This is a genomic window from Salinicola sp. CR57 (assembly GCF_003206585.1).
Taxonomy (GTDB): Bacteria; Pseudomonadota; Gammaproteobacteria; order Pseudomonadales; family Halomonadaceae; genus Salinicola; species Salinicola lusitanus.
This window is the reverse complement of record NZ_PZJL01000005.1, coordinates 1-57,671: the sequence shown is the minus strand read 5'-3', so window position 1 is coordinate 57,671 and position 57,671 is coordinate 1. Positions and strand designations below refer to the sequence as shown.

The 57,671-nt window shown below is 64.8% G+C and carries 49 protein-coding genes and 3 tRNA genes (1 of these 52 running past the window's edge); 19 read left to right on the top strand and 33 right to left on the bottom strand.

What is annotated here, in order from left to right:
- The 6 genes in view from DOM56_RS06890 to ccmA are tightly spaced (at most 57 nt apart) and all read right to left on the bottom strand, a layout consistent with a single transcriptional unit that may run on beyond the window.
- Positions 1-402: the start of a heme lyase CcmF/NrfE family subunit gene (locus DOM56_RS06890; protein WP_110708110.1), read on the bottom strand. The gene continues 1,608 nt to the left of window position 1, outside the view; the window shows 402 of its 2,010 coding nt (coding positions 1-402); its start codon is at positions 400-402; its stop codon lies beyond the left edge, outside the window.
- A 33-nt stretch (positions 403-435) separates the two neighbouring features.
- Positions 436-891 (bottom strand): cytochrome c maturation protein CcmE, encoded by a 456-nt coding sequence (ccmE, locus tag DOM56_RS06885; RefSeq protein ID WP_110708109.1) that lies wholly within the window; start codon positions 889-891, stop codon positions 436-438.
- Positions 888-1,067: a heme exporter protein CcmD gene (ccmD, locus tag DOM56_RS06880; protein ID WP_110598876.1), complete on the bottom strand. Its 180-nt coding sequence runs from the start codon at positions 1,065-1,067 to the stop codon at positions 888-890. Before ccmD ends, ccmE begins: the two co-directional genes overlap by 4 nt.
- 57 nt (positions 1,068-1,124) lie before the next feature.
- Positions 1,125-1,856, bottom strand: coding sequence for a heme ABC transporter permease (locus DOM56_RS06875; protein ID WP_110708108.1), 732 nt, complete (start codon positions 1,854-1,856; stop codon positions 1,125-1,127).
- Between the two features lie 52 nt (positions 1,857-1,908).
- Positions 1,909-2,631: a heme exporter protein CcmB gene (ccmB, locus tag DOM56_RS06870; RefSeq protein ID WP_110708107.1), complete on the bottom strand. Its 723-nt coding sequence runs from the start codon at positions 2,629-2,631 to the stop codon at positions 1,909-1,911.
- On the bottom strand, positions 2,628-3,257 hold the full coding sequence (gene ccmA, locus DOM56_RS06865; protein WP_110708624.1) for a cytochrome c biogenesis heme-transporting ATPase CcmA: 630 nt from the start codon (positions 3,255-3,257) through the stop codon (positions 2,628-2,630). The genes ccmB and ccmA overlap by 4 nt, the downstream gene beginning before the upstream one ends.
- 193 nt (positions 3,258-3,450) lie before the next feature.
- On the opposite strand from ccmA, the gene DOM56_RS06860 reads away from it, so the two are divergent.
- Positions 3,451-3,924, top strand: a complete 474-nt coding sequence (locus tag DOM56_RS06860) for a LexA family transcriptional regulator (protein ID WP_110598881.1) — start codon at positions 3,451-3,453, stop codon at positions 3,922-3,924.
- Positions 3,924-4,535, top strand: coding sequence for a YigZ family protein (locus DOM56_RS06855; protein WP_110708106.1), 612 nt, complete (start codon positions 3,924-3,926; stop codon positions 4,533-4,535). The genes DOM56_RS06860 and DOM56_RS06855 overlap by 1 nt, the downstream gene beginning before the upstream one ends.
- Before the next feature lie 39 nt (positions 4,536-4,574).
- Here DOM56_RS06855 and DOM56_RS06850 read toward each other — a convergent pair whose 3' ends face one another.
- Positions 4,575-5,261 (bottom strand): FCD domain-containing protein, encoded by a 687-nt coding sequence (locus DOM56_RS06850; RefSeq protein WP_110708105.1) that lies wholly within the window; start codon positions 5,259-5,261, stop codon positions 4,575-4,577.
- Between the two features lie 199 nt (positions 5,262-5,460).
- On the opposite strand from DOM56_RS06850, the gene DOM56_RS06845 reads away from it, so the two are divergent.
- From DOM56_RS06845 to DOM56_RS06815, 7 genes are all read left to right on the top strand, one after another.
- Complete coding sequence (locus tag DOM56_RS06845) at positions 5,461-7,092, top strand: gamma-glutamyltransferase family protein (protein ID WP_110708104.1); 1,632 nt, start codon at positions 5,461-5,463, stop codon at positions 7,090-7,092.
- 3 nt (positions 7,093-7,095) lie between these two features.
- The gene (locus DOM56_RS06840) at positions 7,096-7,677 is read left to right on the top strand and encodes a chromate transporter (protein WP_110708103.1); all 582 of its coding nucleotides are present in this window, start codon (positions 7,096-7,098) and stop codon (positions 7,675-7,677) included.
- Positions 7,674-8,204 carry a chromate transporter gene (locus tag DOM56_RS06835; protein WP_110598891.1) on the top strand — a complete coding sequence of 177 codons (531 nt, stop codon included), beginning with the start codon at positions 7,674-7,676 and terminating at the stop codon, positions 8,202-8,204. Before DOM56_RS06840 ends, DOM56_RS06835 begins: the two co-directional genes overlap by 4 nt.
- Positions 8,205-8,324: 120 nt before the next feature.
- Positions 8,325-9,338, top strand: coding sequence for a tripartite tricarboxylate transporter substrate binding protein (locus tag DOM56_RS06830; RefSeq protein ID WP_110708102.1), 1,014 nt, complete (start codon positions 8,325-8,327; stop codon positions 9,336-9,338).
- A complete protein-coding gene (locus DOM56_RS06825) occupies positions 9,335-9,868 on the top strand; it encodes a tripartite tricarboxylate transporter TctB family protein (RefSeq protein ID WP_110708101.1) in 534 nt (177 codons plus the stop codon). The genes DOM56_RS06830 and DOM56_RS06825 overlap by 4 nt, the downstream gene beginning before the upstream one ends.
- A gap of 82 nt (positions 9,869-9,950) precedes the next feature.
- Positions 9,951-11,456: a tripartite tricarboxylate transporter permease gene (locus tag DOM56_RS06820; protein ID WP_232822211.1), complete on the top strand. Its 1,506-nt coding sequence runs from the start codon at positions 9,951-9,953 to the stop codon at positions 11,454-11,456.
- A gap of 170 nt (positions 11,457-11,626) precedes the next feature.
- On the top strand, positions 11,627-12,637 hold the full coding sequence (locus tag DOM56_RS06815; protein ID WP_110708622.1) for a tRNA-dihydrouridine synthase family protein: 1,011 nt from the start codon (positions 11,627-11,629) through the stop codon (positions 12,635-12,637).
- A gap of 73 nt (positions 12,638-12,710) precedes the next feature.
- Here DOM56_RS06815 and DOM56_RS06810 read toward each other — a convergent pair.
- From DOM56_RS06810 to DOM56_RS06765, 10 genes are all read right to left on the bottom strand, one after another.
- A tRNA-Arg gene (locus DOM56_RS06810) sits at positions 12,711-12,787 on the bottom strand.
- 45 nt (positions 12,788-12,832) lie between these two features.
- Positions 12,833-12,909, bottom strand: a tRNA-Arg gene (locus DOM56_RS06805).
- Positions 12,910-12,963: 54 nt separating this feature from the next.
- Positions 12,964-13,056, bottom strand: a tRNA-Ser gene (locus DOM56_RS06800).
- 217 nt (positions 13,057-13,273) lie between these two features.
- Positions 13,274-13,471, bottom strand: coding sequence for a carbon storage regulator CsrA (csrA, locus tag DOM56_RS06795; protein WP_075570877.1), 198 nt, complete (start codon positions 13,469-13,471; stop codon positions 13,274-13,276).
- A 229-nt stretch (positions 13,472-13,700) separates the two neighbouring features.
- A complete protein-coding gene (locus tag DOM56_RS06790) occupies positions 13,701-14,945 on the bottom strand; it encodes an aspartate kinase (RefSeq protein WP_110598897.1) in 1,245 nt (414 codons plus the stop codon).
- 59 nt (positions 14,946-15,004) lie between these two features.
- Positions 15,005-17,608 carry an alanine--tRNA ligase gene (alaS, locus tag DOM56_RS06785; protein ID WP_110708100.1) on the bottom strand — a complete coding sequence of 868 codons (2,604 nt, stop codon included), beginning with the start codon at positions 17,606-17,608 and terminating at the stop codon, positions 15,005-15,007.
- A 377-nt stretch (positions 17,609-17,985) separates the two neighbouring features.
- Complete coding sequence (locus DOM56_RS06780; RefSeq protein WP_348627103.1) at positions 17,986-18,360, bottom strand: regulatory protein RecX; 375 nt, start codon at positions 18,358-18,360, stop codon at positions 17,986-17,988.
- A gap of 192 nt (positions 18,361-18,552) precedes the next feature.
- The gene (recA, locus tag DOM56_RS06775) at positions 18,553-19,617 is read right to left on the bottom strand and encodes a recombinase RecA (RefSeq protein WP_110708098.1); all 1,065 of its coding nucleotides are present in this window, start codon (positions 19,615-19,617) and stop codon (positions 18,553-18,555) included.
- Positions 19,618-19,786: 169 nt separating this feature from the next.
- Complete coding sequence (locus tag DOM56_RS06770; protein WP_110708097.1) at positions 19,787-20,326, bottom strand: CinA family protein; 540 nt, start codon at positions 20,324-20,326, stop codon at positions 19,787-19,789.
- A gap of 204 nt (positions 20,327-20,530) precedes the next feature.
- Complete coding sequence (locus DOM56_RS06765; RefSeq protein WP_110598906.1) at positions 20,531-20,716, bottom strand: hypothetical protein; 186 nt, start codon at positions 20,714-20,716, stop codon at positions 20,531-20,533.
- A 218-nt stretch (positions 20,717-20,934) separates the two neighbouring features.
- Here DOM56_RS06765 and mutS point away from each other — a divergent pair, with 218 nt between their 5' ends.
- Together mutS and fdxA are read left to right on the top strand one after the other, a co-directional pair.
- Positions 20,935-23,517, top strand: coding sequence for a DNA mismatch repair protein MutS (mutS, locus tag DOM56_RS06760; protein ID WP_110708096.1), 2,583 nt, complete (start codon positions 20,935-20,937; stop codon positions 23,515-23,517).
- A gap of 196 nt (positions 23,518-23,713) precedes the next feature.
- Entirely contained in the window at positions 23,714-24,037 is a 324-nt protein-coding gene (gene fdxA / locus DOM56_RS06755) for a ferredoxin FdxA (protein ID WP_110708095.1), read from the top strand.
- Between the two features lie 196 nt (positions 24,038-24,233).
- Here fdxA and eno read toward each other — a convergent pair whose 3' ends face one another.
- The 4 genes from eno to DOM56_RS06730 form a co-directional block, all read right to left on the bottom strand.
- Entirely contained in the window at positions 24,234-25,526 is a 1,293-nt protein-coding gene (eno, locus tag DOM56_RS06745; protein WP_110708094.1) for a phosphopyruvate hydratase, read from the bottom strand.
- Between the two features lie 212 nt (positions 25,527-25,738).
- On the bottom strand, positions 25,739-27,397 hold the full coding sequence (locus tag DOM56_RS06740) for a CTP synthase (protein WP_110598914.1): 1,659 nt from the start codon (positions 27,395-27,397) through the stop codon (positions 25,739-25,741).
- A gap of 142 nt (positions 27,398-27,539) precedes the next feature.
- Complete coding sequence (locus tag DOM56_RS06735; protein ID WP_110708093.1) at positions 27,540-28,262, bottom strand: gamma-glutamylcyclotransferase; 723 nt, start codon at positions 28,260-28,262, stop codon at positions 27,540-27,542.
- A 121-nt stretch (positions 28,263-28,383) separates the two neighbouring features.
- Positions 28,384-29,694: a solute carrier family 23 protein gene (locus DOM56_RS06730; protein WP_110708092.1), complete on the bottom strand. Its 1,311-nt coding sequence runs from the start codon at positions 29,692-29,694 to the stop codon at positions 28,384-28,386.
- Between the two features lie 267 nt (positions 29,695-29,961).
- Here DOM56_RS06730 and DOM56_RS06725 point away from each other — a divergent pair, with 267 nt between their 5' ends.
- Positions 29,962-31,155: an FAD-dependent oxidoreductase gene (locus DOM56_RS06725; RefSeq protein WP_110708091.1), complete on the top strand. Its 1,194-nt coding sequence runs from the start codon at positions 29,962-29,964 to the stop codon at positions 31,153-31,155.
- A 34-nt stretch (positions 31,156-31,189) separates the two neighbouring features.
- Here DOM56_RS06725 and DOM56_RS06720 read toward each other — a convergent pair whose 3' ends face one another.
- The 10 genes from DOM56_RS06720 to pilM form a co-directional block, all read right to left on the bottom strand.
- A complete protein-coding gene (locus tag DOM56_RS06720; protein ID WP_110598922.1) occupies positions 31,190-31,429 on the bottom strand; it encodes a hypothetical protein in 240 nt (79 codons plus the stop codon).
- 234 nt (positions 31,430-31,663) lie between these two features.
- Complete coding sequence (locus tag DOM56_RS06715) at positions 31,664-33,094, bottom strand: FAD-dependent oxidoreductase (RefSeq protein WP_110598924.1); 1,431 nt, start codon at positions 33,092-33,094, stop codon at positions 31,664-31,666.
- Between the two features lie 93 nt (positions 33,095-33,187).
- Entirely contained in the window at positions 33,188-37,639 is a 4,452-nt protein-coding gene (gltB, locus tag DOM56_RS06710; RefSeq protein WP_110708090.1) for a glutamate synthase large subunit, read from the bottom strand.
- A 631-nt stretch (positions 37,640-38,270) separates the two neighbouring features.
- A complete protein-coding gene (aroB, locus tag DOM56_RS06705; RefSeq protein ID WP_110708089.1) occupies positions 38,271-39,383 on the bottom strand; it encodes a 3-dehydroquinate synthase in 1,113 nt (370 codons plus the stop codon).
- A gap of 5 nt (positions 39,384-39,388) precedes the next feature.
- Positions 39,389-39,949: a shikimate kinase AroK gene (aroK, locus tag DOM56_RS06700; RefSeq protein WP_110598929.1), complete on the bottom strand. Its 561-nt coding sequence runs from the start codon at positions 39,947-39,949 to the stop codon at positions 39,389-39,391.
- Positions 39,949-42,015: a type IV pilus secretin PilQ gene (gene pilQ / locus DOM56_RS06695; RefSeq protein ID WP_110708088.1), complete on the bottom strand. Its 2,067-nt coding sequence runs from the start codon at positions 42,013-42,015 to the stop codon at positions 39,949-39,951. Before pilQ ends, aroK begins: the two co-directional genes overlap by 1 nt.
- An 8-nt stretch (positions 42,016-42,023) precedes the next feature.
- Positions 42,024-42,578 (bottom strand): pilus assembly protein PilP, encoded by a 555-nt coding sequence (locus DOM56_RS06690; RefSeq protein ID WP_110708087.1) that lies wholly within the window; start codon positions 42,576-42,578, stop codon positions 42,024-42,026.
- Positions 42,575-43,261: a type 4a pilus biogenesis protein PilO gene (locus DOM56_RS06685; protein ID WP_232822210.1), complete on the bottom strand. Its 687-nt coding sequence runs from the start codon at positions 43,259-43,261 to the stop codon at positions 42,575-42,577. The genes DOM56_RS06690 and DOM56_RS06685 overlap by 4 nt, the downstream gene beginning before the upstream one ends.
- A complete protein-coding gene (locus DOM56_RS06680) occupies positions 43,258-43,827 on the bottom strand; it encodes a PilN domain-containing protein (protein ID WP_110708085.1) in 570 nt (189 codons plus the stop codon). The genes DOM56_RS06685 and DOM56_RS06680 overlap by 4 nt, the downstream gene beginning before the upstream one ends.
- A complete protein-coding gene (gene pilM, locus DOM56_RS06675) occupies positions 43,824-44,837 on the bottom strand; it encodes a type IV pilus assembly protein PilM (RefSeq protein WP_232822209.1) in 1,014 nt (337 codons plus the stop codon). Before pilM ends, DOM56_RS06680 begins: the two co-directional genes overlap by 4 nt.
- A 272-nt stretch (positions 44,838-45,109) precedes the next feature.
- Between pilM and DOM56_RS06670 the strand changes: the two genes are divergently transcribed.
- Both DOM56_RS06670 and DOM56_RS06665 read left to right on the top strand, forming a co-directional pair.
- Entirely contained in the window at positions 45,110-47,632 is a 2,523-nt protein-coding gene (locus DOM56_RS06670; protein ID WP_110708083.1) for a penicillin-binding protein 1A, read from the top strand.
- Positions 47,633-47,723: 91 nt separating this feature from the next.
- Positions 47,724-48,470, top strand: a complete 747-nt coding sequence (locus tag DOM56_RS06665) for a DUF481 domain-containing protein (protein WP_110708082.1) — start codon at positions 47,724-47,726, stop codon at positions 48,468-48,470.
- Positions 48,471-48,586: 116 nt separating this feature from the next.
- On the opposite strand, the gene DOM56_RS06660 is transcribed toward DOM56_RS06665, so the two are convergent.
- Complete coding sequence (locus DOM56_RS06660) at positions 48,587-49,855, bottom strand: malic enzyme-like NAD(P)-binding protein (protein WP_110708081.1); 1,269 nt, start codon at positions 49,853-49,855, stop codon at positions 48,587-48,589.
- 333 nt (positions 49,856-50,188) lie between these two features.
- Positions 50,189-50,404 carry a 50S ribosomal protein L31 gene (rpmE, locus tag DOM56_RS06655; protein WP_110603446.1) on the bottom strand — a complete coding sequence of 72 codons (216 nt, stop codon included), beginning with the start codon at positions 50,402-50,404 and terminating at the stop codon, positions 50,189-50,191.
- Between the two features lie 204 nt (positions 50,405-50,608).
- Between rpmE and DOM56_RS06650 the strand changes: the two genes are divergently transcribed.
- From DOM56_RS06650 to hslU, 5 genes are all read left to right on the top strand, one after another.
- Positions 50,609-52,861, top strand: a complete 2,253-nt coding sequence (locus DOM56_RS06650) for a primosomal protein N' (RefSeq protein WP_198655708.1) — start codon at positions 50,609-50,611, stop codon at positions 52,859-52,861.
- 236 nt (positions 52,862-53,097) lie between these two features.
- A complete protein-coding gene (gene argS, locus DOM56_RS06645) occupies positions 53,098-54,783 on the top strand; it encodes an arginine--tRNA ligase (RefSeq protein ID WP_110708079.1) in 1,686 nt (561 codons plus the stop codon).
- A 3-nt stretch (positions 54,784-54,786) separates the two neighbouring features.
- Positions 54,787-55,485: an SPOR domain-containing protein gene (locus DOM56_RS06640; protein WP_110708078.1), complete on the top strand. Its 699-nt coding sequence runs from the start codon at positions 54,787-54,789 to the stop codon at positions 55,483-55,485.
- Positions 55,486-55,794: 309 nt separating this feature from the next.
- The gene (hslV, locus tag DOM56_RS06635) at positions 55,795-56,313 is read left to right on the top strand and encodes an ATP-dependent protease subunit HslV (protein ID WP_110602302.1); all 519 of its coding nucleotides are present in this window, start codon (positions 55,795-55,797) and stop codon (positions 56,311-56,313) included.
- Between the two features lie 14 nt (positions 56,314-56,327).
- Positions 56,328-57,671 (top strand): ATP-dependent protease ATPase subunit HslU (hslU, locus tag DOM56_RS06630; protein WP_232822208.1); only part of this gene is annotated, 1,344 nt, incomplete at its 3' end.

The following is a 57,671-nucleotide window of genomic DNA, read 5'->3' as shown; positions in this document are numbered from 1 at the left end:
GCCCATCACCCCGAGCACGCGAGCCAGCATGTCGCGCGGCAGACGCTGGGAGAAGAGGCTGACAGCGAAGCTCCAGCCGCTCAGGATCAGCACCCATAGCAGTACGGATCCCTCGTGGCTGCCCCACACCGCACTCAGCTTGTAGTACCACGGCAGCAGCGAGTTGGAGTTGTTGGCGACGTAGGCGACGCTGAAATCATCCAGCGCGAAGCTCGCGGTCAGGCTGAGATACGCCAGGACCAGAAAGAGGAACTGGCCCCAGGCCATGGGCTGGGCGAATGCCATCCACAGCGGGCGCCGGGTGGCGGCGCCCCATAGCGGCACGATCGCCTGCAGCACGGCCATGGCGAGCGCCAGAATCAGCGCGAAGTGTCCTAGTTCGGGCAGAATTCGAATCAACATGGTGTCACTCGCAACGTTTGACGAGGCAGCGTCTCAAGAGGACGGTACGCTGCCGTCCGGCAAATTGCCGGTGGCCTTCAGCGCCTCGGCGACCTCGGGCGGCATGTAAGTCTCATCGTGCTTGGCCAGCACCTGCTGGGCGATGAATTCGCCAGCGTCGTCAAGCTGGCCGATCACTACCACGCCCTGCCCCTCCCGGAAGAGGTCGGGCAGGATGTCGTCGTAGCGGACTTCGACGTCCTTGGCGAAATCGGTGACCCGGAACGTGACCTCCAGCGAGTCGCTTTCGCGCTCGACGCTGTCTTTCTCGACCACGCCGCCGAGGCGCATGGTGCGGCCGTGGGGCGCTTCGCCGGCGGCAATCTGTGATGGCGTGAAGAACAGGTTGATGTTGGCGCGCAGCGCGTAGAGGGTAAGCCCTACCGCGATGGCGACCAGCGCCACCAGCCCGACCACGATGATCAACCGGCGTTGACGTTTGGCTCTCATGAGGGGCGTGCCTCGCGGCGCTGGCGTCGCTTCAGCGTCTGCATGAGCTGGCGCCGCTCGAGCCTGGCCCACAGGATGAACCCCACGACGATCAGCGCCGCCAGGCCCCAGGCAGGCCAGACGTATTTGGCATAACCGCCCATGGTCAGGAAGGCGGCGAATGAATCGAAAGCCATGTCACGTTCCGTTGATTGATGCCGGCAGGGTCGGCGTCGCCCTGTCGATCCGAGTTGTCAGTCGGCCAGCACCTGTACCCAGCGAGCCCGCGATTCGCGGCGGATCAGCTCGTTGCGCAGCCGGTACAGTGTCAGGGCGATGAACAAGGCGTAGAACCCCAGTACCATCACCAGTAGCGGCATCCACATGCTGGCCGGCATCGCGGGCCGCTCGGTCAGGCTGAACGTGGCCGGCTGGTGCAGCGTGTTCCACCACACCACCGAGTATTTGATGATCGGGATGTTGACCACCCCCACCAGCGTCAGCACCGCCACCGCCTTGGCACCTTGGTCGCCGCGGCCAAAGGCGCCGCGCAGCGCGATCACGCCGATGTAGAGAAACAGCTGGATCAGCATCGAGGTCAGCCGCGCATCCCAGGTCCACCAGGTGCCCCAGGTCGGCACGCCCCACAGCGAACCGCTGAACAAGCCAAGGACGGTCATCGCCGCGCCGAACGGTGCCATCACGCTGGCGGCCATGTCGGCGACCTTGATCTTCCAGATCAGGAACACCGCGGAAGCCAGGGCCATGGCGACGAACACGCTCTGGGCCAGGATCGCCGAGGGCACGTGCACATAGATAATGCGGTAGCTGTCACCCATCTGGTAATCGGGGGGCGATATCGCCAGCGACCAGACCGTGCCGATCGGCAGCAGGATCAGCGCGGCGACCCAGAAGAAGGGCTGCAGCCTGCCGCAGATCGCATAGCTCCACTTCGGGGAGCCCAGTTTGTGCACGAACGTCCACATGCGCTATATCACCATGTCCTTGCCGAGCCTCGTCCCACTGCAGCCGATCTCGCTAGCCGTTCACACTGATTCGCAGGCTGCCGGCTATCGCGAATGGCGCCGCGGCCAAGGCCAGCGCCAGCAGCGCCCCCAACAATGCCAGCGCCGGCCCTGCCATCCCGCCCTCGATGGCCGCCTTCACCGCGCCGGCACCAAAGATCAGCACCGGGATGTAGAGCGGTAGCACCAGCAAGGAGAGCAGCACGCCACCGCGCGGCAAGCCGACGGTCAAGGCGGCGCCGATCGCGCCGATCAGGCTGAGCGTCGCCGTTCCCAGCGCGAGCGACAGCATCAGCGCCAGATAGCCCGCCCCCGGCAGCGCCAGCAGCACGCCGAGCAGTGGCGCGCAGAGTGCCAGCGGCAGCCCGGTCAACAGCCAGTGAACGACGACCTTGGCCAGACAGAGCACAGGCAGTGGCAGCGGTGAAAGCTGCATCTGCTCGAGACTGCCATCCTCGTAATCGCCACGGAACAGGCCGTCCAGCGACAGCAGCATGGCGAGCAACGCCGCCACCCACAGCAATCCGGGGGCGACGCTGGCCAGCAGGTCCGGCTCGGGCGATATCCCCAGCGGGAACAGCACCACCACCAGCGCCAGAAACATCAGCGGGTTGACCAGATCGCCGCCGCGCCGCCGCGCAATCTTCAGCTCGCGCCGAACCTGGGCAACGCAACCGCCCCACAGGCCGATTTCCTCGCCGCGCCCGGTCGTCGAACCGCCCGAATTCGCGCTCATGCGGGCTCTCCCAACAGCAGCGAGTCTACACGACCGTTAGCGTGAAAAGTATGGTGTGTGGTCATGACGACCGCGCCTCCCGCATCACCGTGCGCGACCAGCCGCTGCTCCAGCCAGGCGACGCCCTCGCGATCGATGGCAGTGAAGGGTTCGTCGAGGATCCACAGCGGACGGGGAATCAGTTCGAGCCGCGCCAGGGCGATGCGCCGCTGCTGACCGGCTGAGAGCTGTCGTGCCGGGATATCCTCGAAGCCCGCCAGCCCCACGGCCTCGAGAGCCCGTTCGAGATCGGAATCGGGCGCCCTGACGCCAGCCATGGCAGCAGCCCAGGCGAGGTTCTCCTGGGCGGTGAGCGCGGCCGATACGCCCGGGGCGTGGCCGACATAGAGAAGCTGCGACAGAAAGGCGTCGCGGGATCTGGCCAGCAGCTCGCCATGCCACTCGATGCGCCCTTCGGTCGGCGGCAACTGCCCGGTCAGCAGCTTGAGCAGCGTCGTCTTGCCGCTGCCATTGGCCCCCTCGATACGCAGGATATCGCCGTCCTCGACCCGCAGGTCGAGCGCTCGAAACAGCCAGCGGTCATCCCGCTCGCAGGCGAGCCGACTGGCCCGCAGTGACACCTTCACCGCCATGCGACCTCGCGATCCGGACAGGTTTCGCCGACGGCGCCGGCCACGGCAGGCGCCACTCTACACCGAAGGCCCAAGAGCTCGCCACACTCGGCCAGGAACGTCGCTACCTGGTGACGTCCCGGGTCGTTATCGGCTTGCCGCCGCCGCTTGCCTTGCTATGATGGCGGTACCACCTCGGGAGAAGACGATGACAAACGCCGCACCGAGCTATCTCCAGCGCCAGCCGAACCTGCCGCTGATCGACGGCAACTGGGAACCCATCGACGCGACCGATCTGGTCGAGATACCGCTGCTGGGCCAGGTCGCGGCCGGGCTGCCGATGGAAGCCTGCCTCGACAACGCCACCGTTCACGTTCCGGCCAAACTGGTCCGTCGCAACACCTATGCGCTGCGCGTACGTGGCGACTCGATGATCGACAGCAACATCTTCGATGGCGATGTCATCATCATCGAGCGTTACGAGTCGGCGGAAAACGGCGAGACCGCCGTGGTGCTGATCAACAATCAGGAAGTGACCCTGAAGAAGCTGTTCATCGAGAAGTCCGGGGTCCGTCTGCAGCCGGCCAACGACAACATGCCGCCGATCTACCTCAAGAACGAGGACGTGCAGGTGCTGGGGCTGGTCATGGGCGTGATGCGCAATCCCCCTCAGGCGGCCTGATGCGCTACCCCATTCCCGACCTTTCCCCCGGGGAGTGGCACGTCGAAGCCCTCGAGATCGAAAAGAGCCGGTTCATCTGCCGGCTCTGCCACACCCCGGACAACGCCACCTTCGAGGCCCTGCTGGCCGAGACCCGCCTCGCCTATCCGGATGCCAGCCACCACTGTTCCGCCTTCATCGCCGGCGCGCCCGGCGAACAGGTCGCGATCGGCTTCTCCGACGACGGCGAGCCGGGCGGTACAGCCGGACGCCCCATGTTCCAGGCGCTGGAGGGCAGCGGGCTGGGCCAGGTCGGCGCAGTGGTGACGCGCTACTTCGGCGGCACCAAGCTGGGCACAGGCGGCCTGGTTCGCGCCTATACCCAGGCCGTGCTCAAGGCACTCGACACGCTGCCCAGGCACGCTTTCACCGAACGCCGCGCGGTCGCGATCCAGGTCGATTTCAGCAACGAGGCGGAAGCCCGCCGCTGGCTGGCCGAGCACGACATCCCCGTCACCGATGCCGACTACGATAGCCAGGGAGCGCGCCTCAGCCTGGCGTGGCCGGCCGACGACACTCTCTCGCTGACGCGACTGGAGCAGCGCCTCAAGGGCGCGCTCGTGCGCCTCTGATCCCGGCGCGCAAGGCCCTGGCCCGATGATCCCCGACCGCTAGTCACCCTCTCCCGGGCTGTTTCGATCCTCCCGGCAAGCCCCTCGTGCCACCTCGTGGGAAAGCCGGATATGTTCCTCGAGCAGTGCCCGAGCCGCGGGAACATCGCGAGCCATGGCCAGCTCCACCAGTTGGCCGTGCTGGAGGTTGAGCGTCTCCCGGATCGTATCGTTGGCCGGCGCCATCCGACGATAGCGGTCGAACTGGTCGTGCAACTGCTCGATGAAGCGCAGCAGCCACGCCGAACCGCAGGGTTCGAGCAGGTGGCGATGGAACTGGAGATGCATCTGCTCCCAGTGTTCCAGCTGCCCCGGCGTCTCGTCGGCTCGCTTGAGACGGTGGAACGCCGCCAGCAGGCCGGCTTCCCATTCGTCGCCGCCCGCCTGGAGCGCCTGAGCCAGCGCAAGCCCCTCCAGACGTCGCCGCAGATCGGCGATGTCGTCGAGTTCGGCACGCTTGAGCGCGGGAACCCGAAAGCCACGCTGATTCTCCTGCTCCAGCAGTCCATAGGCGGCCAGACGATTCAACGTCTCACGTAGCGGGCTCAGACCAACGCCGTAGCGCTGCCTGAGCACGGTGATCGCCAGCTTCTGCCCCGCGGTAAAACGACCGTCGATCAGATCGCGCTTCAGCGCTGCATACAGTTGGCTCGCCGTCATGTTGGTGGTGGCGGCTTCAGCTCCCATAAAGACGACCCTTCCGATTCAGTGGCAAAGATTCACTATCGCACCGACCCCGGGCGTCTCGCCAATCAGGGGCTTGACCTGCACGATAATACGACGCCATAGTAAAAAATCGATTTTTCACATCATAACCGATTAGCATCCGTTAACCGAAAGGCCTTCGGCAACCAACGGACCGCCTTACAATAATTCGGGTATCGCCATGTCTCTTGCCTTCGACCATAACAATCCCTTCCCCTCTCGCCGCAGCGCCACCTATGCCAAGGGCGGCATGGTGGCCGCCTCTCAGCCGCAGGCGAGTCAGGCTGGGCGGGACATCCTCGCCCAGGGCGGCAATGCGATAGACGCCGCCATCGCGACGGCAGCCATGTTGACCGTGGTCGAGCCCAGCGGCAACGGCATCGGCGGCGACGCCTTTGCCCTGGTGTGGCTGGCCGAGGGCCGCGACGGTGGCGGCAAGCTCCATGGCCTCAATGCCAGTGGGCACGCGCCGAAGCGATTGACGCCCGACGCGGTCAAGGCAGCGGGCCATGACGAGATGCCCCTGCACGGCTGGACCCCGGTCACCGTCCCCGGCACCCCCGCCGCCTGGGCCGAACTCTCGCGCCAATACGGCAAACTGGATTTCGCCACCCTGCTGGCGCCGGCCATCCGCAGCGCCCGGGAGGGCTTTCCCGTCTCCCCGGTCATCAGCCAACTCTGGCAGCGTGCCGAGATCGAGTTTCGCGCCAAGGCGGACGATCCCGCCATCGCCTCCTGGCTGGAGGCATTCACACCCAATGGGCACGCCCCCCGTCCGGGCGAACTCCATCGTAACGAGGCCCAGGCGAAAACCCTGGAAGCGCTGGCGGAGAGTCGCTGCGAGAGCTTCTACCGCGGCGAGCTGGCGCAGCAGATCGATGCCTTCTCCCGGGCTACCGGTGGCTATCTACGCGCCGACGATCTGGCCGACTATGCGCCGGAGTGGGTCGACCCGATCTCGGTCAACTACCGTGGCATCGACGTCTGGGAGATTCCCCCCAACGGCCAGGGCATGGTCGCGCTGATGGCGCTGCGGATGATGGAAGGGTTCGACGTCACGGTGCGCGACGACCCACGGCTGCTGCACCGCCAACTGGAAGCGATGAAGCTGGCCTATACCGACGGCCATCACCACATCACCCAGGCCGAGCACATGCGCACCAGCGTCGACGCGCTGTTGAGCGACGAGTATGCCGCCACCCGCCGCGCCCTGATTGGCGAGCGCGCGATCGATCCCCAGCCCGGGCAGCCACAAGCTGGCGGCACCGTTTACCTGGCTACCGCCGACAGCGACGGCAACATGGTCTCCTATATCCAGAGCAACTATCACGGTTTCGGTTCCGGCGTGGTGGTGCCGGATACTGGCATCTCGCTCCAGAATCGCGGCCACGGCTTCAGCCTGGACGCCGATCACGTCAACGTGCTGGCTCCCGGCAAACGCACCTTCCACACCATCATTCCCGGCTTCTTGACTCAAGGGGAGACCGCACTCGGCCCGTTTGGCGTCATGGGCGGCTTCATGCAGCCCCAGGGCCACATGCAGGTCGTGATGAACCTGGTCGACTTCGGTCTCAACCCGCAGGCGGCGCTGGATGCACCGCGCTGGCAGTGGATGGGCGGGCGCAGGATCGGTATCGAGCCCGGCTACCCGATGCATCTGGTCCGCGAGATGTCCCTGCGCGGCCACCAGATGACGGTGGCCGTGGACAGCACCGCCTACGGTCGTGGCCAGATCATCCTGCGCGACCCGAACAGCGGCGTGTACTGCGGCGGCACCGAGCCCCGCACCGACTCCAGCATCGCGGTGCTCTGATCGATGGCCAAGCGTTCCTTCACCACCCAGCGCCACCTGTTCATGGCCTTCTTGCGTATCGGGCTGCTCGGCTTCGGCGGCGGCCCGTCGATGATTCCCCTCGTCCGCGCCGAAGCGGTGACCCGCTATCGATGGATGAACGACGAGGAGTTCGGTGACGTGCTGGCCATCGGCAATACCCTGCCCGGCCCGATCGCGACCAAGATGGCCGGCACCATCGGCTATCGGGTCGGCGGTGTGCTGGGCTGCATCAACGCTGTCGTCGCCGTCATCGTGCCGTGCATCGTGGCGATGGTGGTGCTCCTGGGGCTGTTCACCCGCTATCGCGATCAGCGCTGGATCCAGGGCATGAGCGAGGGCGTCGTCCCGGTGGTGATGGTGATGATGGCCCAACTGACCTGGGACTTCTTCCAGAAATCCCGCGTCGTGCTCGGCTGGATCGCGACCCTGATCATGGGCGTGGTCGCCGGCGGCCTGATCTATGGACTCGGCATCCACCCGGGACTGGTGATCGGCGCGATCCTCATCGCCGCCCTGCTACGACCGGAGCGGCGGCACAAACGCAGCGGGGAGGCCAAGCCATGATCTACTGGGACCTGTTCGTGGCATTTTTCATCCCCAATATCGTCGGCTACGGCGGCGGCCCGGCGATCATCCCCCTGGTGGAGAACGAAGTGGTCGGCCGCTACGGCTGGATGAGTTCCCAGCAGTTCGCCGAGACGCTGGCGCTGGGCAACACCCTGCCCAGCCCGATCGCGACCAAGATGGCCGGCTACATCGGCTATGACGTGGCCGGGATCGGCGGCGGCCTGGTGGCGACCTTCGCCACCGTCGCCCCTTCGCTGATCCTGATGCTGGTCGCGCTGGGGACGCTGTATCGCTACCGGGATTCGATCAAGGTCAAGTCGATGAGCCAGTGGGTGAGACCGGTGATCATGGTACTGATGGGCTATCTCACCTGGTCGTTCCTCGACGAAGGTGTCCATGATGCCGGCTGGATCCACACGGGCATCATCGCCGCGATCGCCGTCGTCATGCTGTGGCGACTCAAGCTCCATCCGGTATGGGCCGTGGTCGTCGGACTGGTTTACGGCGGCCTGTTGCTCGGATAGACGAGCGCTGAACCGAAGCGCATCCACAAGGCAAGATCCTGAAGAGAGGCAGCGAAAGAGACAACGACTCAGCAAGAATCGATACGACGTCAAACCAACAGACCAAAACAAGGACAACCCATGTTCCACGACGTACTCCTCCCGGCCCCCCGCAAGCGTCTGGGGCGGCTGCTCGCCTCCGGGGCAGCCATCGCCTCCCTGGCCGTCGGGCTCGGCGCCGGCGGCCTGACCGTCAGCCAATCGGCCCAGGCTGACGACTACCCCGACCATGCCATCGAATTCATCGTCCCCTGGTCGCCGGGCGGCGGCAGCGATGCCCTGATGCGCATCATCTCCAACGCGGCGCCGGAATTTGTCGGCCAGCCGATGCCGGTGATCAACATGCCCGGCGTCAGTGGCACGATCGGACTCAAGGAGCTCGCCCAGAAAGACCCCGACGGTTACACCGTGGGCCAGATTCACGAGGGCTTGATGGCCGCCAACGCCACCGGCCTGACGACGCTCAACTGGGACGATTTCCAGCCGATCGCCTCGCTGGCCTCGTCGCCGCAATATCTCGTGGTCAATGCCGACAGCGACTGGAAGACCTTCGACGAGTTCGCCGAGTACGCCAAGGCGCACCCCGGCGAAATCCGCATCGGCGCCACCCTCGGTGGCATCCCCCACGTTCACGCGGCAATGATCGAGGACGCCATCGGCGCCCAATTCCGCTATGTCGGCTTCGAGGGGACCGGTGCCCGCATCCGGTCGCTGGTGGGTGGCCATATCGACGCATCGATCGGCGACATCTCGTCGAGCCTGGAGTTCGTCAAGAACGGCGACCTGCGATTCCTCGCCGTCGGTAGTAAAACGCGACTCGAACAGACTCCCGACGTTCCCACCTTCCGCGAGCTCGGCTACGACAATCTCGACATGAGCATCAATCGCGGCATCGTCGCACCCAAGGGAATCGACCCTGCCAGGGTCGAGACGCTGGCCAAAGACTTCGAGGCGATGTCCGAGGATCCCGCTTTCGTCGACCGGGTCAACAAGGCCGGTGCCGAGGTCGAGTTCATGGGACCGCAGGCGTACGCCGACTACCTCGCCGACGTCGACGGCACGATCAAGCGCCTTTCAGGCAAGTTGGCACGATGAGCGAGACCACCGACATGGCCTCCCGCCCCGGGCGGGAGGCCAGCAGCGAACGTGGCAAGGCGCTCGCCAACCTCATCTTCAATGCCGCACTGGCGGCACTTTTCGTCGGCCTGTTCGTGCAGGCCGGCGACCTGCCATCGTCGATGTGGGAACCGCTGGGTGCCGGGTCCTTTCCCCGGCTGATCCTCGGCGCCCTGGTGATCTTCAATCTGGCGATCGTGGTCCAGTCGGCGCTGGCACTGCGCCAGGCAGACCCGGCGACCCGCGTGGGAGTCGGCCGCTGGTTCGTCCAACGGCGACTGGCCTTCGCCACCCTGGCGGCCTTCTGTGTCTACGCGCTACTCATGCCATGGATCGGCTTCGCACTGGCGTCGCTGCTGTTCCTGTTGGCGGTCCAGGTCATCCTGGGCGCGCGTCGCGGGCGCCGACTACTGATCGCCTGTCTCGTCGCGGCGGTCTTCGGTCTCGGCCTCTATGCGTTGTTCAGCCATGTATTTCTGATCTCCTTGCCCTCGGGCCGCCTGTGGTAGCGGAAGGCGGTAACCCGAAGCTTCATCCCCGACAGACCGACAGCCCCATACCGACAACAACCAGGGGCCAAGAGGGTTCTTCATGCCGATGACCGATGCGCTGCTCAGCAGCGTCGAACAACTGTTTTCGCTGGCGACGCTTGCCAGCATGATGATTGGCGTCATGGCAGGTGTCGTGGCGGCCGCCATTCCTGGCTTCACGATCACCATGGCGATCGTGCTGACACTACCGGTCACCTTCACCATGCCGCCGCTGCAGGGCGTCGCCACGATGCTCGCCGTCTATGTCGGCGGCGGCTCGGGCGGGCTGATCAGCGCGGCGCTGCTGGGTATCCCCGGCACGCCCTCCGCCGTGGCGACGACGTTCGACGCCTACCCGATGGCGCGCAAGGGCGAGCCCGGCCGGGCGCTGGCGCTGGGGATCTGGGCGTCGTTCTTCGGCGCACTGGTCAGCGCCGTGGTGCTGATCGTCGCCGCGCCCCCGCTGGCGATGATCGCCGTCAAGCTCGGGCCATGGGAGTACTTCTCGCTGATCCTGTTCGCCGTGACGGTGGTGGCGAGCCTGGTCGGCAAGTCGATCCTCAAGGGGTTGATGATGAGCCTGCTGGGGCTGTTCATCGCCACGGTGGGACAGGACCCGATGATGGGCGTACCGCGTTTCACCTTCGGCGTCGACGTCTTGGCGGCCGGCATCCCGTTTCTGGTGGTGCTGATCGGGATTTTCGCCGTCAGCCAGCTCGCCAGTGAGGTCGAGAACCCGGCGGCGCTTCAGCGCGGGGAGTCGCTGGTCCGCGGCGACATGCACTTTCGACCGTTCACGGTGATGCGCGAGGTTCTGAGTCGACCGGGCAACCTGTTGCGGTCGTCGCTGTTGGGCGTGGTCATCGGCGCCGTGCCCGGAGCGGGCGGCAGCATCGCCAACCTGATCGCCTACGACCAGGCCAAACGCGCCTCGAGGACGCCGGAGCGTTTCGGTACCGGCATCGCCGACGGCGTGGTCGCCTCGGAGTCCGGCAATTCCGCCACCGCCGGCGGCGGGCTGATACCGATGATCGCGCTGGGCATCCCCGGCAGCGCCGTCGACGCCGTGCTGATGGCGGCGTTGATGGTGCAGGGCGTCAGCGTCGGCCCACGCCTGATCATGGACAGTGCGGACTTGGTCTATGGCATGTTCCTGGCGATGTTCCTGGCCGCCGGCATGGTACTGGCCTTCTGCCTGATCAGCATGCGCTGGTTCTTGCGGATCACCGAGATTCCCAAGTCGATCATCGTGCCGGTGGTCCTGGTCTGCTGTGCCGTTGGCGCCCTGGCGCTCAACAATCGCATCACCGACCTCTACCTGCTGGTCGGCGTTGGCCTGGTCGGTTATCTGCTGGCGAAGCTCGACTATCCGCTGGCACCGCTGGTGCTGGGGGTCATCCTGGGGCCGATTGCCGAGACCAATCTACGACGTGCGCTGATGGCCGACGAGAACTGGACACTGTTCTTCACCCGGCCGATCTCGGCGGCCCTGCTGCTGCTCGCCGTGCTGTCGGTGGCGTTCACCGTTCGACGTCTGCTCCAGCAACGGGCGATCGCCCGGACCTGAGCCCGCGCGCGGTCGGGTCGTCCCGCCCGCCGGGGGCCTCACCGGGGCATGGCATACCGTCACGATTGTGCTAGTTTAGCGCCCGCCAGATCCTTGGAGGCCGCATGGCACGACACCACTTTTCCGTACCCACCGACGCCTCCCCGCGCGGGCGCCTCGGCCTGGCGCCCATGGAGGGCGTCATCGACGGCGATACGCGAGCACTGCTGAGCGAGGATGGCGCCCTGGACTGGTGCGTCACCGAATTCGTGCGTGTCGTCGATGCCAGATTGCCGCCCCGCGTCTTCCTGCGCCACTGCCCCGAGCTGGCGACGGCGGGCAGCGCCGGGCCGGTCACCCCCTCCGCCACCCCCGTTACGCTGCAGTTGTTGGGCTCCGACCCCCGGGGCCTGGCGGCCAACGCCGAACAGGCGATCTCTCAGGGCGTCACGCGTCTCGACCTCAACTTCGGCTGCCCGGCCAAGACCGTCAACCGTCATGACGGCGGTGCCTCGCTGTTGAGGACGCCGGAGCGGGTCTACGCCGTGGTCGGTGCGGTGGCCGAGGTCAGCCAGCGGCATGGTGTCTCGGTCAACGCCAAGCTGCGGCTCGGCTTCGACGACAAGCAGTTGGCCCTGGCCTGTGCGCAAGCGGCCGAGGCCGGCGGCGCCGAGGAGCTGGTGGTTCACGCCCGTACCCGGCGTGAGGGCTATCGACCACCCGCCCACTGGGAGTGGATCGCCCGGATCCGCGCCGGGGTCAGGGTGCCGGTGGTGGCCAATGGCGATATCTGGTCGCTCGAGGATTACTGGAAGGCGCGCACGCTGTCAGGCTGCCGCGACGTCATGCTGGGGCGTGGCATGCTCGCCGACCCATGGCTGGCGCGGCGCATTCGCCATTGGCTGGAAACCGGCGGTGAACGGCTGTCACCGACGCCGTGGTCGGCCCGCAGCGACATGCTGATTCGCTATGCCGACGCCAAACGCGACGCGGGAATGGCCGAGAAGGTCATCGTTTCGCTGCTGAAACAGTGGCTCAACATCATGCGGGGGCGAGATTCCGAGGCCGCGGCGCGTTTCACCGCTCTGCGCCGGGAGACCGCACTGGCGCCCTTTGTGGCCGGATTGAGCGACCTTGGGTCGAGCTCGGACTCGACCAGCTCAGGAACGGCGGCGCATGCTTCTTCGACGCTGGCGGGCTAGCGCCACGAGCCCCTCAACGACAACCCTACAAACGAAAACACCCGCATGCCGAAGCATGCGGGTGTCATCTGTATGGCGCGCCCGGGAGGATTCGAACCTCCGACCCCCTGATTCGTAGTCAGGTACTCTATCCAGCTGAGCTACGGGCGCTTGAATCTTGTGAAGTGACACCGCAGGTACGCAGTGCTTGATGAATGGCGCGCCCGGGAGGATTCGAACCTCCGACCCCCTGATTCGTAGTCAGGTACTCTATCCAGCTGAGCTACGGGCGCTTGATTCATGCTTCTTTCACACTGTGCCGGTCGTGGTTTTCGCAATTGCGAAAATGGCGGAGAGGGAGGGATTCGAACCCTCGATAGGGCTATAAACCCTATACTCCCTTAGCAGGGGAGCGCCTTCAGCCACTCGGCCACCTCTCCCCGATCAGCACGGCGCGTAGATTACCGATTCCATTTGGCCTTGTCCAGCCGATAGGCCAAAAAAATTCCTAAAAACCTTAGAGGATGAAGAAGTTACCGGAAAGCTGGCGCCACCAGGGCGAGTACGGAAGAACGAAGGAGGGTTTCAGAGATAGCCCGAGCCGATAAAGGGGACGACTTCACCAGCCCAGACGGTACCAAAGCGCCTATCCAGCACTCACGCGCCAGGATCGCCGTCTTCGTCCTCGGATTTCTCACGCTGGATGCGCTGATAGATCTCTTCACGGTGGACGGCCACATCCTTGGGCGCATTCACGCCAATACGCACCTGATTCCCTTTCACTCCCAGAACCGTGACGGTAATGTCGTCGCCGATCATGAGAGTCTCTCCCACGCGACGGGTCAGGATGAGCATTATCTGATCTCCTTCTCAGGGCCTTCTTCCATTCTCGGGTCAAGCTCTCGGGCTCCTGCACGACAGGTGTACCACCCGAGGAGCGATTATGCGCCATACGGCCCCTCAGGCCAATGACGCCATTCCATGAAAACCCGTGGCATCGTTGAAAGAGCGCATGTTCCATTCGCTTCCTTCCAACTCCCCCTTAGCGTAGAACGCTTGGGCCATTCGTGAAGGTGTTATTCGATCATTCGCTTTGAATACTGTCTTTATCGAGGCCAAACGCGGTGTGCAGCGCTCTCACCGCGAGCTCCATCGCCTTCTCGTCGATCACGACGGAAATCTTGATCTCCGACGTCGAAACCATCCGAATGTTGATGTTTTCTTCGGAGAGCACGCGGAACATCTTGGACGCGACGCCAGCATGGGAACGCATGCCGACACCGACCAGCGACACCTTGGCGATGTTCTCGTCGCCTCGCAGGTCACCTCCGCCCAAGGCCGGAATGACGTCGTTCTGCAGAATCCGCATGGTCTGCTTGTAATCGCCCTTGGCAACGGTGAAGGTGAAGTCGGTGTAGTCACCAGCCGGCGCCACGTTCTGGACGATCATGTCCACTTCGATGTTGGCATCGGCAATCGGCCCCAGAATTCGCGAAGCCACGCCGGGCACGTCGGGCGTATTGAGCAGTGTCAGCTTGGCCTCGTTCGCGGTGAAGGCGATACCGGAGATCAGCGGTTCTTCCATCGATTCGAATTCCTCGTCTGCCACGATGAGCGTGCCCGGGCCTTCCTCGAAACTCGAGAGCACGCGTAACGGTACGTTGTATTTGCCGGCGAACTCCACGGCCCGGATCTGGAGCACTTTGGAACCCAGGCTCGCGAGTTCCAGCATCTCTTCCACCGTGATCCGCTCCAGGCGCTGCGCCTTGGAGCAGACCCTGGGATCCGTGGTGTAGACGCCGTCCACATCGGTATAGATCTGGCACTCGTCGGCGTTCAGTGCCGCAGCCAGCGCCACGCCGGTGGTGTCCGAGCCGCCGCGCCCCAGGGTAGTGATGTTGCCTTCCTCGTCGACACCCTGGAAACCCGCCACGACCACCACCTGACCGTCATCCAGATCCTCCTGGAGTTCATCGGTCTCGATGCGCTGGATACGCGCCTTGGTGTGCGCGCTGTCGGTACGGATGCCCACCTGGGCACCGGTATAGGAGGTGGCCGGCACGCCCAACTGATGCAAGGCCATGGCCAGCAGCGAAATCGTGACCTGCTCCCCGGTCGAGACGAGCATGTCCATCTCGCGCGGGGTCGGATCCTCGTTGATCTGACTGGCCAGGCCGATGAGGCGATTGGTCTCGCCGCTCATCGCCGACACCACCACGACGACACGGTGGCCGGCGTCGCGATCACGCTTGACCTTCTCGGCCACGGCCTTGATCCGCTCCACCGAGCCGACCGACGTGCCTCCGAATTTCTGTACGTATAGCGCCATGAGTCTGCTCAATGCTCCCTAGCGTTGTCGACCGGCGCTGGCGCCGGTCGTGAATGCATTTAGGCCAGCCGCTCGGCAACCCAGGCCGACACGCTCTCCAGCGCCGCCGGCAGCCGTGCCGGGTCGCTGCCACCTGCTTGAGCCATATCGGGACGTCCGCCACCCTTGCCCCCGACCTGTGCGGCGACGTGATTGACGAGCTCGCCGGCCTTGACCTTGGCAACCAGATCGTCTGTCACGCCGGCGATCAGGCTGACCTTGCCCTCCTGGGCCGTTGCCAGCACCAGGATACCGGACCCCAGTTTCTGCTTGAGCTGATCGTGCAGCCCCCGCAGTTCCTTGCCCGACACCCCCTCGAGCTGGGTCGCCAGCACCCGGACGCCTTCGACCTGTTGCGCCTGCCCGAGCAGGTCGTTACCCGCCGCGCTGGCCAGCTTGGCCTTGAGGCGCTCGAGTTCCTTTTCCAATCCCCGCTGTCTTTCGAGTACGGCGTCCAGCCGTTCGACGACCTGCTCCGGCTTGACCTTCAGACGTTCGCTGACGGTATTGAGCTCCCGCTCTTGGGCCTCGAACCACGCCATTGCCGCCTCGCCGGTCACCGCCTCGATACGCCTCACCCCCGCTGCGGTGCCGGACTCGGAAACGACATGGAACGGCCCGATGTCACCACTGCGGGCCACGTGCGTGCCACCGCAAAGCTCGATCGAAAAGTCGTCGGCACCGATCGTCAGTACCCGCACGCTATCGAGATACTTGGCCTCGAACAGGGCACGAGCCCCCTTCGCCTTGGCCTCGTCGAGCGTCATCAGCTCGGTTCGGGTCGGCGCGTTGGCCATGATCTGAGCATTGACGATATGCGCGACCTGCGCCAGTTGCGCCGGCGTGAGCGGCTCGAAATGGCTGAAATCGAAGCGCAGGCGCTCGGCGCTGACCAGCGACCCCTTCTGCTGCACATGGTCGCCGAGCGTCAATCGCAAGGCTTCATGAAGCAGGTGCGTTGCCGAGTGGTTGCGCATGGTCGCCAGCCGCAGCGCGGGATCCACCTGCGGTGAGAGCCTCTCGCCGACGGTCACCCGCCCTTCGAGCATCACGCCCTCATGCAGGTGATGCCCCGCCTGCTTGCGGGTATTGGTGACCTGGAAGCGGCCACCGTCGGTTCGGAGATAGCCGGTATCGCCCACCTGGCCGCCGGACTCGGCATAGAAAGGGGTGCGATCCAGCACCACGATACCCTTCTGGCCCGCCTCGAGAGCCTCAAGCGCGTTGCCCGCTTCATCGACGATGGCCGTCACCTTCGACGAATCCTCCAGCTGATCGTAGCCGGTGAACTCGGTGCTGCCCTCGAGCTCGAGGGCGGCACCATAATCGCCGCCGAACTGGCTGGCGGCACGGGCCCGCTGGCGCTGCGCTTCCAGCTCGCGCTCGAACCCCGCCTCGTCCAGCGTCACGCCGCGCTCGCGGCAGACGTCGGCGGTCAGATCGAACGGGAAGCCGTAGGTGTCGTAGAGCTTGAAGATCGTTTCGCCGGGAAGTACGTCATCCTCGAGTGCCGAGAGCGCCTCCTCGAGCAAGCCCATGCCATGATCCAGCGTCCGCGCGAACTGCTGCTCCTCCTTCAGCAGTACCCGCTCGATCTGATTGCGGGCCTGACGCAGCTCGGGGTAGGCTTCGCCCATCTCGGCGTCGAGCGCTGCCACCAGCTTGTGGAAGAACGGCTCGCTGGCGCCCAGCTTGTGCCCATGGCGTACCGCCCGGCGGATGATGCGACGCAGCACGTAGCCACGACCTTCGTTGGACGGCAGGACACCGTCGACGATCAGGAAGGCACAGGAGCGGATATGGTCGGCAATGACCCGCAGCGAGGGCGTCTTGATATCGTCATGGCCGGTCACTTCGGCCGCCGCCAGCAGCAGGTTCCGGAACAGGTCGATCTCGTAGTTGGAGTGGACGCCCTGCATCACCGCCGCCATGCGTTCCAGCCCCATGCCGGTATCGATAGACGGCTTGGGCAGCGGGTTCATCTTGCCGGAAGCGTCGCGGTCGAACTGCATGAAGACGAGATTCCACACCTCGATGTAGCGATCCCCGTCCTCTTCCGGGCTTCCCGGCGGGCCGCCCCAGACCTCGGGGCCGTGGTCGTAGAAGATCTCCGAACACGGGCCGCAGGGGCCGGTATCGCCCATCTGCCAGAAGTTGTCTTCATCCAGGCGCGACAGCCGCGCCGGATCGACCCCGATATCCTCGATCCAGATTCTGGCCGCTTCGTCGTCGCTGATATGGACCGTGACCCAGAGCTTGTCCTTGGGCAGCGCCAGGACCTCGGTAATGAAGGTCCAGGCGTAACGGATGGCGTCGGCCTTGAAATAGTCGCCGAAGCTGAAGTTGCCCATCATCTCGAAGAAGGTGTGGTGGCGAGCGGTATAGCCGACGTTGTCGAGGTCGTTGTGCTTGCCACCGGCACGCACGCAGCGCTGGGCCGAGGTGGCACGCACATAGGGGCGCGGATCCCGTCCCAGGAACACATCCTTGAACGGCACCATGCCGGCATTGGTGAAGAGGAGCGTGGGATCGTTTTCCGGCACCAGAGAGGCGGAAGGGACGATCGTGTGCCCGCGCTCCTCGAAGAAGCTCAGGAAAGCCTGTCTGATATCTGCACTTTTCATAAACAATCCGTGGCGATAGGCGTGCCCACGGCGGCTAGCAGACCACGTGGCGACGCAGAATCCGGCAATGGAGAAACGCCGTGAACGCCTCTCCTGCCATCGCAAAGCGCATTAGTATAACGTGGTCGGCCGATAGTCTGTCGAGTGCGACACCATTGTCGCCTGCCCGACACCCTCGCCATGCCGGGCGGGCAATCGGCGAGTGAGCGAAGAATACGGTGAATACCGCATGCGCCCGGAGGCTGCCTCAGAGCGACCCGTCAGCGAGGCTTCAAAACGTCGAACGGTCGTCGTGTCACGGCGAGGGAAAAGAAGGTAGGGAGGCAAAGAGGGAACCCGCCTGGGGTTCGGGTTGATATGGAATTGACGCTGGGGTGTCAGCGAGTGCCTTCTGGCCAGGCGTGTCTGATGGCATGGCGAACCTGTTCGAACTCGAAGCCCCGCCCCGCCAGGAAACGCTCTCTCTTGGCGCGATCCCTGGGCGTCGAGCCCGGTGAGTCGAAGCGCTTGGCGAGGGCCTGACTCGCCAGCTCCTTCCAGTCTGGGGCCTCGCTCTCGAAAGCCAACGCCATCAGCGACTCATCGATCCCCCGCTGTGCCATATCGACTCGAATCTTGACGGGCCCCTGGCCACGCGCGATGCGGGAGCGGACGAAAACCTCGGCGAATCTGGCATCGGATTGAAGCCCCTCCCTCGCCAGGTCGTCCAGCGCCTGTCGAATATCCGCGCTGTCCAGGCCCTTCGCGCTCATTCGCGTCTCCAGCTCGGCACGAGCATATTCGCGCCGAGCCAGGAACCGAATGGCAACGTCTCTGGGAGAGACCTCCCGGAGGGCTTCGTCACGAGAGACCTCATCACGAGAGACCTCATCACGAGAGGTCTCCTCATGACAGAGGGCGCCGTTGCGCTCAGCCATCAATCCCCCGCCTCCATCGATAGCGGCTTACAGCAGCGTATCACCGGCATCATCGCCCTCGGCGACAGCCGCTTCGGGCTCCTTCTCCTTGGTCGCCGGCACCGCGAGCAGCTGGGCCCGGATCTGCGTCTCGATCTCGGTCATCACCTCAGGATGCTCCTCGAGATACTGGGCGGCGTTGGCCTTACCCTGGCCGATCTTGCTGCCCTTGTAGCTGTACCAGGCCCCCGCCTTGTCGACCAGGTTGCACTGCACGCCAAGATCGATCACCTCACCGGCATGGTAGATACCCTTGCCATACAGGATCTGGAACTCGGACTGGCGGAACGGCGGCGCCACCTTGTTCTTCACCACCTTGACCCGGGTTTCGTTGCCGGTGACCTCGTCGCCCTGCTTGACCGAACCGATGCGGCGAATGTCGAGGCGCACGCTGGAGTAGAACTTCAGCGCGTTGCCCCCGGTCGTGGTCTCGGGGCTGCCGAACATCACGCCGATCTTCATGCGAATCTGGTTGATGAACACCACCATGCAGTTGGCGTTCTTGATGTTGCCGGTGATCTTGCGCAGTGCCTGGGACATCAGGCGCGCCTGGAGGCCGACGTGGGAATCGCCCATCTCCCCTTCGATCTCCGCCCGCGGCGTCAGCGCCGCCACGGAATCGATGATGATGACGTCGACGCCACCGGAGCGTACCAGCATGTCGCAGATCTCGAGAGCCTGCTCGCCGGTATCGGGCTGGGAGACCAGCAGCTCGTCGAGATCGACTCCCAGTTTTTCGGCGTAGCTCGGGTCGAGGGCGTGCTCGGCATCGACGAAGGCGCAGGTCTTGCCGTCCTTCTGGGCCTGGGCGATCACCGACAGCGTCAGGGTCGTCTTGCCCGAGGACTCCGGACCGAAGATCTCGACCACACGACCATAGGGCAACCCGCCCACACCCAGCGCGATATCCAGGCCCAGAGACCCTGTCGACACCACCGGGATCGCGGTACGCGGGGTGTCGCCCAAGCGCATCACGGTGCCTTTGCCGAATTGACGATCGATCTGCGACAGTGCCGCATTGAGTGCCTTGCTGCGGTTTTCGTCCTGTGCCATGAACGTCTCCTATGGATGCACGAAGTGAGGCGGGGCAGCGCCGATCACGGCGCTCGGCTCACGTACTGTATGGTTAGACAGTAGTATGGCGAAAAAAAGCGCTCTCGCCTATCCCCCGCCGAAGATTTTCAATCCTGCCGTCGCGAAGCGTCGGACGTCGACGACCCTGTCATCGCCGAGGCCCGCCGGGCCGACCTTCCGTCACCGACTCGACCAGCCCCGACAGCGCCACGGCAACCGCCGCCTCCCGGACCTGCCGACGATCGCCCGGCAGGTGATGACGCTCCACCCGCTGATGGTGCTGGTTGCCCCAGGCGAACCACACCGTACCCACGGGCTTGTCCGGGCTGCCCCCTGCCGGGCCGGCGACGCCGCTGACCGAGACACCGAGATCGGCCCCGCTGTCGCGGCAGGCGCCGATGACCATCTCCCTGACGGTCTGCTCGCTGACCGCGCCATGGGTCTCCAAGGTGGCCTGGGACACTCCCAGCAGGCGCCGCTTGGCCGCGTTGGCATAGGTCACGTAACCGGTCTCGAAATAGGCGGAGCTGCCGGCGATCGCCGTGATGGCGCTGGCCACGCCGCCGCCGGTACAGGATTCCGCCGTGGTCAGCCGGATGTCCTGGGCCAGACAGGCCTCCCCCAGGCGTCGGGAGAGCGCCTCGGCATCCAGTTCGGCATCTTGGCGCGGTATCGACGCGTTCGTCATGGCAACTTCCTCTTTCAGGGCTCGTTCCACTCGCTGGCTTTCACTCCCCGGAAAGCGGCGACCGAGCACCAACGGTAAACCGACCGCCATTCAGTATGCGGAGAATCGTGGGTCGTGCAATGGTTGCAGGAGTGCTGTGAGGATGTCTGGTATCGCGAAGGGTCGATCACGCCCTGATGGAGCAAGGCAGCGGCGGGAGGCGGTTCAGTCCGGCTCGCGGGGATCCCGATCCGGGGGGATCATCGCCGGATGACGCGCCGCCAGTTCGGCGACGGCGATCTCCAGCAGCACGACGGCCAGTTCGCTGAGATTCACGTTACGCTTGTTGGCTTCGATAGCCAACAGACGATACGTGGAATCGCTGAGGTGGTTGAGCACCAACCGGGCCATATGTGAGTCCTCAAGTGCCGATTTCACACACTGTAACGAGTTATCGACGGGCACTCAGGCTGAAATCACTACACCTGATGCATGATCCCCTCTAAGGCGACCGCCGCCTCGCGCGGTGCCGGACCCAGCCACCGCGTGGTAACCTTGCCCCTTTCGGTACGACCCGGCATTCCGATGCCCCTCTGTGTCCCAAGAATCGACGGAGTTTCCGAGACACCATGCAGGACGCGGCCTCCAGCAAGAGCACCCAGCATACGCCGATGATGGCGCAGTACCTCAAGATCAAGCGCGAGCACCCGGATGTACTGCTCTTCTACCGGATGGGCGATTTCTACGAGCTTTTCTACGACGACGCCAAGCGGGCCTCGCAACTGCTCGACATCACGCTGACGGCCCGTGGCCAGTCGGCCGGCAAGCCGATCCCCATGGCGGGTATTCCCTACCATAGCGTCGAGTCCTACCTGGCGCGCCTGGTCAAGTCCGGTCAGTCGGTGGCCATCTGCGAGCAGGTCGGTGATCCGAGCACGGCCAAGGGTCCGGTGGAACGCCGCGTCGTGCGCATCGTCACACCGGGAACGCTGCTCGACGAAGCGCTGCTCGATGCCAGCCGTGACAACCTGCTGGTCGCCCTCCATCGCACCGGCGAACGCTGGGGCATTGCCTGGCTGGAACTTTCCAGCGGCCGCTTCAGCGTGCTCGAGATCGATGGCGAGGCCGACATGCTGGCCGAGATTCATCGCCTGCAGCCCGCAGAACTGCTGATCGCCGAAAGCCTCGACCTCCCGCCGTCGCTGACGGAGCGGCGCGGCCTGAAACGTCAGAACGACTGGCATTTCGACCTGGAAACGGCCAATCGCCTGCTGTGCGACCAGTTCGAGGTCGCGGATCTCAGGGGCTTCGGCTGCACCCACCTCGAAACCGCGCTGGTCGCCGCCGGAGTGCTGGTCGACTACGCCAGGGACACTCAGCGTTCCCGGTTGCCTCACGTCACCGCGCTGAGCGTCGAGAGCCGTGACGAATCGGTGGTGATCGATGCCGCCAGCCGCCGTAATCTCGAGATCGACATCAACCTCGGCGGCAGCGGCGACAACACCCTGGCCAGCGTGCTCGACACGACCGTCACGCCGATGGGGTCGCGTCTGCTCAAGCGCTGGCTCAATCGGCCACTGCGTGACCGGCATCAGATCGGTGCCCGACAGGCAGCGGTACAACTGCTGCTCGACGCCGACCAGTACCTGCTGATCCGCGAGCCACTCAAAGAGGTTGGCGATGTCGAGCGGATACTGGCCCGGGTGGCACTGCGCAGCGCCCGGCCCCGAGATCTGGCCCGCCTGCGCGACGCGCTCAACGTGCTGCCGACACTGCAGGCCGACCTCGAGCGTATCGAGGGCGAAAGCGCACTGGACGACCTCGCCCGCCATATCCACCCCTATCCCGAACTGGCCGCCACCCTGACCCAGGCACTGATCGACAACCCGCCGGTGGTGATCCGGGATGGCGGGGTCATCCGCGAAGGTTTCGATGCCGAACTCGACGAGTATCGCGGCCTGGCCGAGCATGCCGGCGACTACCTGGTCCAGCTCGAGCTTCGTGAGCGCGAACGCACCGGCCTGTCCGGCCTCAAGGTCGGCTACAACCGGGTTCACGGCTACTACATCGAGATCCCGCGCGCCCAGGCCCGCGAGGTGCCGGCGGACTACATCCGTCGCCAGACGCTGAAGAACGCCGAGCGCTTCATCATCCCCGAGCTCAAGGAGTTCGAGGACAAGGCGCTGTCGGCCAAGTCGCGTGCGCTGGCGCGGGAGAAGCTGCTCTACGAAAGCCTGATCGATACCCTCAATGCCGAACTCGACGCGCTGCAGGCCACCGGTCGCTCGCTGGGTGCGCTCGACGTGCTCTGCGCCTTCGCCGAGCGCGCCCAGAACCTGGAGTTCGTGCGGCCTCGGCTCTCGGAGACACCGGGGTTCCATATCATCGGCGGCCGCCACCCCGTGGTCGAACACGTCAGCCAGCATCCGTTCGTGCCCAACGACCTGATTCTCGATGACGATCGCCGCATGCTGGTCATCACCGGCCCCAACATGGGCGGCAAGTCGACCTACATGCGTCAGGCGGCGCTGATCGCCCTGCTCGCCCATACCGGCAGTTTCGTTCCGGCGGAGAGTGCCGAGATCGGCCCGGTGGACCGGATCTTCACCCGGATCGGTTCAAGCGACGACCTGGCCGGCGGCCGCTCCACCTTCATGGTGGAGATGACCGAGACCGCCAGCATCCTCCACAACGCCACCGCCGAGAGCCTGGTGCTGATGGACGAGATCGGCCGCGGCACCAGTACCTTCGACGGCCTCTCTCTGGCCTGGGCCAGCGCCGAGCATCTCGCCAGCCAGCGCGCCTTCACCCTGTTCGCCACTCATTACTTCGAGATGACCGCACTGGCCGAACAGCAGGAGACCGTCGCCAACGTTCACCTGACCGCCGCGGAGCATCGCGACGGGATCGTCTTCATGCACCGCGTCGAAGAGGGGCCGGCCAGTCAGAGCTACGGCCTGCAGGTCGCCCAGCTCGCCGGCGTGCCCCAGAGCGTGATTGCCCGCGCCCGCGACAAGCTGGCCAGTCTCGAGCAGCCTGCCGCGATGCCGGCGATGTCGGACAAGCACGCCCAGCCCACGGGGCCGCAGCAGGCGGACCTGTTCGCCGCGACGCCCCATCCGGTAATCGAGGCACTGGAGTCGCTCGACGTCGACTCGCTGACACCGCGGGCGGCGCTGGATCTGCTCTATGCCTGGCGCGATCAACGCTGAGCGACAAGGAAGCTATAACGCCATTCCTCGATGTTCCCAAGCCCGGCTTGCCGGGATTGGCGCCCGCCGCCTAGAATATGGCGCCATTCGAGTAGCATCGGCGGCACCGTCATGCGCGGTGATTTCTATCAAGCGTTTCCAATATCCGCCAAGACCGTGACAAGAAGGGCCAGCCCCACAACAGGAGAGATCACCCATGACGTTCGTCGTCACCGAGAACTGCATCAAGTGCAAATACACCGACTGCGTCGAAGTCTGCCCGGTGGACTGCTTCTACGAAGGGCCCAATTTCCTAGTCATTCACCCCGACGAGTGTATCGACTGTGCCCTCTGTGAACCGGAGTGCCCCGCCGAGGCGATCTTCTCGGAGGACGAGCTACCCGACGGCCAGCAGCAGTTCATCGAACTCAACGCCGAACTCGCCGAAGTATGGCCCAACATCGCCGAGCAGAAGGAGCCGCCGGAAGACGCCAAGGAGTGGGACGGCAAGCCCAACAAGATCGAGCTGCTCGAACGCTGATTTGCTATTACGCTTGGCCATACTGCGTTGAAATCACTCTCAAAGTGCTCATTTACACCTCGTAAACTCCGCTTTTTCGATTGATCTCGCCTTGTCTGGCCTGCGCTCATTACGCAAATCGGACACTCGCTGCCGAAGAACGCAAGAAGGCCGCTCGATGAGCGGCCTTCTTGCGTTTCAATCAATCGGGCAGACATTACTGCCCTTTTATTGCCTTCAGACCCGGATAGGCGGCCTTGTCACCCAGTTCCTGCTCGATCACCAGCAGGCGGTTGTACTTGGCGACACGATCGGAGCGGCACAGCGAACCGGTCTTGATCTGGCCGGCGGCAGTGCCCACGGCGAGATCGGCGATGGTGGTGTCTTCGGTCTCGCCGCTGCGATGCGAGATCACCGCGGTAAAGCCGGCATCCTGGGCCATCCGGATGGCGTCCAGCGTTTCGGAGAGCGAGCCGATCTGGTTGAACTTGATCAGGATCGAGTTGCCGATCTTCTCGTCGATACCCCGCTTCAATATCCGGGTGTTGGTGACGAAAAGGTCGTCACCGACCAACTGGATCTTGTCGCCCAGCTTGTCGGTCAACGCTTTCCAGCCATCCCAATCCGACTCGTCCATGCCATCCTCGATGGAGACGATCGGATACTGATTGCAGAGATCGGCCAGGTAGTCGGTGAACCCCGCGGCGTCGTACTGCTTGCCTTCGCCGGCGAGGTCGTAGCTGCCATCCTTGAAGAATTCGCTGGAGGCGCAGTCGAGTGCCAGGGTGACATCCTTGCCCAGATGGTAACCGGCATCGTCGATCGCCTGCTTGATCACCGCCAGGGCCTCGGCGTTGGAGGAGAGGTTCGGCGCGAAACCACCCTCGTCGCCCACCGACGTGGAAAGCCCCTTGGCGGACAGTACCTTTTTCAGTGCATGGAAGATCTCCGCACCCATGCGCAACGCCTCGCGGAAGTTGGGCGCGCCCACCGGCTGGACCATGAACTCCTGGATGTCGACGTTGTTGTCGGCATGCTCGCCACCGTTGATGATATTCATCATCGGTACCGGCATGGTGTAGTGACCCGGCTGGCCGTAGAGTTCGGCGATGTGGGCGTAGAGTGGCACGCCCTTCTCCGTCGCCGCCGCCTTGGCCGCGGCCAGCGACACCGCGAGAATCGCGTTGGCCCCTAGGCTGGCCTTGTTGTCGGTACCGTCCAGCGCCAGCATGGCGTCGTCGAGGGCCCGCTGGTCGCTGGCATCCATGCCCATCAAGCGCTCGCGGATCTTGCCATTGACCGCGTCGACGGCCTTCAGCACGCCCTTGCCCAGATAGCGCGACTTGTCGCCGTCGCGCAGCTCCAGCGCTTCACGAGAACCGGTGGATGCGCCGCTGGGCGCGCAGGCGCTGCCAGTGATGCCGCCACTCAGCGTGACTTGCGCCTGCACGGTGGGGTTGCCGCGGGAATCGAGCACTTCGAGGGCGCGGATATCAACGATCTCAGCCATGTTACGTCGTCCTGTCGGTTGAAAGCTCTTTCGGTTGATCACTCGGTACGTCGAGCGTGAAGCGTCCGGTTTCCGGCGAGAGGGCCCGGGCGCGGTGATTCCATCACCATCATGTTAGCAGTTCCGGAGCTTAGCCAGCGCAGGCATCCCAGGTCCAGTCTCTCCAACGACAGCGGGGGATGAATCGCTTCATCCCCCGCCGGGTCATACGGTCATTCCTGATGGGCCATGCCGTGCTGGCGCTGGCGCTGGGCCTTATGCTCCAGCGCCGCATTGACGAAACCGGTGAACAGCGGATGGCCGTCGCGCGGGGTCGAGGTGAACTCGGGGTGGAACTGGCAAGCCACGAACCAGGGATGGTCAGGCAGCTCGATCATCTCGACCAGCGCCTGATCACCGCTCTTGCCGGAGACAACCAGCCCCGCCGCCTCGAGCTGCTCGACGAACTGCTCGTTGACCTCGAACCGGTGGCGGTGGCGTTCGGTGATCGTGTCCAGGCCGTAAACCTCGTGCGCCCTGGAACCCGGCTTGAGTCGGCACTCCTGGCCGCCGAGGCGCATGGTGCCGCCGAGATCGGAGGCCTCGTCGCGCAGCTCGATCTGCCCTTCGGGGTTGATCCACTCGGTGATCAGGCCGACCACCGGGTGCTGGGTCTCGCGAGTGAATTCGGTGGAGTTGGCATCGGCCCAACCCGCCACGTGGCGGGCGAACTCGATCACCGCCACCTGCATGCCGAGGCAGATACCGAGATAGGGGATATCGTTCTCGCGCGCGAAACGGGCGGTCTGGATCTTGCCCTCGACGCCCCGTTCACCGAAGCCGCCCGGCACCAGGATCGCATCTTTCCCCGCCAGGCGTTCGGTGCCGTGGCGCTCGATCAGTTCAGAATCGATATATTCGACGTTGACCTTCACCCGGGTCTGGATGCCGGCGTGAATCAGCGCTTCGTTGAGCGACTTGTAGGCGTCGAGCAACTCCATGTACTTGCCGACCATGGCGATGTTGATCGTCTTGAGCGGGTTGAGCTTGGCATCGAGGACGTGGATCCATTCGGCCAGGTCCGCCTGCGGGGCGTCGAGACGGAACTTGTCGCAGACGATATCGTCGAGACCCTGCTCGTGCAGCATCAGCGGGATGCGATAGATGGTGTCGGCATCCTGCAGCGGGATGACGGCGCGCTCCTCGACATTGGTGAACAGCGCGATCTTGCGCCGCTCGCTCTCCTCGAGTTCGACCTCGCTGCGGCAGATCAGGATATCGGGCTGGATACCGATAGAGCGCAGCTCCTTGACGCTGTGCTGGGTCGGCTTGGTCTTGGTCTCGCCGGCGGTCTTGATGTAGGGCACCAGGGTCAGGTGCATGAACAGGGCACGATTGGCGCCGACTTCGCTACGCAGCTGGCGAATCGACTCCAGGAACGGCAGCGACTCGATATCGCCCACGGTGCCGCCGATCTCCACCAGCGCCACATCGTAGCCTTCCCCCCCCTTGACCACGCGGTGCTTGATCTCGTCGGTGATATGCGGGATCACCTGCACGGTACCGCCGAGGTAATCGCCCCGGCGCTCCTTGCGCAGCACGTGCTCGTAGACCCGACCGGTGGTGAAGTTGTTGCTCTGGGTCATCTTGGTACGGATGAAGCGCTCGTAGTGCCCCAGATCGAGATCGGTTTCCGCGCCATCCTCGGTGACGAACACCTCGCCATGCTGAAACGGACTCATGGTGCCCGGATCGACGTTGATGTACGGGTCCAGCTTGAGGATGGTGACCTTGAGGCCGCGGGCCTCGAGAATCGCAGCCAGCGAAGCGGACGCAATGCCCTTGCCCAGTGAGGACACAACGCCGCCGGTCACGAAGATATATCGTGTCATGGAAAACCTGTCGAATCGTGGTCGTAAAGCTCGTGAGAAAAGACCCGGGGGAGAAAGTCGGGCCAGGATGGGACGTCAGATTACCAGACTCGTGCGGAAGGCTCAATTTTGGATCGCGCCCTCGTCATCCCCCCGGGGCGCATCAGCCAGCGACGGCGCGCTGCAGCGACTCCAGCCGCCGGTCCCGGATGCCGAGCGCGTGCAGATCGCCGACCGTGTTGTCGAGGTACTCGCGGCAGGATCCCAGCACGCCGCGGCCGGTACGCAGCAGGTGCACCACCGCCTCGTCGGGCTGCCGACCGATATAGCGCTCGTGATGCGGGTTGATCACGAAGGCGACTCCCCATATCGGGCCGACGTCCGTCTTCAGCTTGATCCAGCGAGGCCGATAGGCGCCGGTCAGCATCTCGCGCCGCCATACCAGCTCCAGTTCGCGCTCGAGGTGATCGCCGGGGACACGCAGCGCCACGCCATGGCAGGAACCGCCCGGCGCCAGCGCCAGCATCAGTCCGGGGGTCTCGGGAGTGCCCCGGCCGTGATCGAGCTTGAGGCAGAAGTCGCGATGGTAACCGTAGAGCCGACAGGTGTGACGCTCGGCGACCTCGACACACGGATTCCAGATCAGCGAGCCATAGGCGAAGAGATACACCCCGTCCCGCAACTGGACGCCAGGGGGCGCGGTGGCCAGAACGTGCTGGATCGAGCTGCGCAGCTCCTGGTGGCTCTTCAACGCCACCTCCGGGTAGACATGCTCGAAGTGACGGCGAATCAGGTCCTGCTCCAGCACCTCGCGCGTCATCGCGATCGACTGCGTCGTGGGCGCCTGTTCGTCGGCATGGATATCGCTGGACTGCGCATCGCTCATTGGGGACTCTATCTCGGACGCGATCGACAAGGGTTCAAGGTGGTTCGGGTAGCGCCACGGCTCGGACCCGCGCCACCCAAGACTAACGTTCAATGGGCCCGAAACGAAGCCCGGATCGGCATCAACCGGCTACGTCCTGCCTGCACCCGGCGCCACGACGCAGCACGAGATGCAGAATAATCGCACCGAAGGTGGCCGTCCCGATGCCGTCGAGAGTGAAGCCGCCGAAGTCGATGGAGAAATTGCCGGCACCCAGCACCAGGGTCACCGCCGCCACGATCAGGTTGACGTTATCGCCCAGATCGACACCGTTCTGGATCCAGATACGGGCGCCGGCCACCGCGATCAGCCCGAACACCACGATCGAGGTGCCGGCCAGCACCGGGCCGGGAATGGTCTGGATCAATGCGCCGAAACGTGGCGAGAAACCGAGCAGGATGGCAAAGCCGGCGGCAGCGACGAAGATCAGGGTCGAGTAGACCCGGGTCACCGCCATCACCCCGATATTCTCGGCATAGGTGGTCACGCCGGTGCCGCCGGATGCCCCGGAGACCATCGTCGCCAGGCCGTCACCGACGAAAGCCCGGCCGATATAGGGGTCGAGATCACGCCCGGTCATCGCCCCTACCGCCTTGATGTGGCCGAGGTTCTCCGCCACCAGGATGATCGCGACCGGCGCGATCAGCACGATCGCATGGGGGCTGAACGAGGGCGCCGTGAACGCGGGCATCCCCAACCAATCGGCCGCACCGATCGCCGAGAAATCGATCGGCGCTCCCCAGCCCAGGCCGTTGGTGACCAGCGCATAGATGGCGTAGGCCGCCACCAGACCCACCAGAATCAGCAACCGCTGGAGCATGCCACGTGTCAGCACCGCGGCCAGGCCGACACAGAGGATGGTCACCAGAGCCATCGCCGCGTCGAAACTGGACCCCTTCACGCTGGAGACCGCCACCGGCGCCAGGTTGAGGCCGATGGTCATCACGATCGCCCCTGTTACCACCGGCGGCAGCAGGTACTCGATCCAGCGCGTGCCCAGCGCCATGACCACCACGCCGATAAGGGTGTAGATCGCGCCACAGGCGATGATGCCCCCCAGTGCCAGAGCGATGGAGGGGTTGCCACCGCTGCCGGCGTAACCGGTGGCGGCGATCACCACGCCGATGAAGGCAAAGCTGGAGCCCAGGTAGCTGGGAACCCGCCCGCCGACGATCACGAAGAACAGCAGCGTGCCGATGCCCGACATCAGGATCGCCAGGTTGGGGTCGAAACCCATCAGCAGCGGTGCCAGCACCGTGGAGCCGAACATCGCCACGGCGTGCTGGATGCCCATCAGCAGCGTCTGCGCCGGCGGCAACGCCTCGTCGGGCGCGACCAGGCCTTGGTGACGAGCGGCATCGACGCGCCGCCAGCGGGGAAACCAGGATGACATCGAGTTTGTTCTCCAGAGCAGTGCCGGGTGGCGCAGGCAGCATTCGAGCGCAAGGAAGCGGTGGTAGTCAGCGTGACCGACGAGCGACGGCCCGACGCGCATTCTAACGTCAGCGCCGATCGGATGCTCCCCCGCCATCGCACCTTGGCATGGAGCGTCACGGGTGAACTACGCTGAGTTCATCGCCCGCGAGGCCGGGCCAAGAACCCCCAGCGACGCCATCGGGAGCGGTGGCGCCCCAACCTCAAGGCATGCCAGGGAGTGGATATGCAACGTTACGACTATCTGATCGTCGGCGCCGGCATGGTCGCCGCCAACGCCGTGGAAGGCATTCGCGAGCTTGATGCCGAGGGCACCATCGGTATCCTCGGCGCCGAACCCAACGGGCCGGTCACCCGCCCTGCGCTCTCGAAGAAACTGTGGACCGACCCCGATTTCGGTTATGACAAGATCTGGATGCAGCCGGAACAGCACGCCGGCACGACGCTTCACACCAATACCCGAGTCACGGCCATCGACCGCCAGCAACGGACAGTGACAACAGCCAGCGGCGATACCTTCGGCTACGGCCGGCTGTTGCTGGCCACCGGTGGCGCTCCCGTGACGATCGATCTGCCGCCAAGCGAGCGCGTGCGCTATTTTCGCACCGTCGAGGACTACGATTGCCTGCGGCGGCTCGCCGATCAGGGCCTGCACGTCGCCGTTGTCGGCGGCAGCTATATCGGTACGGAACTGGCCGCGGCGCTGGTCCAGAACGGCTGTCGGGTCACCTTGATCCACCCCGAGGACGTGCTGGGCGGCGCGATGTTCCCGCCCGGCGTCGCCGATCGCTTGCACCGGGCCTACCTAGACGCAGGCGTCACTCTCCTGGGCGGACGCAAGGTCACCGGCGGGCGCGAAGAGGATGGAAGCGTCACCCTTGCGCTGGACGACGGCGCCAGCCTGGAGGCGGACGCGGCCATCTTCGGGCTGGGCGTCGAGCCCTGCGTGGCGCTTGCCGAGGAGGCAGGCCTCGAGACCGACGGCGGCATTCTCGTCGACGCCCGCCTGACCACTGCGGACGAGGCCATCTTCGCCGCCGGCGATGTCGCGACCTACCCGGATCGGATCCTCGGCCGCTGGCATGCCGAACACGTCGACAACGCCAATCAGATGGGCCAGACGGCCGGGCGCATCATGGCGGGTAGCGACGAGACCTACGATCACACGCCCTACTTCTACTCCAACGTCTTCGACTTCGCCTGGAAAGCGGTTGGCCGCATGGACAGTTCGCTGGACATCGTCGAAGACGCCGATCCCGACTCCGGCCGTGGGGTCTATTACTACCTGGAGGACGGCAAGGTGGCCGGCGTACTGCTGCTCAATCTGGAAGCCGATCGACTCGACGAGGCGCGAGAGGTCCTCGCGGACTCCTCGCCGCAGCGCGTCGAGACTCTGGTCGGCCGTATCGCCATGAGCTGATACGGGCCGGTCCTGCGGTCAGCCGAGCGGAACTTCAGCCGCGCGTCGGCAAGCGGGAGGTCAAGATGTTGGAGCGGCGCTCGATCTCCTCGAGCATGCCGACACACTCGTCCGACATCCCGCTGTCGTTGAGCTTGGCCAGCGAAAACAGCGCGTTCAGCTGGCCACTCACCAGAATGGCCTGGTCACCGCCGTCCTGATCCAGCACGTGATCTTCCAGCACGCGCAGGTGGGTATTCGCCTGGTCGAGGATATTACGTTCAAGCCTGATCATGGTTTGGCCTTCCAAAGTCTGCGATTCATGTTGGGCGCGCCACTGTAAAGGCTGGCTCCCCTTTATACCACCGCCGGGAACGAGCGCTTTTCTCGCTCGAGTCGTCGAGGCGCATGATTGGCGCCGGCCCGGGCTATCAACGACAGACGCCAACGCTGGCGTCAAGGCCAGCGCTGGCGTCCTTCGCGACTCGCTACGAGTCGGTAGCCGAGCGCGCGAGGCGCCCGGCCGGTGTCACACCTTGAGGTAGTCGAGAATCCCCTCCGCCGCCTGGCGCCCTTCGTAGACCGCCGTCACCACCAGGTCGGAGCCCCGTACCATATCGCCACCGGCGAACACTCGCTCGTTGCTGGTCTGGTAGGCGAAGCGCTCCATCTGCGCCGGGATTTCCGGCGCCAGCACCCGGCCGCGCTCGTCGATCTCGATCTGATGCGTCTCGAACCACTCGATCTCGCTGGGCTGGAAGCCGAACGCGATGACCACCGCGTCGCAGGCCAGGATTTCCTCGGAGCCCGGGACCACTTCCGCGCTGCGTCGCCCCTTGTCGTCCGGCTCGCCCATGCGGGTACGCACCAGCTTGACGCCCTCGACCTTGCCCTCGCCGACGATCGCCACCGGCTGTCGGTTGAACAGGAACTCGACCCCCTCCTCGCGGGCGTTGGCCACCTCGCGCTTGGAGCCCGGCATGTTCTCCTCGTCCCGGCGATAGGCACAGGTCACGCTGGCCGCGCCCTGACGAATCGAGGTGCGGTTGCAATCCATCGCGGTATCGCCACCGCCAAGCACGACGACCCGCCTGCCCTGCATCGAGACGTAGTCGGCCGGATTCTTCTCGAAACCCATGTGGTGATTGGCATTGGCGATCAGGAAGTCGAGCGCCTTGTAGACGCCATCCATCTCCTCGCCCGGGAAGCCGCCGACCATGTACTTGTAGGTGCCCATGCCGAGGAAGACCGCGTCGAACTCGGCGTCGAGCTGCTCGAAGGTGATGTCCCGGCCGATCTCGGTATTGAGCCGGAACTCGACACCCATCTCCTCGAACACCGCGCGACGGCGCTCCATCACGTGCTTCTCGAGCTTGAACTCCGGAATGCCGAAGGTCAGCAGCCCGCCGATCTCCGGGTAGCGGTCGAACACCACCGGCTTCACGCCGTTGCGAACCAGGACATCGGCACAGCCCAGGCCCGCCGGGCCTGCCCCGACGATCGCCACGCGCTTGTCGGTCATGACCACGTTGGACATGTCCGGACGCCAGCCCATGGCGAACGCGGTGTCGGTGATGTACTTCTCCACCGAACCGATGGTGACGGCGCCAAAGCCGTCGTTCAGCGTGCAGTCGCCCTCGCACAGCCGGTCCTGCGGACAGACTCGACCGCACACCTCCGGCAGCGAGTTGGTGCGGTGGGACATCTCCGCCGCTTCCAGGATGTTGCCCTCGCTGACCAGCTTGAGCCAGTTGGGAATGTAGTTGTGAACCGGGCACTTCCACTCGCAGTAAGGGTTGCCGCAGTGCAGGCAGCGGTGCGCCTGGCTGGCCGCCTCACTGGGCTTGTACGGTTCGTAGATCTCGGCGAACTCCTTCGCCCGGCTGCGTGCATCCTTCTTCTGCGGATCACGCCGCCCCACATCGATAAATTGAAAGTCGTTGCTCAAACGGTTTGCCATGTTCCCTCTCCTCACTGGGCGGACGACGCTCTCGATTCCGGTCGATGCCGGTATCCCGGAGGCCGAACCTCCGGGTCGGACGGTCATCGACTCTTACTCAGGCTGCCGCCTGGATTGGGCCAGCAAACCGTTGAGACTTGCGGCCTTGGGCTTCACCAGCCAGAAATGGCGAATGAAGTCGGAGAAATCCTCGAGAATCGCATGCCCCCGTGGCGAGTCGGTCTCTTCCACGTATTCGGTGATCACTTCGCGCAGGTGACGACGATAGGCTTCCATCGATTCGGTGTTGATCCGATGGATCTCCACCAGCTCATGGTTGTAGCGATCGACGAAACCGCGATCCTCGTCGAGCACGTAGGCGAAGCCGCCGGTCATGCCCGCCCCGAAGTTGATCCCGGTCTTGCCGAGTACGCAGACCAGACCGCCGGTCATGTATTCGCAGCAGTGGTCGCCGGCGCCCTCGATCACGGCATGAGTACCGGAGTTGCGCACACCGAAGCGCTCGCCGGCCATGCCGGCGGCGAACAGCTTGCCGTCGGTGGCGCCGTAGAGGCAGGTATTGCCGATGATCGCCGTCTCATGGCTCAGGAAGCGACTGGCCCTGGGCGGCACGATCACCACCTTGCCGCCGTTCATGCCCTTGCCGACGTAGTCATTGGCATCGCCTTCCAGATACAGGTTCAACCCGCGCGCGTTCCACACCCCGAAACTCTGCCCGGCGACGCCGGTGAAGCGCGCCGTGATCGGGGCGTCTTCGAGCCCCGCCTCGCCGTAGCGCTTGGCGATCTCGCCGGAGACCCGTGCCGCCACCGAGCGATCGCAGTTGGTGATCTCGAACGTGAACTCGCCCCCGGACTTCGATTCGATCGCCGGCAGCAGCGCCTCGAACACCTCCTGATTCTTGGCGCCGGGATCATGCGGCACGTTGCGGCTGACCTGACAGAACTGCGGTGCGTCCTTGGGCACGAAGTCGTTGGCCAGCAGCGGGCTCAGGTCGAGCTTGCGCTGCGCCGCCGTTTCACCCTCCAGCATCTCGAGCAGATCGGTGCGCCCGATCAGATCGGTCAATTGGCGCACGCCCAGCAGTGCCATCAGTTCACGCACTTCCTCGGCAATGAAGCGGAAGTAGTGCTTGACCATGTCGACGGTGCCACGGAAGTGCTCGTCGCGCAGCTCCTGATGCTGGGTGGCGACGCCGGTGGCGCAGTTGTTGAGGTGGCAGATCTTCAGGTACTTGCAGCCCAGCGCCACCATCGGCGCGGTACCGAAACCGAAGCTCTCGGCCCCCAGGATCGCCGCCTTGACCACGTCAAGACCGGTCTTCAGGCCACCGTCGGTCTGCAGCCGGATCTTGTCGCGCAGGCCATTGATGCGCAGCGCCTGGTGCACCTCGGGCAGCCCCAGCTCCCACGGGCTGCCGGCGTGGCGGATCGAGGTGATCGGGCTCGCCGCGGTGCCGCCGTCGTAGCCGGAGACGGTGATCAGATCGGCATAGGCCTTGGCCACCCCGGTGGCGATGGTACCGATGCCCGGCTCGGAGACCAGCTTGACCGAGACCTGCGCACTCGGGTTGACCTGCTTGAGGTCGAAGATCAACTGGGCCAGATCCTCGATCGAGTAGATGTCGTGATGCGGCGGCGGCGAGATCAGCGTCACGCCGGGCACAGCGTAGCGCAGCCGCGCGATCATCTCGTTGACCTTGCCGCCCGGCAATTGGCCACCCTCGCCCGGCTTGGCGCCCTGGGCCACCTTGATCTGCAGCACCTCGGCGTTGACCAGGTAGGCCGGGGTAACGCCGAAGCGACCGGAAGCGATCTGCTTGATCTTGGAGGAGCGGATGGTGCCGTAGCGCGCCGGATCCTCGCCACCTTCACCCGAGTTGGAGCGCCCGCCGGTCTCGTTCATCGCCTGGGCCAGCGCTTCGTGGGCCTCCGGCGACAGCGCCCCCAGCGACATGCCGGCGCTGTCGAAACGCAGCAGCAGGCTCTCGACCGGTTCGATCTCCTCCAGCGGCAACGGCTCGGGGGCCGGCTTGAGCTTCAGCAGGTCACGGATCGTGGCCACCGGACGCTCGTTGACCAGCCGTGCGAACGCCTTCCACTTGGCGTAGTCGCCCTGCTGGACCGCCTGCTGCAGCATCATCACCACGTCGGGATTGTAGGCGTGGTACTCGTGGCCATGGACGAACTTGACCAGCCCGCCCTGGCGGATGCCCTTGCGCGGAATCCAGGCATCGCGCGCGGCCAGTTCCTGCTGCATCTGCAACTCGCTGAAGCCGGTCCCCTCGATGCGCGACATCATGCCGTCGAAGCACATCTGCATGACCTCCGACCCCAGACCGACGGCTTCGAACAGCTGCGAGCCCCGATAGGAGGAGATCTGCGAGATACCCATCTTCGACAGAATCTTGTAAAGCCCCTTCTGCATGCCCTTGCGGTAGTTCTCGCGGGCGTCCGCCGGATTGCCGACCAGCTCGCCGGTGCGGTGCATGTCCGCCATCACCTGATAAGCCAGGTACGGATAGACCGCGGTGGCACCGACGCCGAAGAACACCGCCATCTGATGGGCGTCACGGGCATAGCCGGTCTCGACCACGATGTTGACACGAGGACGCAGCGCCAGCTTGGCGAGATGATGATGGACCGCGCCGGTGGCCAGAAGCGCCTGGATCGGCTGCTTGCCCTTCTCCAGCTCGGCATCCGACAGCACCAGGATCACCTTGCCGTCGCGCGTCGCCTGCTCCGCCTGCTGGCAGAGCGCCATCAGCGCCTGGCGCAGCGAGGTGGTCTCCGGATCGTAGTGCAACGGCAGCCGGACCGAGGCGAACGCCGGATCCTCCTGGGTCACCAGCGCGGTGAACTTGCGCGGCGACAGCACCGGGGTGGTCAGGATCAGGCGGTGGGCATGCTCGGGAGTGGCCTCGAACACGTTGAGCTCGGCCCCGCAGCAGGTCTCCAGCGACATCACGATCGCTTCCCGCAGCGGATCGATGGGCGGATTGGTGACCTGGGCGAACTTCTGGCGGAAGAAATCGGTGAGTAGTCGGTTCTGCCGCGACAGCACCGCCATCGGCGTGTCGTCGCCCATCGAACCCACGGCTTCCTGGCCACTCTCGGCCAGCGGCCTGAGCAGTTGATCGCGCTCCTCGAACGTCACCGAGAACATCTTCTGATAGACGTTGAGCTCTTCGGTCTCGAATGGCTGGAAGCGCGCCAGCTCGGTCAGTGCCGACTCGAGATAGTGGGCATGCTCCTTGAGCCAGCGACGATAGGGATAGGCGGACTTGAGTCGCTGATCGATATCGTCGGTATGCAGCACCTCGCCGGTCTCGGTATCGACGGCGAGAATCTGACCCGGCCCGACCCGGTCCTTGGCGACCACGGACTCCGGCTTGTAGCCCCAGACACCAATCTCGGAAGAGAGGGTGATGTAGCCGTTGCCGGTGATCACCCAGCGTGCCGGGCGCAGGCCGTTGCGGTCGAGCATGCAGACAGCGTGGCGACCGTCGGTCATCACGATGCCGGCGGGGCCGTCCCACGCTTCCATGTGCATGGAGTTGTATTCATAGAAGGCGCGCAGGTCGCCATCCATGGTTTCGACGTTCTGCCACGCCGGCGGCACCATCATGCGCACCGCGTTATAGAGATCCATGCCGCCGGTCAACAGCACCTCGAGCATGTTGTCCATGCTCGACGAGTCGGAACCGGTGGTGTTGACGATCTCGTCGAGGCCGTCGATATCCGGCAGCAGTTCGCTGACGAAGTTGGCCTTGCGCGCGTTGGCCCAGCCGCGGTTGGCCTCGATGGTGTTGATCTCGCCGTTGTGCGCCATGAAGCGGAACGGCTGCGCCAGCGGCCAGCGCGGCGCCGTATTGGTCGAGAAGCGCTGGTGAAAGACGCAAACCGCGGTCTCGAGACGCTCGTCGCCCAGGTCCTGGTAAAAGGTGGGAAGATCCGCAGGCATCATCAGGCCCTTGTAGGAGACCACCTTGGACGACAGCGAGCAGACGTAGAACTCCTCTTCCTGGCGCAGCTTCTGCTCTGCCAGGCGCCGTGCCATGAACAGTTCGACGTTGAACGCCGCGTCGGACTGGGAGACCTCCCCCTCGACGAAGACCTGACGAATGCGCGGCAGGCACTCGAGTGCCATCGGCCCGCACACGCTCGGATCGGTAGGCACGTCACGCCACCCCTTGACGCTCAGTCCCCGCTCGGCGAGCTCGCCTTCCAGCGTCTCGCGGGCGCTTCGTTCGCGGGCATCGTCATCGGGGAAGAACACCATGCCGACCGCGAAGCGCTCGCCCAGGGTGACGCCCAGTTGATCCTCGGCCAACGCGCGCATGAAGCTCATCGGCATTTTCAGCAGCAGGCCGCAGCCATCGCCGGTCTTGCCATCCGCCGCGATGCCGCCACGGTGCGTCATGCAGGTCAGTGACTCGATCGCCGTCTTGAGCAGATCGTGACTGGCCTGCCCCTCCATATGAGCAATCAGGCCGAAACCGCAGTTGTCGCGGAATTCGCCAGGCTGGTGAAGACCTCTCATCATGGGCGTGCCTCACAAAGCTGTTCGGAATACAGGGGATTGTATTCGGTCCGGTATAAAGAGATAATTTACGGTTTTCTTATTTTTTCGACTGGATCACCAGTGGTGCCATGGGCCCGATTTTTGTCTCGAGTCGCCGACAGTCCAGAGGCCGACGGGGCGCAAAAAGGCCGGACAGAATAGCCAGTCAGCCTCTCCAGCGCAATTCGAGCACCGGGCTTTCTCGCTGCAAATGCATTTAAAATCGAAGACTTAGCGAAAGGCCAAACCAAAATACACTGCTAGCACAAAGGCTTAGACCCCAACATAGACCAAAGTCTAACACCTTGCGCTTAATGGCCCAGATCGTCGTGGGATCCAGGCGCGATACCCATACCGATACGGCATGGAGCATACCAATTATATCGACAACGTTCGGAAAGAACAGCCGTCGATACCCCCGATCGTGGCCAGGCGAGCGCCATGGATGGCCACCCTGCCGAACGCCATGGCGAGGCCCTACCGGAGCAGCGTCAATTTTCGAAGCGATCCCTGCGAACGGCACGGGTTGGCGGCCGGCGTCGCCGGAATAGCTCCGCCGGCAAGGAAGATAGGATGGAACCGGAGAAGAGAGAGATGTCGGTGCCGTGGCGCATCAGCCGCGGGGAAAACGTTCCAGTAGTCGCTGGAGCAGCTCGGCCTCGGTATCGTCCCGGATCACGGCGCGCCCCAGCGCTTCGAGCAGAATCAGCCGCAACCGGCTGTCGAGGTTCTTCTTGTCGAGGCGCATGCGTGAGAGAAAATCCCCGGCCTGCATGTTGGCCGGTGCCGTGATCGGGAGATCCGCCGCGATCAGAATCGCCGCGACGCGCTCGACATCGGCCTCGCTCAGCCAGCCACGGTCGGCGGATAGTCGGGCCGCCATCATCATGCCTGAGCCCACCGCTTCACCGTGCAGCCAGTTGCCGTAGCCCTGGTGCGCTTCGATGGCGTGACCGAAGGTATGCCCCAGGTTGAGCAACGCCCGCACGCCCTGTTCGGTCTCGTCCTCGGCAACGACTTCCGCCTTGATCTCACAGCTGCGGCGAATGGCGTGGCGGATGGCGGCCTCGTCGAGCGCCCGGAGTGCGGCCAGGTTCTCCTCCAGCCACTCGAGGAAGGAGAGGTCCCAGATCAGGCCGTACTTGATCACCTCCGCCAACCCTGCGGACAGCTCCCGGGCCGGCAGCGTTCGCAAGGTGTCGGTGTCGACGATCACCGCCCGAGGCTGCCAGAACGCACCGATCATGTTCTTGCCACGCGGGTGATTGACCCCCGTCTTGCCGCCCACGGAGGAGTCGACCTGGGCCAGCAGCGTGGTGGGAATCTGGATGAACGCGACACCGCGCTGATAGCTGGCGGCTGCATACCCCGCCATGTCGCCGATGACGCCGCCACCCAACGCGATCAGCGTGCAGCGGCGATTGAAGCCGGCAGCCAGCAGGGCGTCCCAGATCCGCTCGACCGATGCCAGCGTCTTGGTCGCCTCACCATCGGGCAAAATGACTTCCCGGATGTCGAGATCGGCGCCGGCCAGCGTCTGCTTGAGCGCCGCCAGGTAATGCGGGGCGATCACCTCGTTGGTCACGATCATCACCTGGCGGCCCGCCAGATACGGCAGCAGATGCTCCTGACTCGCCAGAACGCCCGCGCCGACATGAATCGGATAACTGCGCTCGCCCAGGGACACGCTCAGCGATTCCACCGAAAGCGAAGAGACTGACGACATGGGGATTACCTTTGATGAGAGAGTGGCGACGAGTCACCGAGCGGCTCGGCGAGACGGGAGACACGGCGCAGGATATCACCGACCACGCTTCTCGGACCGCGGCGATCCGTCCGCACGATCACATCCGCCGTGGCCCGATAGAGCGGGTCGCGGATCGCGAACAGATCCCTCAGCACCTGCTCTGGGTTGGCATTCTGCAGTAGCGGCCGATTGCGATCCCGCGAGGTGCGTCGAATCTGCTGCTCGACGGTGGTGGCCAGGTAGATCACCGTACCCCGCTCCCGCAGCAGTTGGCGGTTGACTTCACGCATGATCGCGCCGCCACCCGTCGCCATCACGACTTCACTGCGCTGGGTGAGTTCGTCGAGCATGGCCGTCTCTCGATCACGAAACCCCTGCTCGCCCTCGACGTCGAAAATCCATGGGATGTTCGCCCCGCATCGACCCTCTATCTGATGGTCGCTATCCAGGAATTCGCGCTGCAATTCGGCCGCCAGAAGGCGGCCGATTGTGCTTTTGCCGGCCCCCATGGGACCGATGAGAAAAAGATTGGGAAGCGACCGCATCAGCGAATGGCCAGTCCGTCCTCGATGATCTTGGGCGTGATGAATACCAGCAATTCTACCTTCTCGTTGCTTTCCTGGGTATAGCGGAAGAGATTGCCCAGTATGGGAATGTCGCCCAGGAACGGGGTCTTGAACAACGTACGCAACTGCTCGGACGTCAGAATCCCGCCAAGCACCACGGTCTCGCCGTTGTCGACCAGTACCTGGGTCTGTATCTCGTTGGTATCGATCGCCGGCGCGCCATCGAATCGCGTATCGGAAATATCGTCGTTGTTGATGCGCAGATCCATGATGATCCGATCGTCGGGCGTGATCTGCGGCGTCACCTCGAGCGACAGCACGGCCTCCTTGAATTCGGTGGTCGTCGCGCCGCTGGAGGAGGCCTCCTGATACGGCACCTCCTGCCCCTGCTTGATCACCGCGGTGCGCTGGTTGGCGGTAATCACCTTGGGCTGGGAGATGGTCTGGCTCTTGCCCTCGCTCTCCAGGGCACGCAATTCGAGGTCGATCAACACGTCCCCGGAGAGATAGCCGAAACTGAACGCGCTGGCCGGATTGGTCGCGTTGCCCAGATCGACCGCCAATCCACCACCGTAGGGAGCGGGGTCATCCGCGGTCGTCGGCACCGTCGAAGGATTGCCGTCGGCCGCACCACTCAGATCGAAGTGGCGACCGCGCGGAGAGGAGAGCCCCCAGTTGACGCCCAATTCGTGGGTCGCGCTGTCACGAGCGATCACGATCCGCGCCTCGATCTGGACCTGACGCACCGGGACATCGAGGTGGTCGATGGTCCGTCGGATCGCGTCCAGCTGATCGCGCGTATCCTGCAGGATCAGCGTATTGGTGCGCGGATCGACGGTGACCCGGCCACGCTCCGACATCATCCCGACCCCCTCCCCGCCGCGCAGCAGCGCGGCAAGGGAGTCGGCCTTGGCATAGCGAATCTGCACGAACTCGGTGCTCAGCGGCGCCAACTGCTCGGACTGCTCGCGGGTTTCCAGCGTCTGACGCTGCAGGCTCGCCAGCTCGCCGGTGGGAGCCACCATCATCACGTTGCCTTCACGCCGAGCCGACAGGCCGTGGTTGCGCAGCACGAGATCGAGCGCTTGATCCCACGGTACGTCGGTGAGATTGAGGGTCACGTTCCCTTGCACACCGTCGCTGGCCACGACGTTGAGCCCGGACTCCTCGGCAATGATCGACAGCACGTCGCGAACCGGGATGTCCTGAAAATTTAGCGTGATGCGATGCCCGGTATAACTGGGCCGCCCCTCCGGCTCGGGACGCGCGATCGTTCCCGCGGCAGCCAGGTCGATCGTCAGGCGACGCCCATTCTGCGTCACCAGCGGCTCCACGGCACTGGACGCGGAGATGTCGAAGGTCACCCCGCCCGCGCTGCGCCGCGGCACGATACGCTGGACGCTGGTGCCGAAGTCCGCGACATCGAGCGTCTGATACTGCTCGTCGGGCAGGGTGACACCCGGCAACGTGACCGAAACCTGCCGCCCCTGTCCGGTGACTTCGGCGGCGACCCCGGCACGATCGAGTTCCAGTTGCAGTTGCCCGTCCCCCCCCGTGCCGCGACGAAAATCGATCGCGGTGACGCTGGGCTCCGCCGACACCCTCTCCGTGGCGTCGACGCCTCCGGCGGGCGAGGCCGTCGCTGGCGAAACGGCGGAGTCGACACCCAGGTGGACGACGACCCGGTCCGACATTCGCTCGATCCGGTAGCCGGTCGTCGATTCCAGCTCGAACACCAGGCGCGTGCGCGCCCCAGCCTCCAGCACCCTCACCCCACTGACTCCGGCGCTGCCGATGGCGAAGCTCGGCTGAGACAGACCGCTCCGAGTCTCCAGCAGATCCAGCGCCAACCGGGGCGGGGAGTCCGTGCGATAGCCGCGAACCTCCGGAACGCCACCGACGAAGTCGAGGCCCACGTCCAGGCGGCCCGAACCCTGGTCGGTGAATGTCATCGCGGTCAGGGTGGAGGCCGCCGAGGCGGGGAACGCCACCGCCCACAGAATCAGCGTCGCGGTCAAAGCGGCGAAATGCCGTCGAAGAGTCATGGGTTCCCCTACTCTGGTTGCCGCCGGTTGGCACCGTCGGATTCTTGTTGTGCCATTGCCAGACGCTGGCGGCGCTCGGTCCAGCCCCCCTGGGAGTCCCGCACGGTCTCGACCAGCGCCAGTGCACGCGACTCGACATCGACGACCCTGCCGTAATCCCGGCCCAGATAGTCGCCCTCGAACAGTCGATGGACCCGGCCATCCGGCGCGGCGACCAGGCCCGACGGGGTATTGCCCACCGTCAAGGTGCCGACCAGGGTCAGGCTATCGAGCTCGAAGGCCTCCAGAGGCTGGCGCGGTCGATCGGCATCGGGTAGCGGCGCCCTATCCACCGGCTCGACATGCTCGTCGCGCTCGGCCACGAAAGGGCTACGACGCTGGCTCTGGTCGTAATCGGCGGTGGCGTACTGCGGCATCTGCGGCAGCGCGGCGATCTGTCCCTCGGGCTTGTGCCGCAGAGCATCCAGCTTCGCCTCCAGCGCTCCCAGGCCGGCATCCTGACACCCGGTGAGCAGGCCACTGGCGATGACCATCCCGGCCAGCAGGAGGCGATTCACGCTCACGATTTCCCCCTCCCCGGCTTGGCATCGACGCCGGGTGCGACATCCTCTCGATACCGGTAGGTCTTGGCCAGCATCGACAGCCGGAGACGGTCTTCCACCGGCGTCAGCGTGAAATCGTGCAGCGTGACGATACGCGGCATGGCGGCGACACGAGCCAGGAACGAGGCGATCTGGTGGAAGTCTCCGCGCACCTGGATGTCGAAGGGCTGCTCGATGTAAAACTCCCGATCCACCGCCGGGCGCAACTTGAGGCTATCGATATCGAGCTGCTGCTCGCGTGCCGCGTCACTGATGGCGTCCAGCAGCGCGGGGACCTCCGCATCGCTCGGCAGCATTTCGAGCACCTGCTGCATACGGGCCCGCAGCTCGCTCATCTGGCGCTTCATCGCCGGGAGATTGACGGCCTGGAAGGAGAGCGTCTCGAAGCGCTGCAGCGCCTGCTGCTCCTGCACCATCAACCGCTGGTGCACTTCCCGGGACGATGAAGCCAGCAACCACTGCGCACCCCAGAACGACGCCAGCAGGAGCGCCGCGGCGATCATCACCTGCAAGCCGGCGGGCCAGCTGCCAGCCTCCTTGACATCCAGTTCGCGCCACTGCAGTTCACGCAACTGACGCCACTGCTCGCCGGCCGTCGCGCGGAGCCCCGTCAACCCCCGGAAGCGCATCGTCGGACGCCTCATGACCCGGCCCCCGCCACGCTGTCGTCGATCGGATGCTGATTGACACTCATGTGAAAACGCTTGGCCGCCGCGGGCCCCTCTGCGGACTGCACGTCCGAAAGCAGCGGAATATCGAACGCCGGGCTGTGATCCAGCGCCCGCATCTGGTCGGACACCTGACGATTGGAAGCCGCGACTCCGCTGAGTTCGAGCCGGTCCTCCTTGCGCTCCAGCTCGGTGTAATAGACGCCATCCACCAGCGTGGCCGTCAGTTGATCGAGGACACGAACGGTCAGCGGCCGGCTCGACTGGAGCTCGCCGATCACTTCGATCTGCTTCAGCATGCGCTCCCGCAGCTCGCGGAAATCGCGCATCGCCTGAATATCGCGGGTGAGAGCCTCGGTATCGCGCTGAATCAGCGCGACCCTGGCCTGCCCCGCGCGGACCAGCGACTTTTCATGCAGGGAGATGCCCCAGCCGAGCAGCAGGCCCACCAGCAGCATCAGCAGCAAGCCCTGCTTGAACCGACGAGTCCGGTGAACGCGGCGCTGCTCCCGCCAAGGCAGCAGATTGATCTCGATCCTCATGACAGGGCCCGCATGGCGAGACCGCAGGCGGTGAGCATCGCCGGTGCGTCAGCGGCCAGGGCGCCCACATCCAGCCGGGAATGAACCCGCATCTGGTGAAAGGGGTTGGCGAGCATCGCCTCGAGGCCGCTCTGGGCACGCAGCCGCTCGGCGAACCCCGGCAGCGCGCTGGATCCGCCAGCGAGAACGAGGCGTCGAACCTGCTGCTGCCCCGCAGCGGTGTAGTAGAGCTGCAACGACCGGCCGACGTGCTGGATCAGGGTGTCGATGAACGGCAACAGCACCTGCTGGCGATAGTCGTCGGGCAACCCACCTCGCTTCTTGGCCCGGCCGGCTTCGTCGAAACTCATCCCGTAGCGCTTGCTGATGGCGTCGGTGAGCTGCCGCCCGCCGCAGAGATTATCCCGGCTGTAGACGATCCGGCCGCCCTTGAGGACGTGAAAGGCGCAGAGATTGGCGCCGATGTCGACCAGCGCCGTGCTGTCATCCTCTTCCTCCGCCTCCCGCAGGGCCCGGCAGACCCGCTCCAGCGCGAAGCCCTCCACATCCACGGCCACCGCCTCCAGCCCCACCGCTTCCATGGTCGAGGTGAGCGTCTCGATATCCTGCAGACGACAGGCCACCAGCAGGATTTCCTGCTGATCGGGGTAGCGGGCATGGCGATGCATGCGCTGGAAATCGAAGGCCACCTCGTTGAGTGGGAACGGAATGTACTTGTCGGACTCCATCTGGATCCGGGCCTCGATCTCCTCGTCGCTGAGCGAGACCGGCAGCGACAGCACCCGAGTGATGGCAGCCGAGTTGGGCACCGCCACCACGGCGCGGCGAGACCGCGGTTGCGCGTGCTCGACCGCCCGGCGCAGCGTATCCACGACTTCGCTCTTGTCGCGAATTCGCCTCTCGACGACAGCCCCTTCGCGCAGGGGGCGCACCGCGTAGCTGTCGATTCTCAGGCCGCCGGCGTGACGCTCCAACTCCAGCAGCTTGACGGTAGCGGACGTGATGTCCACCCCGACCAATCCATGGGAGGATCTTTTCAAGCGCAACACTGTCTCACCTCGCCGGAACTCGAAAATCCTAATCGAAGTTAACGGCGGCCCAACGGGCAACTTGAGACATTTCGTTACACTTATTTCTCGTTGCTTGCAGGAAGCGGCGGGTACGAAACTGGCCCCGACTCTATCGCATCCATATAATGCCCCGGTACTGAACCCTGTCCGAAGCTAGGGATAGCGGGCACGCTCGCGGCCGGACCGCCACCAGTCAAGGATCACCTCTTTCTATGAAGCTTTTTACCCGCTTACTGACGACTGCCTTCTGGCTGCTGCTGTCGCTATGCGCCGGAGTCGTGCTGGCAGTCGTCGGCGCAGGGCTCTATTTCGCGCCTGGCCTGCCGGATGTGCGTCAGCTCCAGAACTACGAGCTTCAGACACCGCTGCGCATCTACACCGAGGACGACAAGCTGATCGGCGAATATGGCGAGGAGCGCCGGATGCCGATCAGCTACGATCAAATCCCGAAACCGTTGATCGATGCGCTACTGGCGGCCGAGGATGCCAACTTCTACAACCACCCCGGCGTCGACCCGAAAGGCCTGCTGCGCGCGGCGGTGGAACTGGCCTCGTCGGGGGACATCCAGTCCGGCGGCAGCACCATCACCATGCAGGTGGCGCGCAACTACCTGCTGACCCTGGATCAGACCTTCACCCGCAAGATCCGCGAGATCCTGCTGGCGCTGCAGATGGAGCAGATCCTGAGCAAGCCGGAGATTCTCGAGCTCTATGTCAACAAGATCTATCTGGGCCACCGCTCCTACGGCGTCGCTGCCGCCGCCAATACCTACTACGGCAAGCCGCTGGCCGATCTGACGCTGCCGCAGTACGCCATGATCGCGGGCCTTCCCAAGGCCCCCTCCAGCTTCAATCCGCTGGCCAACCCCGAGCGCGCCCTGATCCGTCGCAACTGGATCCTCTACCGTATGCGTGAGCTCGGTTCGATCGACCAGGCCAGCTACGAGCAGGCCGTCAAGGCGCCGATCACGGCCAGCCGCCACGTCGCGCAGTCGGAGGTCGACGCCCCCTACGTCGCTGAAATGGCACGCGCCTATGCGGTCGAGCGGTTCGGTGACAAGGCGTATACCGACAACATCCGCATCACGACCACGCTCGACAGCCGTCTGCAGACCGAAGCCCGCAATGCGCTGGTGCAGGGCCTGATCGACTACGACACCCGCCACGGCTGGCGTGGTCCGGAGGAGAAGGATGTGCCTCCGAGCCTGGTCGAAGCGCAGGACCGCACCGAGCGGCAGGGCCTGGAAGAAGAGCTCTCGGAGTCCCCGGAGGTCATCCAGACCGCCCGTCAGGCAGCCCAGAGCAGCGAGGCCAACATCGAAGGGGTCGATGGCGACGTCAGCAACTGGCTCAAGGTGCTGGAACGCACGCCGGCCTACGGCCCGCTCCAGCCGGCCATCGTGACCGAGACCGACGGCAAGCAGATGCGCGTGCTCAATGCCGACGGCAAGGTCATCACGCTGGACTGGGATGGCCTCAAGTGGGCCCGTGTCTACCACAGCGCCAAATGGCGGGGCGACGTGCCCGCCAATGCCCAGGCGATCGCCCAGCGTGGCGACCTGGTCCGCATTCTGAAGAGCGGTGACAACTGGCGGCTGTCGCAGCGTCCCGGCGCCGAGGGCGCGATCGTGGTGCTCGACCCGCAGACCGGCGCCATCGAGGCGCTGCAGGGCGGCTTCAGCTTTGCCGCCAGCAAGTTCAACCGTGCCATTCAGGCGCAGCGCCAGGTCGGCTCCAACTTCAAGCCCTTCGTCTATCTGGCGGCGCTGGAGGAAGGCGGCATGACCGCGGCGACGATCATCAACGATGCCCCGGTGGTGATGTCCCAGTACAGCGGCGACGACTGGCGCCCCGAGAACGCCGAGCGCCAGTTCCAGGGGCCGACGCGCCTGAGGGTCGGGCTGTACACCTCGCGCAATCTGGTGACCATTCGCGTACTGCAGTCTCTGGGGCTCGACAACGCCCTCAACTTCCTCGAGCGCTTCGGCTTCTCCCGGGACCGCCTGCCGCACGGGTTGTCGCTGGCACTGGGCAGTGCCTCGCTGACGCCGCTGGAGATCGCCAACGCCTACGCGGTACTCGCCAACGGTGGCTTCCAGGTCTCGCCCTGGTACATCCAACAGGTCACTCAAGGCAGCCAGAACACCGTGGTCGAAAAGGCCAACCCGCTGGTGGCCTGCCGCGACTGCGCGCCCGATGCAACCCAGACCGAAGTCGACGGCGAACCGCGCCGCATCGCCCCCAGGGTGGTCGACCCGGATGCGCTCTATATCCTGCGCAGCATCCTGCGGGATGTCATCGAGCGCGGCACCGGGCGCGGCGCGCTGTCGCTCGACCGTGCCGACATCGTCGGCAAGACCGGCACCACCAACGATCAGCGTGACGCCTGGTTCTCCGGCTTCAACAACTCACTCGTCACGACGGTATGGGTCGGCAAGGACGACAACACCACGACCGCGGAATATGGTGCGCAAGCCGCCCTGCCGATCTGGAAGGCGTTCATGGGGCCGGCCCTGAAAGGGACCCCCGAGGTCATTCCGAAGGCGCCCGATGATATCGTCCAGGTACGCATCGACCCGAAAACCGGCAAGCGGCTGCATGACGATCAGTCCGGCGGCATCAGCGAGATATTCCGCAAGGACAATCTCCCTGAATACCAACCTCGTGGGATCCGCCCTGAACTGGAAGATGAGAGCGGTTCGCAAGGCACTGGCACTTTCGAAGCCATCTTCTGATACATTGGTCGGGGCCTCGAGCCCCGACCCATTTGTTCCACACTCGCTCTTCACCGCAACAGGACGTCGCAGCGAAGCTGAGAGAGATGTCATGCCCCTGCCTAGTTGCCGCTGGTGGCTGCTGGTCTCCTGCCTGATGGCATCCCCATCATATGCGGAGCTTTTCTACGCGCCGCCGGCGCCGGACGAAAATGCGCCCAACTTCAGTGGCAGCGCGGAACTCGGCTACACCAAGCTGACCGGCAACACCAACACCCAGACCCTGCTCGCCAAGGGACGCCTGACCTGGCTGACCGGTCGCTATACCCACACCTTTCGCGCCGAGACCCGCAGCGTCCAGGACAACGACAACACCACGTCGGAGCGATACCTGGTTGGCGCCCGCGAACGCTACGAGCTGGCGGACGACAACTACCTGTTCGGCTTTGCACGCTGGGAGCGTGACCGATTCAGCGGCTACGACTCGCAGTTCACGACCATTGCCGGCTACGGGCGCCAGATCCTGGTCGGCCCGACGCACACCCTCTCGGCGGAGGTCGGGCCGGGCTACCGCCATGACGCCTACGCCGAGGGTGGCAGCGACGACCTGGCCCTGGCCTACTCGGCGCTGGATTACACCTACAATTTCAGCGACGACATCGCGTTCGACCAGGAACTCTCCGCAGAGGCGACTCACATCAGCGTGACCACGCGTTCGCTGTCGACGATCACCTCGCAGCTGAACTCTCACCTTGCGCTGCGCGTCTCCTACGACGTCAAGAGCAACACCCACCCGCCGCCCGACGCCGAGGCACGCACCGATACCACCACCTCGGTGTCGATTCTCTACAGCTGGTGACGGCAGCCACGAGCTACGAGCGGCAATGATCCCGTAAGGCCGGGCGCATCGCCGAAAAACGAAGAAGCCGCCCGGCTGGGGCGGCTTCTTCTTCGAACAGGGTTCGATCGGCTAATTCAGCCGTAGATCTCCTTGACGCTCTTCAGCGGATAGTGGGCGGGATACGGCTTCTTCGCGACGCCGGACTCCACCGCGGCCTGGGCCACCGCCGCCGGGATCTTCTCCAGCAGCCGCGAGTCCACCGGCGTGGGGATGATGTAGCCACGACCGAACTCGAGCGAATCGAGTTCGTAGGCATCCAGCACCTCTTTCGTCACCGGCTCGCGCGCCAGATCCTTCAACGCATGAACGGCGGCAATCTTCATCTTTTCGTTGATGGCCGTGGCCCGCACATCCAGGGCGCCGCGGAAGATGAACGGGAACCCCAGTACGTTGTTGACCTGATTGGGGTAGTCGGAACGCCCCGTGCCGATGATCACGTCGCTGCGGGTTGCGCGGGCGACATCGGGATGGATTTCGGGATCCGGATTGGAACAGGCGAACACGATCGGGTTGGCCGCCATCCTCTCGAGCTGCTCGGGCTTGAACAGATTCGGTCCGGAAAGACCGACGAAGACATCGGCACCCTCGATCGCGTCATCCAGCGTACGCAGCGGCGTTTCGGTGGCGAACTGGGCCTTGTACTGGTTGAGATCGCTGCGACCGCTGTGAATGACGCCATTGCGATCCAGCATGAAGATGTTCTCGGCCCTGGCGCCACACTCGATCAGCAGCTTCATGCAGGCAATGGCGGCGGATCCCGCCCCCAGGCAGACGATACGCGCGGTCGCCAGTGTCTTGCCGGCAATGTCCAGGGCGTTGAGCAAGCCCGCGGCGGTCACGATTGCAGTGCCATGCTGGTCGTCGTGAAACACCGGGATGTCACAGCGCTGCTTGAGCGCCGCCTCGATCTCGAAACACTCCGGCGCCTTGATATCCTCGAGATTGATGCCGCCCCAGGTATTGGCGATGTTGGCAACCGTATCGATGAAGGCCTGAGCGGAATCGGCTTCGACCTCGATATCCACCGAGTTGATGCCGGCGAAGCGCTTGAACAGGACCCCCTTGCCCTCCATGACCGGCTTGCTCGCCAGGGGACCGAGATTCCCCAGGCCCAGGATAGCGCTGCCGTCGGAGACGACGGCCACCAGATTGCCCTTGCCGGTGTAGAGATAGGCATTCTCCGGATCCAGAGCGATTTCCCTGCACGGTTCCGCGACACCGGGGCTGTAGGCCAGCGACAGATGCTTGGCGGTTTCGGTCGGCTTGGTCAGTTCGACCGACAGTTTGCCCGGAATCGGCTTGGCATGGTAATCGAGCGCCGCCTGTCTTCTATCGTCACTCATGAGAGAGATTTCCCAATGGAGGGTGAGGTATTTCGGCATCGTCGTGCCATGGAGTCGCGCCAGATTATAGAAAAAGAGCGACCCATACAACTTTCGCCCTTTCCTCCGCTTTCGCGAATTTTAAGTGCTTGTTTGAATCACTTCGATGCATTTGGCGACACTTATACCTGAACGCTCAGTCATAAAATATCCCTTATCCATCGCCTCCAACCTCAAAACTCGACCTGCAGATCCCGCCCCCTTCCGTGTCCGGGATCCGACGATCGGGCATGAAAAAGCCCGCCATGAAGGCGGGCTTTTCGACAACCGTTCGGTTCTCGGCGTGACGCGATCTCAACCGCGACGAACCGCAGCTCCGAAGCGCTTGTTGAAACGCTCGACGCGGCCACCGGTGGTCGCCTGCTTCTGCTTGCCGGTGTAGAACGGGTGACACTGCGAGCAGACGTCGACGTGGAAGTCTTCGCTGGCCGTGGTGCCGATCGAATGGGTCGCGCCACAGGAACAAGTCGCCGTGACTGTCTTGTATTCGGGATGAATAGACTGTTTCATCGTGAAGCCTCGCTTTGCGGTGTACCGCCACCTGATCTGTTGCCAGGCACCGTACACGGATAGGGAATCGCGGTTCACTCCCGCGCGACCGGCCCGCCTAGAATCCCGTAACCCGCATCGTCTGGCGATGGCGATATCACGGATAAGAGACGCACCCTACGTCGGAAGGCGGCGCATTTTAGCAGAATTGTTCACGGAGGCCAATTGGCAGATTCCAGTACCGCCCCCGGGAGCGCGGCAACGCCCGTGCCTCGGATTCTTCGTATCGCCGTTCCCACGCCGCTGAGGCGACTGTTCGACTATCGCCCCGCGGGTCAGCCCCCTGCCGGCGGTTGGTGCCCCGGCCTGCGGGTCAAGATTCCGTTCGGGCGACGTTATCTGGTCGGGATCGTGATGGAGTGCGCGATGGAGAGCGAACTGCCGACCAGCCAACTGAAACCGATCACGGAACGGCTCGACGACGAGCCGCTACCGGCTGACTGGCTATGGCTCTGCCAATTCACCGCCCGCTACTATCAACACTCGCTGGGCGATACGCTGCATCATGCGCTGCCCGGGCCTCTGCGCCAGGGACGGCCACTCGAGGCACGCAGCCGCGAGCGGTGGCAGCTGAACGCTCCCGAGGCTGCCGCCCTCGATGCATTGAGCCGCGCACCACGCCAACGCGAGCTGGTCCGGCTGCTGGCCCAGCATCGCCACGGCATGGTCACCTCCGCCATCACCGCGCAGGGGTACGCGCGCCCGCTGTTACAAGGGCTGCTCGACAAGTCACTGGTCACTTGCACCAGTGAACCGCTGACCGCCAGCGAGGGCTGGTCGGGTGCGCTGCTCGCCGAGCCGGCTCTGCCGCTCAACCGGGAACAGGCCGCCGCGCTCGCGGCGCTCCACGAGGGATTGGACCGCTTTCATCCCTGCCTTCTCCATGGCGTCACGGGAAGCGGCAAGACAGAGGTCTACCTGCAACTGATCGAGGCGGTCCTGGGCCAGGGCCGTCAGGCGCTGGTGCTGGTGCCCGAGATCGGCCTGACTCCGCAGACCCTGTCGCGCTTTCGCAAGCGCTTTCGCGCACCGGTCGTGGCGCTGCACTCGGGCCTCACCGACCTGGAGCGCCTCGATGCGTGGGAAGCCGCTCGCAGCGGGCGCGCGCCGATCGTCATCGGTACCCGCTCCGCCATCTTCACGCCCCTGGCGCGACCCGGCGTGATCATCGTCGACGAGGAGCACGACGGCTCGTTCAAGCAACAGGATGGCTTGCGCTACCACGCCCGCGACCTGGCGATGGCCCGTGCCCACCGCGATGGCGTACCGATCCTGCTGGGTAGTGCCACCCCGTCGCTGGAGAGCCTGGCCCAGGCGCGCAGCGGGCGTTATCGACATCTTCGTCTGACCCAGCGGCCCAGCCGCCACGCCCCGGCCAAGCTCGAACTGGTCGACCTGCGGGGGCGGCAGCGCCAGGGCGGGCTGATCCCGCCGGCGATCGACGCCATCCGTCAGGCACTGAAAGCCGAGGGGCAGGTGCTGGTCTTCATCAACCGACGCGGTTTCTCGCCGTCTCTGGCTTGTCATCAGTGCGGCTGGATTGCCGAGTGCCGCCACTGCGACTCACGGATGACGCTCCATCGTCAGCCGCCGCGCCTGGTCTGTCATCACTGCGAACATCAGACACCCCAGCCGGACGCCTGCCCGAGCTGCGGCAGTGCCGATCTGCGACCGCTCGGCGCCGGTACCGAGCGCAGCGAGGAGACGCTCGCCACTCTGTTCCCCGACACCCCGGTCTATCGCATCGACCGTGACAGCACACGGCGCAAGGAAGCCTTCGACCAGTTGCTGACCGAGATTCGACGCGGCGAACCGAGCCTGCTAGTGGGAACCCAGATGCTAGCCAAGGGGCACCATCTTCCTCACGTGACGCTGGTGGTGGTGGTCAATGCCGACGCCGGTCTCTACGCCAGCGATTTTCGCGCGCTCGAGCAGAGCGCCCAGTTGCTGGTCCAGGTGGCCGGTCGTGCCGGTCGCGCCGACCGGGCCGGTCGCGTTCTGGTCCAGACGCTGCATCCCGACGACCCCAACCTGCGGCTGCTGGCGGACAGCGGCTACGATGCGCTGGCCTACCAGCTGCTCGAGGAGCGACGCCTCGCCGGCCTGCCCCCCTACCGTTACCTGGCGCTGGCGCGTTTCGAGGCCTCTCGCGAGGAGGATGCCCGCCAGGCCGCGGAGGCTGCCGGCGACGCCGTCCGCCAGTGGCTCGCCGAACGCCAGTCGCCGGTGCACTGCCTGGGCCCCGTTCCCGCCCCGATGGAACGCCGCCAGAACCGCTATCATGTTCAACTGATGCTCTCCGCGGAAAAGCGCAGCGCGCTGCACGAGGCGAGTGCCTGGCTGGTCGGCTGGATGGAGAGCGCCGCCTCGCGCCGTGTACGCTGGTCGCTGGACATCGACCCGATGACGTTGAGTTGATATCGCGAGCCGCGGGAATCAGGATCTTGCCCTCGAGCGAAAAATGCAGCGTCGCTGGCATTTTTCGCTCGAAGCTCGAAGCTGAGCATCAGGGTTTAAAGCCTTGCGCCAATCACTGATAATGGCCGCCTTTTACCAGCGTCGTGGCGGCAGGTTCACGACGTCCAGATTCGCGGCATCCCGCGCCGGGTCGAGCCCCTGGCCTCGGCCCTGGCCCCACGACGATGAAGTAGCCCATGAAAGAGACGATTACCCAACTGCTCGATACCGCCGTCGCCACACTTCAGGGCGCAGGCGAGCTGCCGGCCGACCTGAGCCCTGCCATCAAGGTCGACCCGACCCGCGACAAGGCCCACGGCGACTATGCCACCAACCTGGCGCTGGTGCTGGCCAAGCCGGCCGGCTGCAAGCCACGCGACCTGGCCGACAAGCTGATCGCGGCGCTGCCGGAGAACGACGCGATCCGCCGCACCGAGATCGCCGGGCCGGGCTTCATCAACTTCTTTGCCGCCACCGACGCCATCGCAGGCATCGTCAGCCAGATTCTCGACGCTGGCGACACCTTCGGCCGCAGCCTGATCGGTGCCGGCGAGAAGGTCCAGGTCGAATTTGTCTCCGCCAACCCCACCGGGCCGCTGCACGTCGGCCATGGTCGTGGCGCCGCCATCGGCGACTGCCTCTGCCGGTTGCTGGAAGCGACCGGTTTCGACGTCACCCGCGAGTTCTACTACAACGACGCCGGCGCCCAGATCAACAACCTGATGCGCTCGGTACAGGCTCGCGCCCAGGGACTCGGTCCCGATGACGAGGGCTGGCCCGAGGATGGCTATCGCGGCGACTACATCGCCGATGTCGCCCAGGCCTACCTGGGCGGTGAAACCGTGACTGCCGATGACCGCGAGGTCACCGCCAAGGCCGACCCGAACGACGGCGATGCCATTCGCGCCTTCGCCGTGGCCTACCTGCGCCGCGAGCAGGACCTGGATCTCAAGGCATTCGGCGTCGAGTTCGACGTCTATTTCCTGGAGTCCTCGCTCTACGCCGAGGGCCGCGTCGAGGAGACCGTCAATGCGCTGGTTGCCGGCGGCCACACCTACGAAGCGGATGGCGCCCTGTGGCTGCGCACCACCGACTTCGGTGACGACAAGGACCGGGTGATGCGCAAGTCCGACGGCGACTACACCTACTTCGTGCCCGACGTCGCTTACCACTACAACAAGTGGCAGCGCGGCTTCACCACCGTGATCGACGAACAGGGAGCCGACCACCACTCCACCGTCACCCGGGTTCGCGCCGGGCTGCAGGCGCTGGAAGTCGGCATTCCCCAGGGCTGGCCGGACTACGTGCTGCACCAGATGGTGCTGGTGACCCGTTCCGGGGTCGAGGTGAAGCTTTCCAAGCGTGCCGGCAGCTATGTCACGCTGCGCGATCTGATCGATGAAGTCGGCCGCGACGCCACCCGCTATTTTCTCGCCGCCCGCCGCGCCGACTCCCAGCTCACCTTCGACATCGATCTGGCGCGCTCGCAGACCAACGACAATCCGGTCTACTACATCCAGTACGCTCATGCCCGCGTCTGCAGCGTACTGCGCAAGGCCGAGAATGATGGCCTCGCCTTTGACCATGGCGTCGCGATGGCCAACCTGGAGCGCCTCGACGCCCCCCAGGAGAAAGCCCTGATGAATCGGCTGGCACGCTATCCGGATAGCGTCGAGCGTGCTGCCCGCGCCCGCGAGCCACATCAGATCGCGCAGTATCTGACCGAGCTCGCCAGCGATTTCCACACCTGCTACAACGCCCAGAAAGTCATGGTCGACGATGCCGAGCTGCGCAATGCGCGGCTGGCGCTGGGTCTGGCGACACGCCAGGTCATTGGCAATGGATTGGCGCTGCTCGGCGTCAGCGCCCCGGAGGAGATGTAAAACATGGCACGCCGCCCCGCTCAGAGCAGCCGCTCGTCCTCGTCTCGCCCTTCCCCCAAGGGCGCGACCACCAAATCCCGCCCGCGCGCCTCGAACAGTGGCGGCGGTCTCGGCGGCATCCCGGGCTGGCTGTGGGCGATTGCCGGCCTGATCGCCGGCTTTGCTCTCTCGCAGTACCTGGATCGCTCCTCGCCGGAACCGGTGGCAGCCGTCGTGCCCAGGCCGACATCCAGCCAGACGTCGGCCCCCACCGATCAAGGGAGCGGCGGCAGTGGCACAGGCGGCCAGAGCAACACCCCTCAACAGCCGGCCACGCCGACGTTCGAGTTCTACACGCTGCTGCCGGAGACGGAAGTCATTGCGCCCAACAGCGACAGTGCGGAACCCGCACCGTCGCCCCAGGCCGCGCAGGAGGCCGCCGCCGACAATGCGGCCAACACCACCAAGCAGCCGACACCCAGCGGTGGCCGCTACGTGCTGCAGGCGGCGTCCTTCCGCGACATCAACGATGCCGAACGCCTCGCCAACCGGCTCAAGGATTTCGGCCTGCTGGCCAAGATCACCGACGTTCGAGCCAATGGCGATCAGCTCTGGCACCGGGTCCAGGTCGGCCCCTACGAGGATAAGCGCGAGCTCTCCCGGGCCCAGGATCTGATGGTGACCCAGGGCATCGAACCGCTGTTGCTGCGCCTGCAGAACTAGGCGCGACGCCCCACACCACCGCTGCTGCATCCAAGCGACCGACATCTCTTGTCGGTCGTTTTTCATGCCGGATTCCAAGAGCGCCGCGCCCTCGTTCGGCACGATACGCCTGGGCCGGCCGCCGTTGGCGCACGTCGTTGGCAATTCGTTGCTTGATTTCCCCCTTCTCCGCCCACACCTCTCGATGCATGCCGCATCGCGTTCTTCGTTTCTCGTTCGAGACGGGCATCGTCAACCGGGAACGCGATCGCACACGTTTTTTCGGCGCCGCCTCTGCTATCCGGCGGCGCGTCATCAGGAGTCAACTGCATGACCACAATCGTATCCGTGCGCCGTGGCGATCAGGTTGCCCTGGCCGGTGATGGCCAGGTGTCACTGGGCAACACGGTGATGAAAGGCAACGCCAGCAAGGTTCGTCGTCTCTATCGCGGCCAGGTGCTGGCCGGTTTCGCCGGCGGCACCGCCGACGCCTTCACCCTGTTCGAGCGCTTCGAGGCCCAGTTGGAGAAGTACCAGGGCCATCTGACCAAGGCGGCCGTCGAGCTGGCCAAGGAGTGGCGCACCGACCGCGCGCTGCGTCGTCTCGAGGCGATGCTCGCCGTCGCTGACAAGACGGCATCGCTGATCATCACCGGCAACGGCGACGTGGTCGAACCCGAGCGCGGTATCATCGCCATCGGCTCCGGTGGCCACTTCGCCCAGGCCTCGGCCCGCGCGCTGCTCGAGAATACCGAGCTCGGCGCCCGCGAGATCACCGAGAAATCGCTCAACATCGCCGCCGATATCTGCGTCTTCACCAATCATCAGATCACTCTCGAAGAGCTGTAACGAGGCCGAACCCCATGTCTGAGAATCCGTCCCAAGAACGCGCCAGCGCGCAGCCTGCGTTGACCCAGTCGGCGATGACACCGCGCGAGATCGTCCATTCGCTGGACCAGTACATCATCGGCCAGCACGACGCCAAGCGCGCCGTTGCCATCGCCCTGCGCAATCGCTGGCGCCGCATGCGCCTCGATGAACACATGCGTGGCGAGATCGTGCCCAAGAACATCCTGATGATCGGACCCACCGGCGTGGGCAAGACCGAGATCGCCCGCCGCCTGGCGAAACTCGCCGGCGCGCCCTTCCTCAAGGTCGAGGCGACCAAGTTCACCGAGGTCGGCTATGTCGGCCGCGATGTCGAGTCGATCATTCGCGACCTGATGGAGATGGCGATCAAGATGGTCCGCGAGCAGGCCAAGGTGGAAGTACGCCACAAGGCCCAGGACGCCGCCGAGGATCGCATTCTCGATGCCCTGCTGCCGCGCCCGCGGGGCAGCGAATACGACGCCGGCCGCGACGACTCCTCCACGCGTCAGGTCTTCCGCAAGAAATTGCGTGAAGGCCAGCTCGATGACAAGGAGATCGACATCGAGGTGACACCGGCCAGCCAGGGCGTGGATATCATGACCCCGCCGGGCATGGAGGAGATGACCAACCAGCTCCAGAGCCTGTTCGCCAACATGGGCAAGCAGAAGACAGAGACCCGCCGCGTGCCGGTCAAGGACGCCTGGAAACTGCTACAGGACGAGGAAGCCGCCAAGCTGGTCAACGAGGAGGAGATCAAGCAGCGTGCGCTGGAAGCCGTCGAGCAGAACGGCATCGTGTTCATCGACGAGATCGACAAGGTCGCCAAGCGCGGCGAGTCCGGCAGCGGCGGCGATGTCTCCCGCGAGGGCGTGCAGCGTGACCTGCTGCCGCTGATCGAAGGCTCCACCGTCTCCACCAAGCACGGCATGGTGCGCACCGACCACATCCTGTTCATCGCTTCCGGTGCCTTCCACCTCTCCAAGCCCTCGGACCTGATTCCGGAACTGCAGGGTCGCCTGCCGATCCGCGTCGAGCTGACGGCACTGACGCCGGACGACTTCAAGCGGATCCTGACCGAACCTTCGGCGGCACTGACCAAGCAGTATCGGGCGCTGCTCGACACCGAGGGCCTGGATGTCCAGTTCACCGAGGATGGCATCTCGCGCATCGCCGAGATCGCCTGGCAGGTCAACGACGGCACCGAGAACATCGGCGCTCGTCGCTTGCACACCGTGATGGAGCGGCTGCTCGAGGAAGCCTCGTTCCAGGGCGGCGATTTCGCCAGCCCTCTCGTCGTCGACGCCGATTATGTCAACGACAAGCTGGGCGAACTGGCG

Bases quoted from the DNA above. Each gene is read 5' to 3' on its own strand.
- ccmE (WP_110708109.1), bottom strand. From the start codon at position 891: ATGAGAGCCAAACGTCAACGCCGGTTGATCATCGTGGTCGGGCTGGTG.
- ccmD (WP_110598876.1), bottom strand. From the start codon at position 1,067: ATGGCTTTCGATTCATTCGCCGCCTTCCTGACCATGGGCGGTTATGCC.
- DOM56_RS06875 (WP_110708108.1), bottom strand. From the start codon at position 1,856: ATGTGGACGTTCGTGCACAAACTGGGCTCCCCGAAGTGGAGCTATGCG.
- ccmB (WP_110708107.1), bottom strand. From the start codon at position 2,631: ATGAGCGCGAATTCGGGCGGTTCGACGACCGGGCGCGGCGAGGAAATC.
- DOM56_RS06860 (WP_110598881.1), top strand. From the start codon at position 3,451: ATGACAAACGCCGCACCGAGCTATCTCCAGCGCCAGCCGAACCTGCCG.
- DOM56_RS06855 (WP_110708106.1), top strand. From the start codon at position 3,924: ATGCGCTACCCCATTCCCGACCTTTCCCCCGGGGAGTGGCACGTCGAA.
- DOM56_RS06850 (WP_110708105.1), bottom strand. From the start codon at position 5,261: ATGGGAGCTGAAGCCGCCACCACCAACATGACGGCGAGCCAACTGTAT.
- DOM56_RS06845 (WP_110708104.1), top strand. From the start codon at position 5,461: ATGTCTCTTGCCTTCGACCATAACAATCCCTTCCCCTCTCGCCGCAGC.
- DOM56_RS06840 (WP_110708103.1), top strand. From the start codon at position 7,096: ATGGCCAAGCGTTCCTTCACCACCCAGCGCCACCTGTTCATGGCCTTC.
- DOM56_RS06835 (WP_110598891.1), top strand. From the start codon at position 7,674: ATGATCTACTGGGACCTGTTCGTGGCATTTTTCATCCCCAATATCGTC.
- DOM56_RS06830 (WP_110708102.1), top strand. From the start codon at position 8,325: ATGTTCCACGACGTACTCCTCCCGGCCCCCCGCAAGCGTCTGGGGCGG.
- DOM56_RS06825 (WP_110708101.1), top strand. From the start codon at position 9,335: ATGAGCGAGACCACCGACATGGCCTCCCGCCCCGGGCGGGAGGCCAGC.
- DOM56_RS06820 (WP_232822211.1), top strand. From the start codon at position 9,951: ATGCCGATGACCGATGCGCTGCTCAGCAGCGTCGAACAACTGTTTTCG.
- DOM56_RS06815 (WP_110708622.1), top strand. From the start codon at position 11,627: ATGGAGGGCGTCATCGACGGCGATACGCGAGCACTGCTGAGCGAGGAT.
- csrA (WP_075570877.1), bottom strand. From the start codon at position 13,471: ATGCTCATCCTGACCCGTCGCGTGGGAGAGACTCTCATGATCGGCGAC.
- DOM56_RS06790 (WP_110598897.1), bottom strand. From the start codon at position 14,945: ATGGCGCTATACGTACAGAAATTCGGAGGCACGTCGGTCGGCTCGGTG.
- alaS (WP_110708100.1), bottom strand. From the start codon at position 17,608: ATGAAAAGTGCAGATATCAGACAGGCTTTCCTGAGCTTCTTCGAGGAG.
- DOM56_RS06780 (WP_348627103.1), bottom strand. From the start codon at position 18,360: ATGAGCGCGAAGGGCCTGGACAGCGCGGATATTCGACAGGCGCTGGAC.
- recA (WP_110708098.1), bottom strand. From the start codon at position 19,617: ATGGCACAGGACGAAAACCGCAGCAAGGCACTCAATGCGGCACTGTCG.
- DOM56_RS06770 (WP_110708097.1), bottom strand. From the start codon at position 20,326: ATGACGAACGCGTCGATACCGCGCCAAGATGCCGAACTGGATGCCGAG.
- DOM56_RS06765 (WP_110598906.1), bottom strand. From the start codon at position 20,716: ATGGCCCGGTTGGTGCTCAACCACCTCAGCGATTCCACGTATCGTCTG.
- mutS (WP_110708096.1), top strand. From the start codon at position 20,935: ATGCAGGACGCGGCCTCCAGCAAGAGCACCCAGCATACGCCGATGATG.
- fdxA (WP_110708095.1), top strand. From the start codon at position 23,714: ATGACGTTCGTCGTCACCGAGAACTGCATCAAGTGCAAATACACCGAC.
- eno (WP_110708094.1), bottom strand. From the start codon at position 25,526: ATGGCTGAGATCGTTGATATCCGCGCCCTCGAAGTGCTCGATTCCCGC.
- DOM56_RS06740 (WP_110598914.1), bottom strand. From the start codon at position 27,397: ATGACACGATATATCTTCGTGACCGGCGGCGTTGTGTCCTCACTGGGC.
- DOM56_RS06735 (WP_110708093.1), bottom strand. From the start codon at position 28,262: ATGAGCGATGCGCAGTCCAGCGATATCCATGCCGACGAACAGGCGCCC.
- DOM56_RS06730 (WP_110708092.1), bottom strand. From the start codon at position 29,694: ATGTCATCCTGGTTTCCCCGCTGGCGGCGCGTCGATGCCGCTCGTCAC.
- DOM56_RS06725 (WP_110708091.1), top strand. From the start codon at position 29,962: ATGCAACGTTACGACTATCTGATCGTCGGCGCCGGCATGGTCGCCGCC.
- DOM56_RS06720 (WP_110598922.1), bottom strand. From the start codon at position 31,429: ATGATCAGGCTTGAACGTAATATCCTCGACCAGGCGAATACCCACCTG.
- DOM56_RS06715 (WP_110598924.1), bottom strand. From the start codon at position 33,094: ATGGCAAACCGTTTGAGCAACGACTTTCAATTTATCGATGTGGGGCGG.
- gltB (WP_110708090.1), bottom strand. From the start codon at position 37,639: ATGATGAGAGGTCTTCACCAGCCTGGCGAATTCCGCGACAACTGCGGT.
- aroB (WP_110708089.1), bottom strand. From the start codon at position 39,383: ATGTCGTCAGTCTCTTCGCTTTCGGTGGAATCGCTGAGCGTGTCCCTG.
- aroK (WP_110598929.1), bottom strand. From the start codon at position 39,949: ATGCGGTCGCTTCCCAATCTTTTTCTCATCGGTCCCATGGGGGCCGGC.
- pilQ (WP_110708088.1), bottom strand. From the start codon at position 42,015: ATGACTCTTCGACGGCATTTCGCCGCTTTGACCGCGACGCTGATTCTG.
- DOM56_RS06685 (WP_232822210.1), bottom strand. From the start codon at position 43,261: ATGAGGCGTCCGACGATGCGCTTCCGGGGGTTGACGGGGCTCCGCGCG.
- DOM56_RS06680 (WP_110708085.1), bottom strand. From the start codon at position 43,827: ATGAGGATCGAGATCAATCTGCTGCCTTGGCGGGAGCAGCGCCGCGTT.
- DOM56_RS06670 (WP_110708083.1), top strand. From the start codon at position 45,110: ATGAAGCTTTTTACCCGCTTACTGACGACTGCCTTCTGGCTGCTGCTG.
- DOM56_RS06665 (WP_110708082.1), top strand. From the start codon at position 47,724: ATGCCCCTGCCTAGTTGCCGCTGGTGGCTGCTGGTCTCCTGCCTGATG.
- DOM56_RS06660 (WP_110708081.1), bottom strand. From the start codon at position 49,855: ATGAGTGACGATAGAAGACAGGCGGCGCTCGATTACCATGCCAAGCCG.
- rpmE (WP_110603446.1), bottom strand. From the start codon at position 50,404: ATGAAACAGTCTATTCATCCCGAATACAAGACAGTCACGGCGACTTGT.
- argS (WP_110708079.1), top strand. From the start codon at position 53,098: ATGAAAGAGACGATTACCCAACTGCTCGATACCGCCGTCGCCACACTT.
- DOM56_RS06640 (WP_110708078.1), top strand. From the start codon at position 54,787: ATGGCACGCCGCCCCGCTCAGAGCAGCCGCTCGTCCTCGTCTCGCCCT.
- hslV (WP_110602302.1), top strand. From the start codon at position 55,795: ATGACCACAATCGTATCCGTGCGCCGTGGCGATCAGGTTGCCCTGGCC.